Raw genomic sequence first — 56,117 nt, forward strand, 5'->3', positions numbered from 1 at the left:
TGGCGCCAATCGTTGGTTCGCTGGTGCTGTCGATCCCGGTTTCGGTGATCTCCAGCCGCACCCGCCTGGGCCTTGCCGCCAAGGACGAGAAGCTGTTCCTCATCCCCGAGGAATATGCCACCCCGCAAGAACTGCTGGCCACCGACCAGTACACCCACGAAAACCGCTGGCATGCCCTGCATGACGGCTTCGTGCGGGCTGTGGTCGACCCGCGGCAGAACGCCCTGGCCTGTGCCATGGCCACTGCCCGTCATGGTCAGGCAGCGCCGATCGAGGCACTGCGCGCCGAGCGCGTGGCCAAGGCGATGGAGGTAGGGCCGAAAGGGCTGGATCTCAATACCCGCCTGGCCCTGCTCAGCGACCCGGTGGCGCTGACCCGCCTGCACGAGCAGGTCTGGGCCGAGCACAATGCGGCGTGGATCGACGTGTGGCGTGCGTCGATCAAGAACGACCCGCATTCGCCGCTGTTGCCGTTGCATCCGGAGAATGAAGGCCAACCGGCACTCGTCGGCGCCTGATCGGCCCAGGGGCCGCTTTGCGGCCCTATCGCGACACAAGGCCGCTCCTACAAGGGAATGCATGCCCCTGTAGGAGCGGCCTTGTGTCGCGAAACGAGGGCAAAGCCCTCGCTAGCAATGTCCCTGCATGATGGATTTTGGCCAACAAAGTCCCCCCCGGCTCTAGGTCCCCGAGCCGCCATGCGTTAGCATCCCTCTCCGATATGACGCATCGGCCGCCACGGCCATGCCAACAATAAGATTCGCTACTTTTCTTGCTAGGGGACTTGGTGATGATCAAGAAATACCTTTCGCGACTGCTGGTCGGTGTCACCGCCCTGGTCGCCGTAACGGCCGCCCAGGCGGGCGCGATCGATGACGCGGTCAAGCGCGGCACCCTGCGGGTGGGCATGGACCCGACCTACATGCCGTTCCAGATGACCAACAAGCGTGGCGAGATCATCGGCTTCGAAGTCGATATCCTCAAGGCCATGGCCAAGTCCATGGGCGTCAAGTTCGAGCCGGTATCCACGGCCTATGACGGCATCATCCCGGCCCTGCTGACCGACAAGTTCGACATGATCGGCAGCGGCATGACCCTGACCCAGGAACGCAACCTGCGCCTGAACTTCAGCGAACCCTTCATCGTGGTTGGCCAGACCCTGCTGATCCGCAAGGAACTGGCGGGCGAGATCAAGTCGTACAAGGACCTGAACAACGAGAAGTACCGCATCACCTCCAAGCTCGGCACCACCGGCGAAATGGTTTCCAAGAAGCTGATCGCCAAGGCCAAGTACCACGGCTACGACAACGAGCAGGAAGCGGTGATGGACGTAGTCAACGGCAAGGCTGACGCCTTCGTCTACGACGCGCCGTACAACGTGGTGGCAGTGGACAAGGCCGGTGCCGGCAAGCTGCTGTTCCTCGACGAACCCTTCACCTACGAGCCGCTGGCCTTCGGCCTGAAGAAAGGCGACTACGACAGCATCAACTTCATCAACAACTTCCTGCACCAGATCAAGCATGACGGGACCTACGATCGTATTCACGACAAGTGGTTCAAGAACAAGGACTGGCTGAAGGAAATGGAATAAGGCCCAGGCCACAAGCCGGCTTTATGACCCCGACGCGCAGGCAAACCCTGCGCGTTTGCATTTACGGAAGTACCCCACGTGATCAAACACAAGAAAGCCCAGTGGCCCTGGCACGGTTTGACTGCTCTGGTCCTGGTGGGCCTGGCGTTCAGCCTGTACATGGCCACCTCGATGATTTCCTACGAGTGGCGTTGGAACCGCGTCCCGCAGTACTTCGCCTACAAGGCCGAGGAAGCACAGCGCGCCGCCGGTTACGGCACCGTGCAGGACATCGTCATCTCTGGCGACAATGCCCGTGTCACGCTGAAAGATGAGAGCGGTGCCGAGCAGGTGCTCGATGTAGACAAGGACAGCCTGCAGCTGGCCCGTGGCGACGACGTTTCCGAAGGCGACCAGATTGGCGTCACCCGCCACTGGGCGGCCGGCCCGCTGGCCTGGGGCCTGTGGACCACGCTTTGGATTTCTGTGGTGTCCGGTGCCCTGGGGCTATTGATCGGCCTGTTCGCCGGCCTCTGCCGCCTGTCCAGCAACCCTACGCTGCGGGACCTGTCGACGGTGTACGTCGAGCTGGTGCGCGGTACACCGCTGCTGGTACAGATCTTCATCTTCTACTTCTTCATCGGTACCGTGCTCAACCTGTCCCGCGAGTTTGCCGGGGTGGCCGCACTGGCGTTGTTCACTGGCGCCTACGTGGCCGAAATCGTTCGTGCCGGCGTGCAGTCCATTGCCAAGGGCCAGAACGAAGCGGCCCGCTCGCTGGGCCTGAACGCGGGCCAGTCGATGCGCCACGTCATCCTGCCGCAGGCCTTCAAGCGCGTGCTGCCGCCTTTGGCCGGCCAGTTCATCAGCCTGGTCAAGGACACCTCGCTGGTCTCGGTGATCGCCATCACCGAACTGACCAAGAGCGGCCGCGAGGCCATTACCACCTCGTTCTCGACCTTCGAGATCTGGTTCTGCGTGGCAGGCCTGTACCTGCTGATCAACCTGCCGCTGTCGCACCTGGCCAGCCGGCTCGAGCGGAGGCTTGCGCAAAGTGATTGAAGTCCGTGACCTGCTGAAAGTCTTCGACACCCGTGGCCACGTGGTACGGGCTGTGGATAACGTCACCACCCAGGTCGCCAAGGGCGAGGTGGTGGTGGTGCTCGGCCCGTCGGGCTCGGGCAAATCGACCTTCCTGCGCTGCCTCAACGGCCTGGAGCATTTCGACGAAGGCCATGTGGCCATCGACGGCCTGCAACTGGCCGACCCGAAGACCGACATCAACGCCTACCGCCGCGAAGTCGGCATGGTGTTCCAGCACTTCAACCTGTTCCCGCACATGACCGTGCTGGAGAACCTGTGCCTGGCGCAGAAGGTGGTGCGCAAGCGCAACAAGGCCGACCGCGAAGCCAAGGCCCGGGCGCTGCTGGAGAAGGTAGGCATTGCGCAGAAAGCCAACGAATACCCGTCGCGCCTGTCCGGTGGCCAGCAGCAGCGGGTGGCGATCGCCCGGGCCCTGGCCATGGACCCGAAAGTGATGCTGTTCGACGAGCCAACCTCGGCGCTTGACCCGGAAATGGTCGGCGAGGTGCTGGACGTGATGAAGACCCTGGCCCAGGAAGGCATGACCATGGTCTGCGTTACCCACGAAATGGGCTTTGCCCGTGAAGTGGCGGACCGCGTGCTGTTCTTCGATCATGGCAAGCTGCTGGAAGATTCGGCCCCGGCCGCGTTCTTCGCCTCGCCGAAAGACCCGCGCGCGCAGGCGTTCCTGCGCCAGGTGCTTTAACCGAAGGGGGGCGCTTTGCGCCCCAATCGCCGGCAAGCCGGCTCCCACAGGAGTGCCACAGGTACTGAGAACTGTACGGTCCCTGTGGGAGCTGGCTTGCCGGCGAATGGGCTGCAAAGCAGCCCCCCGCAATCTCAAATGCTGAACCGCCCCACCATCCCCCGCAACTGCTGCCCCAATTGCTCCAGTTCCCCGCTCGACGCCGCCGTCTGCTCACTGGCCGCACTGGTCTGATCCGACACATCGCGCACATTCAGCACACTGCGATTGATCTGCTCGGCGACCACGCTCTGCTCTTCGCTGGCCGTGGCGATCTGCTGGTTCATGCCCTGGATGTTCGACACGGTGTCAGTTATCTGGCTCAGGGCCTGGCCTGCCTTGCGACTCAGCTCCACGCTCTGCTCGGTCAGGCTCTTGCTGTTGTCCAGCAGGCGGGTCACTTCGTCGGTGCCGTTGTGCAGGCTGTCGATCAGTTGGCCGATTTCCTCGGTCGCCGTCGAGGTACGCTGGGCCAGACCGCGCACTTCATCGGCCACCACGGCAAAACCACGCCCGGCTTCACCCGCCCGTGCCGCTTCGATCGCCGCGTTCAGGGCCAGCAGGTTGGTCTGCTCGGACACTGACTTGATCACATCGAGGATGCTGCCAATGCGCTGGCTCTCGCCCGCCAGGTGCTGCATGGCCGCCAGACAATGGTCCATCTGCCCGGCCAGCTGTTCGATACGGCCAATGGCTTCGGCCACCACCTGGTCGCCGATCTGCGCCTGCTGGTCGGCGTTGGTCGCCGCCAGCGAGGCCTGTTCAGCGTTCTGCGCCACTTCCTGCACGGTGGCGCTCATCTGGTTCATGGCCGTGGCCACCTGGTCGGTTTCCTCGCGTTGCTGGTTGATGCGCAGCTTGGTGTCTTCGCTGCTGGCCGCCAGCTGTGTGGCGGCCTGTGACAGGTGGCTGACGCCCTGGTCGATGCCACCGATCAGCTCGCGCAGGCTCAAGGTCATTTCGCGCATGCTGGTTTGCAACTGGCCCATCTCGTCGCGGCGTTGCACCGGTTCGACCTGGCTCAGGTCGCCCTTGGCGATGCGCCCGGCCACGGCCAGGGTCTGGCGCAAAGGTTGGGTGATCTGCAGGGTGATCAGCCAGCCGGCCACGACGCCTACGACCAACGCCAGCAGGGCTACAGTGGTCAGCAGCGAGCGGGCCTCAAGGGCTTCCCTGTCGCGCTGCTCGATCTTGCGTTTGCCAAGTTCCAGGCTTACCGCGCGCAGCTCGTTGCCCATGTTCTCCATGTTGTTTTGCAGCTGTTCGACACGCACCGCAGCCCGACGATACTCATCCAGGCTGGCGCGGTACTTGGCCAGCTGCTCGCCGGGCTGCTGGGTGAGCGCATGGGGCAAGCCAAGTGGAGCAAGGCCTTTGAGCAGTTGCGCAAGGCTGCTGGCGGCGGCATCCAGGGAGGTGTCGCCGACCTTGGCGAAGCTTTCCACAGGGGAGAAGGTATAGGCCGGAATCAGGCTCTGCTGGTTGGCACCGTCGATATGTCGGCCAAGCGTGTCCATCAGCCCCAGCACACCGCTTTGCTGGCTGTCGGCAGGCATCCTCAGCAAGGCCTGGGTCTGGAGATCGTCGATTACTTCGGTGAGCTTCTGCTCATGGGCCTGCATGGCCTGGCGCAGGGCGATACGCTTGGCGACAGTATTCTCCAGCGCGCTGAAATCGCCGCGCAGGCGCTGCAGCAACGCCAGCTTTTCGGTCAGCATCTGCCGGGATTCATCCACGCTGCTACGTTGTTGCAAGGTGCTCAGCATGCTGTTGAGCTGGTCGAGAATGTTGGCTATCCGCGTTCTGCTGGCATTGTCGTTGAGTACGCGGTAAGTGATGCGCTCTGCGCGCAAGTCTTTGGTCAGGTCGTTGATCAGGCCGATTTCGCTGAGTTGCTGCGAGCGCACAATGGCGTCATCCAGTGCACGCCAGCCACTGACGGTAGTGGCCAGGGTAAGCAGCAGGACTACGGCAAAGCCGAGGGCGAGCTTGGCTGCGACACTGATGTTGCCGAGCTTGCGGTTGAGGTAGCCGAGCATGAGGAATCTCCGTGCGATTGGGGGCGAGGATGCAGGCGCATTGCTGGCATCACACCTTTGCCAATCGGCAGCGGAGCTGTAGGACTTGACCTGATAATCAGGTAGGAAATTTCACTTCAACAGGTAGGAATACTCCACCTGCGCCGGCCTCTTCGCGGGTAAACCCGCTCCCACAGGTACTGCACAGATTTTGAGAACTGTGCGGTACCTGTGGGAGCGGGTTTACCCGCGAAGAGGCCAGTACAGGTGACCTACACATCAGCCTAGAGCCTGAACCGCCCCACCAACCCTTGCAGGTGGGTACCCAACCGCGCCAGCTCCACGCTGGAACTGGCCGTCTCTTCACTGGCCGCCGAGGTCTGGTCAGAAATATCCCGCACGTTCATCACGCTGCGGTTGATCTCCTCAGCAACAGCCGTCTGTTCTTCCGCTGCCGTGGCAATCTGCTGGTTCATGGCCTGGATCGAAGACACGGTACGGGTGATGGTCTCCAGCGAACTGCCGGCTCGGCGGGTCAGTTCGACGCTGCTGTCGGTCAACTGGCGGCTGCTGTCCATCACGCTGGCCACACGCTGGGTGCCGCTCTGCAGGCCGGCAATCAGCTCTTCGATCTCTTCGGTCGATTGCTGGGTGCGCTGCGCCAGGCTGCGCACCTCATCAGCCACCACAGCAAAGCCACGCCCGGCCTCGCCGGCCCGGGCCGCCTCGATCGCCGCGTTGAGGGCCAGCAGGTTGGTCTGCTGGGCCACCGACTTGATCACGTCGAGCACGCTGCCGATCTTGTCGCTTTCGGCCTTGAGCTGGTTCATCGCTTCGCTGGAATTGACCACTTCGCCGGCCAGGCGCTCGATCTGCGCCACCGCCTCGCCCACCACACGGTCGCCTTCGCGGGCTTGCTGGTCGGCCATCAACGCAGCTTCCGAGGCCTGCTCGGCATTGCGCGCCACCTCATGCACGGTGGCGGTCATCTGGTTCATGGCGGTTGCCACCTGATCGGTCTCGACCTTCTGGTTGTTGACTCCGGCACTGGTCTGCTCGGTCACCGCCGACAGCTCCTCGGCAGCACTGGCGATCTGCGTGACGCCATCACCGATACCGCTGATCAGTTCGCGCAGGCCCTGGGTCATGCGCTGCATGCTGGCCTGCAACTGGCCCAGTTCGTCGCGGCGTTGTACCTGCAGGTTCAGGGTCAGGTCGCCACTGGCCACGCGCTCGGCGGCGTGCAAGGTCTGGCGCAGCGGGACGATGATCTGCCGGGTGATGGCCCAGGCCGCCAGCAGGCCGAGGGCCAGGGCCAGCACGGTAGCCACGGCAAGCACGGTCTTGGCCTGGGCCGCCCCGGCGTCGCGCACAGCGGTTTGCGATGTGGTCATCGCCTGGCTGGTCTGCAGCAGTACCGTGCCGTGCTCGACCATGCTCTGCAGGGCCTGCTCACTGGCGGCCTGGGCATTGCCGAACTGGGTGACCGCGTCGCGGTAGCCTGCCAGGGCGGTGGTGGCATCGTCCAGGCTGGCAGCGTGCTCCGCCGGCACTTTGGCCGGTAGCGCGCGTAGCTCGGCCAAGGCCTGGTCGATGGCCTTCAGCGCCGTTTGCTGGTAGTCGGCGTTGCCGCTGTAGGTGTAACCGCGTACCTGGAACCGCGCCTGTTGCAACAGGGCGCTGACTTCCACCGCGTGCTGGTACTGGCTGATATCGCCACCCTGCAGCAGGCCGCGTTGCACCCGGCCAATCAGCTCCGCGGCCTTGTCGGCAGTGTCGCCTAGCACGGCGCGGCTGGCCTCGCGGCGCTGGCCGGCCTGTTTCAGGTCGTTGAATGCCTGCTGGTAGCCGCGCACGGCCTCGCGCTGCTGCTCAAGGCGCTGTCTGTCAGCGGGCTGCTCGATCTGCCCGAGCATAAGCTGCACCTGGCGCTCGAGATTGCCCAGGGCTTTTTCCAGCTCTGCCACCGAGGCTTCGTCAGGCTGGCGCTGGTAATGCTGGCGGGCGATGCGCAGTTCCTGGGTGTACTGCTGGATGACCGAGATGTTTCCCAGCTTGTCGCCACGGTTGATGATGCTGTCCATGCCGTGCCAGCCAGCCAGGGTAATGGCCAGGGTCAACAGCAGCACCAGGCCGAAGCCCAGCCCCAGTTTGCGATTGACGCTCACATTGCCCAATGATTGGGCGAACCATTGATACATGTACGACTCCCCGGCGCCTTGGCAGCACGATTAATTGTTGTGTTGCCAAGACAATCGGCCTGGGGAAGGGAAACTTTATGGGTAAAAATTGACTAGAGTGTCAGAAAATCCGTGAAAGCAGCGCTGTCACCGCGGTCTCTACCCGCAGGATGCGGTCGCCCAGCTGGACCGGAGCCAGGCCTGCCTTGCCCAGCAGGTCCACCTCGTAGGGGATCCAGCCGCCCTCCGGGCCGATGGCCAGGGTCACGTGCTGCTCCACGGCGCGCGGGCAGGCGGGGTAGGGGCCGGGGTGGCCGACCAAGCCCAGGGTGCCTGCGGCGATGGCCGGCAGGCGGTCTTCGACGAACGGTTTGAAGCGCTTCTCGATGATCACTTCGGGCAGCACGGTGTCGCGGGCTTGTTCCAGGCCCAGGATGAGGTTCTCGCGAATGCTGTCCGGGTGCAGGAACGGTGTTTGCCAGAAGCTTTTCTCGACCTTGTAGCTGTTCAGCAGGATCAGCCGCGGCACGCCGAGGGTGGCCACGGTCTGGAACAGCCGGCGCAGCATTTTCGGCCGAGGTACGGCCAGCACCAGGGTCAGCGGCAGCTTGGCCGGTGGCTGCTGGTCAAAGGCGACTTCCAGTTCGGCTTCGTGCTTTTCCAGGCGCAGCACCGTGGCCTTGCCCATCAGGCCGTTGATTCGCCCCACGCGCAGGTTGTCGCCCACCGCCACACGGTGGATGTCCTGCATGTGGGTGAAGCGCCTATCTGCGAGGACGACGCGGTCGGCCGAGACGAAGTCGGCCTCTTCAAGGAGCAACAGGTTCACGGTTGGGTCGCTGGTGGCTGGTCGTTGTGGTCGTTGGCGGTTTCGTCGTGGGCGCTGCGCTTGCGGATCAGACTGCCGCACAGCACGCCGATCTCGAACAGCAGCCACATGGGTACGGCCAGCAGGGTCTGGGAGAAGATGTCCGGCGGGGTAAGGACCATGCCGACCACGAAGCAGCCGATGATCACGTAGGGGCGAATCTTCTTCAGGTACTTCACGTCGACCACGCCGATCCATACCAGCAGCACCACCGCCACCGGGATTTCGAAGGCCACGCCAAAGGCGAAGAACAGCGTCATCACGAAGTCGAGGTAGCTGGCGATGTCGGTCATCATCGACACGCCTTCTGGCGTGGCGCTGGCGAAGAAGCCGAAGATCAGCGGGAACACCAGGAAATAGGCGAAGGCCATGCCGGCGTAGAACAGGAAGATGCTCGACACCAGCAGCGGAATGGCAATGCGCTTTTCATGGCGGTACAGCCCGGGTGCGATGAAGCCCCAGATCTGCTGGAGGATGAACGGAATCGCCAGGAACAGCGAGACGATCATGGTCAGCTTGAACGGCGTGAGGAACGGCGATGCCACGTCGGTGGCGATCATCGTGGCATTGGCCGGCAAGTGCTCGCGCAGCGGTGCGGAGACCAGGGTGTAGATCTGCTGGGCGAAGGAGAACAGCCCGGCAAAGATCAGGAAAATGACGGCAACGCAGCGCAACAGGCGGGTGCGCAGTTCGGTCAGGTGCGAAACCAGCGGCATTGGCTGGTCGTGTTCCGGATTTTCGCTCATGGGGCTCGCGGCGGTTGAGGCGGTTCAGAAGGCGTGGCCGGGGCGGCAGCGGTCTCGACCGGCCTGGCTTCGAGCCCGGCGGGGGGCTGAACGGTTGCGGTGGTGACAGGCGGCTGCGCCGGTGGCGTCATCGGGTTGAGGATGCGCTTGGCTTCCTCTTCCATCTGCAGGATGTGCTCGTTGTGCAGCTGGCGGCGGATTTCGTCGGCGCCGATTTCGCGCTCCACTTCCATCTTGATGCTGTTGAAACTGCGCTTGAGCCGGCCGATCCACAGGCCTGCCGTGCGCGCGGCACCGGGCAGGCGCTCGGGGCCGAGCACCAGCAGGGCGACCAGGCCGACGAGCAGCAGCTCGCTGAAACTGATGCCGAACATGGGTCAGTCTTTCCGCTGCGGCTCTTGGACCGGCTGGGCCTGGCCTTCGATGGTGTGGCCCTGGTTCTGCTGGGCAGTGTTCTGCACCGGTGGAACGGGTTGGGCAGGCGGCGGGGTCTGCTCGGCTGGCTTGTTCTCTTCGTCACTCATGGCCTTGCGGAAGCCCTTGATCGACTCACCCAGGTCACTGCCGAAGTTCTTCAGCTTCTTGGTACCGAACACCAGGACCACGACCACTAGCAGGACGATCCAGTGTTTCCAGTCAAAGATACCCATTTCGTACTCCTGAAAAATGTGTGTTGGCCCTATCGGGGCTGCATTGCAACCATTGTGGGAGCGGGTTCACCCGCGAAGAATGCAACGCGGTGTATGGCACCGGCTTTGCCGGTGTTCGCGGGTGAACCCGCTCCCACAGGCCCCGAAAATACGTCAGGCAGCAGGCGTTCGTGCAGCCTTCTCATCATGCCCGGAAAGCCCGAAGCGGCGTTCCAGCTCATCGAGCACGGCCTGCGGATGCTGGCCCAGCGCGCTGAGCATTACCAGGCTATGAAACCACAGGTCGGCGGTTTCGTAGATGACATCGCTGTAATCCTTGCTGACCGCGGCGTCCTTGGCGGCAATGATCGTCTCGACCGACTCTTCGCCGAGCTTTTCGAGGATCTTGTTCAGGCCCTTGTGGTACAGGCTGGCCACGTAGGAGCTGTCGGGGGCCGCTTGCTTGCGTTCTTCAAGCACTTCGGCCAGGCGGTTCAGGGTGTCGCTCATGTCAGTGTCCTGCGCTGTAGATGGCATCCGGGTCTTTCAGGACCGGGTCGACGGTTTTCCACTGGCCGTCTTCGAAGACGCGGTAGAAGCAGCTTTCACGGCCGGTATGGCAGGCGATATGGCCCAGTTGCTCGACCATCAGGATGATCACGTCGGCATCGCAGTCCAGGCGCATTTCATGCAGCTTCTGCACATGCCCGGATTCCTCGCCCTTGCGCCACAGCTTGCCACGCGAACGCGACCAGTAGATGGCGCGTTGCTCGGCGGCGGTCAGGGCCAGCGATTCGCGGTTCATCCAGGCCATCATCAGCACGCGTCCGGTCTTGTGGTCCTGGGCGATCGCCGGTACCAGGCCCTCGCTGTTCCACTTGATCTCGTCCAGCCAGTCTTTCATCGTCGACTCCAAAGCGGGCCCGCTCCTGTGCCGGGCCCTTTGCGCTAGTGTGCCAGCCATGGGCGCGGCTGGCTATTGGCGCACGATCAGGTAAAGGCCGGCGGCCAGCATCAGCCAGGCCGGCCAGGCGGCAGGGGCGGCCAGGCTGGTGGCTGCGGCGGCACCAGCGGCCAGTACCGCGCCCCCGCCGAGCAGGCCGGCGCCGAGCAGGCGCAGCGCCCAGCGGTCGCCCTGGCGGCGCCGCTCCGGCAGTTGCGGATCGTGCAGGTGCGGTTGCGACAGGCGCTCGAGCAGGTCGCGGGCCATGTCGGCCAGGTGCGGCAGTTGCTCGACCTGGCTGTGGATGTTGCCGAGCACGGCCTTGGGGCTCATGCGGTCGCGCATCCAGCGCTCGAGGAATGGCTTGGCGGTGCTCCACAGGTCCAGGTCTGGGTACAACTGGCGGCCCAGGCCCTCGATGTTGAGCAGGGTTTTCTGCAGCAATACCAGCTGCGGCTGCACTTCCATGTTGAAGCGCCGGGCGGTCTGGAACAGGCGCATCAGCACCTGGCCGAAGGAAATATCCTTTAACGGTTTTTCGAAGATCGGTTCGCACACGGTGCGGATCGCCGCTTCGAACTCGTTGACCTTGGTGTGCGCCGGCACCCAGCCCGAGTCGATGTGCAGTTGGGCGACGCGGCGGTAGTCACGCTTGAAGAAAGCGATCAGGTTGCGCGCCAGGTAGTCCTGGTCCTCAGCGGTCAGGCTGCCGACGATGCCGCAGTCGATGGCGATGTACTGCGGGCTCCATGGTTTGACAGTGCTGACGAAGATGTTGCCCGGGTGCATGTCGGCATGGAAGAAGCTGTCGCGGAACACCTGGGTGAAGAATACCTCCACGCCTCGTTCGGCCAGCAGCTTCATGTCGGTGCGCTGATCGGCCAAGGTGGCCATGTCGGTCACCGGCACGCCGTAGATGCGCTCCATTACCAGCACCTTGGGGCGGCACAGGTCCCAGTACACCTGGGGCACGTACATCAGCTCGGAACCTTCGAAATTGCGCCGCAACTGGCTGGCGTTGGCCGCTTCGCGCAGCAGGTCGAGCTCGTCGTAGATGGTTTTTTCGTAGTCGCCGACGATTTCCACCGGGTGGAGGCGGCGGGCGTCGGCCGAAGCGCGCTCGGCGGCCTTGGCGATCAGGAACAGCCAGGCCAGGTCCTGGGCGATCACCGGCTTCAGGCCCGGGCGCACCACCTTGACCACCACTTCCTCGCCACTTTTCAGGCGCGCAGCATGCACCTGGGCCACCGAGGCCGAGGCCAGTGGTTCGACGTCGAAGCGGCTGAACAGTTGCGTTACCGGGGCGCCCAGCTGCGCCTCGATCAGTGCCACGGCCTGCTTGGGGTCGAACGGCGGCACGCGGTCCTGCAGCAGCATCAGTTCATCGGCTATGTCGTTGGGCAGCAGATCACGGCGGGTGGACAACAACTGGCCGAACTTGATGAAGATCGGCCCCAGGTCCTGCAGGGCCAGGCGCAGGCGCGCGCCTCGGTTGAGCTCTGACGGCTTGCGCGGCAGCCAGCGCCACGGCATCAGCAGGCGCAGGCTCATCAGCCACCAGGGCAGCGGCAGGTCGAACAGCAGGTCATCGAGACGGTAGCGAATCACCACACGCTGGATGCGAAAAAGACGGCGGACGGCGAGCAGCTTCATGCGTTATCGCTGGTATCAAGGGATCGGGAGAGGCGCTTGAGGCGCGCCTCGAGGCGTTCTGTATCGAGCTTCAGGGTATCGAGCTCGCTGAAGGCGGCTTCGGCTTCGCGCTTGCCGACCAAGGTACGGGACTCTTCGGCCAGGTACTCGGAAAGGTTCTGGCTGAAGCGCGCCAGGCCCTGGCGGGTCCAGCGTGCGCGCAGGCGGATGTGGCCGGCCAGCAGCGCCGTGGCGACCGGGCCAAGCCAGCGTTGCAGTTCGTGTTCCCAGTCCAGCTCCAGGTCCTGCAGCACACCGAACAGGTCGAGCAGCACGGCGCTGTCGCCATGCAATTCGACTTGCGGGCTGTGCAGCACGGCGGTCTTGTCCCTGGCCAGGGCCAGTTGCGCCAGGCTGCCGGCCGGGGCGCGCAGGCTGCAGTTGACCTCGCCTTGCCAGTGGGCGGCGAGCATCAGGCCCTCTTCATCGGGCAGGATGAAAACCTGCAAGGCCGGCTGGCGGCAGTCGATCTCGATGACCTTGCCCTCCAGCGCGGCCAGCCGCGGCAGGGCCGTGCTGTCCATGCGCAGGACGCGGTTCAGGCCATGTTCGGCGCTGGCGAGCAGCCCGGCCAGCAGCATCAGGGCTTGATCCCCCGATGCACGGCAACGATGCCGCTGGTCATGTTGTGGTAGGTGACCCGGTCGAAACCGGCCTCGACCATCATGGCCTTCAGGGTTTCCTGATCGGGGTGCATGCGGATCGACTCGGCGAGGTAACGGTAGCTCTCCGAGTCGTTGGTGATCAGCTTGCCGGCCAGCGGCATGAAGGCGAACGAGTAGGCGTCGTAGGCCTTGGACATCAGCTTGTTGGTCGGCTTGGAGAACTCCAGCACCAGCAGGCGACCGCCTGGCTTGAGCACGCGCAGCATCGAGCGGATGGCTTCGTCCTTGTGGGTGACGTTGCGCAGGCCGAAGGCGATGGTCACGCAGTCGAAGTGGTTGTCCGGGAATGGCAGCTTCTCGGCGTCGGCCTGAACGAACTCGATGTTGCCGGCCACGCCACGGTCGAGCAGGCGGTCACGACCGACCTTGAGCATCGATTCGTTGATGTCGGCCAGCACTACCTGACCGGTCGGGCCGACCAGCCGCGAGAACTTGGCGGCCAGGTCGCCGGTACCGCCGGCGATGTCCAGTACACGATTGCCGGCGCGTACGCCCGACAGCTCGATGGTGAAGCGCTTCCACAGGCGGTGCATGCCGCCGGAAAGCACGTCGTTCATCAGGTCGTACTTGGCCGCTACCGAGTGGAACACCTCGGCGACTTTCTTCGCCTTCTGGCTTTCAGGGACGTCCTGGTAACCGAAATGGGTGGTGGGTTCGGCGTGGTCGCCTTTGCGCTGGTCGTTCATATCGCTTCACCGGAAAAAATTACCGCCATTCTAGGGCGAACGGGCAGATTTGTCTTGGCGGGGTGTGCCAGTGGGCAGGGGCGGGCATAATGCCCATTATGTCTTCATCTTCAGGAACACCCGCATGACCCAGATCAGCGTCGAACGCAAACATTCCCTCGGCCGCGATGCCGCCCGTGCCAAGGCTGAAGCGCTGGTCGACAAACTGACCCGCGAATACGACCTCAAGGCCACCTGGAACGGCGACAGGGTCGACGTGGCGCGCAGCGGTGCCAACGGCAGCGTGCACATCTTCGATGACCGCATCCGCGTCGAATTGAAGCTGGGCATGATGCTGTCGATGATGAGCGGCACCATCAAGGGCGAGATCGAGCGGGCGCTGGACAAAGCCCTGGCCTGACCCCTTCCGGCGGCCATGCTCGTTCACCTTAGGGTGAAGATTCTAATTTCCCTCTCTACCTTGTGCTCAAGCCCAACCTCCATGGGCGGTTTATCCTCCACTCATGAGCATGAGGTACAGAGCATGGCCAAAGTGACTGTGAAGAAAAAGGACGACGCCCCGGGCACGCTGGGCGAGGTGCGCGGCTACGCGCGCAAGATCTGGCTGGCGGGCATCGGCGCCTATGCGCGTGTGGGCCAGGAAGGCTCCGACTACTTCAATGAGCTGGTCAAGGCCGGCGAAGGCGTCGAGAAGCGTGGCAAGAAGCGCATCGACAAGGAGCTCGATGCTGCCAACAATCAGATCGAAGAAGCGACCCAGGAAGTCAGTCGCGTACGCGGCAAGGTCGAAGTTCAACTGGACAAGATCGAAAAAGCTTTCGACGCGCGGGTAGGTCGCGCCTTGAATCGCCTTGGCATTCCGTCTAAACATGACGTTGAGGCGTTGTCCATCAAGCTTGAACAGCTGCACGAGCTGCTCGAGCGCGTCGCGCACAAACCATAAGGAGAGCAGGATGGCTGGCAAGAAGAATTCCGAGAAAGAAGGCAGCTCCTGGGTCGGCGGGATCGAGAAGTACTCCCGCAAGATCTGGCTGGCGGGGCTTGGTATCTATTCGAAGATCGACCAGGACGGCCCGAAGCTGTTCGACTCGCTGGTGAAGGATGGCGAGAAGGCCGAGAAGCAGGCGAAGAAGACCGCCGAAGATGTTGCTGAAACTGCCAAGTCGTCGACCACTTCGCGTGTGTCGGGCGTGAAGGACCGTGCGCTGGGCAAGTGGAGCGAACTCGAAGAGGCCTTCGACAAGCGCCTGAACAGCGCCATCTCGCGCCTTGGCGTGCCGAGCCGCAACGAGATCAAGGCCCTGCACCAGCAGGTGGACAGCCTGACCAAGCAGATCGAGAAACTTACCGGCGCTTCGGTTACCCCGATTTCGTCGCGCGCTGCGGCCAAACCGGCTGCGAGCAAGGCGGCGGCCAAGCCACTGGCCAAGACGGCAGCGGCCAAGCCTGCGGCGAAAACTGCGGCGGCCAAGCCGGCGGCCAAGACTGCTGCGGCGAAACCTGCTGCCAAGACTGCAGCGGCCAAGCCTGCGGCGAAACCGGCAGCGGCCAAGCCGGCTGTGGCGAAGAAGCCGGCAGTGAAGAAAGCACCGGCCAAGCCAGCAGCCGCCAAGCCGGCAGCTCCAGCGGCGAGCGCCGCTCCGACCGCTAGCGCAGCTCCTGCACCAACCGCGGCTCCGGCCAGCAATCCGCCTTCGGCACCGACAGGCACCGGTACCCTGATCTGATACCGCGTCGCCTTCTTCGCGGGCTTGCCCGCTCCCACAGGTCCTGTGTGCACTCGAGCACTGCATTTCACCTGTGGGAGCGGGCATGCCCGCGAAAGCCGCGACACCGAAACAACAGGCTTACCCCTCCAGATACCTCACCGCCAACTGCTCCGCCGCCCCCCGCGCCTGGGCCTGCAGATGCGGCGCCACCAGCATCATCACCTGGTACACCACAATCCCCACATCCCCCTCGCGCCCCAGTACCCGCTGGTAATCCAGCGAGAACATCAGTGTCAGGGTGATCTGCTCCACCAGTTGCCCCAGCGCCTGGGTCTCGCTCTCTACCAGCCCCTGGCCCTTGAGGCTGGCCAGCAACGCCGCCAGTGTGCGCTTGAGTGCGTTGATCAGGCTGCGCATGCCGCGGGCCAGTTTGGGCAGGCGCCCGGTCAGGTTCGACAGGTCCTGGAACAGGAAGCGGTACTGCGCCATGCGTTCGACGATCAGGTGCAGGAACAGCCAGTAATCCTCGGCATCCAGGCGTACCTCCAGTGGCGGGTCGAGCAAGGGCATTAGCGCTTCTTCAAAGCGCTCGAACAGCCCCAGCACCAACGGCTCCTTGCCGTGGAAGTGGTAGTAGAGGTTGCCGGGGCTGATGCCCAGTTCGTTGGCAATTTCCAGGGTGGATACGTTCGGTTCGCCTTGCTGGTTGAACAGCTGCAGGGCGCATTCCAGGATACGGTCGCGAGTCTTCATCCAATTGGCATGCTCATCGAGTCAGCACGTAGGTACCCGGCGCGGGGCCCAGCGGTGGGTAGGTGGCATTGCCCAGTTCGCTGCGTGGTGCCTTGAGCGGGCCGGAGCGCGGGGTGATCCACTCCAGCCACAACGGCCACCAGCTGCCTTCGCTGCGCTTGGCGTCGTGGAACCAGGCACGGGGGTCGCTGGACAGCTTGGGGTTGGCCAGGTAATAGGCCTTGGGGTTGCCGGGCGGGTTGATGATGCTCTGGATGTGCCCGCTGTTGGCCAGCACGAAGCGACGGTCGCCGCCCAGCAGCAAGGCCGAGCGGTACACCGCATCCCACGGGGTGATGTGGTCGTTGCTGCCGGCTACGGTGAAACTGTCCAGATCGACCTTCTGCAGGTCGATGGGGGTGCCGCATACCTCCAGGCCGGCTGGGTGAGTCAGCGGGTTGAGCTTGAAGAAGTCCAGCAGGTCGCCATGCAGCGCGGCGGGCAGGCGCGTGCTGTCGGCGTTCCAGTACAGGATGTCGAAGGCTGGTGGTGTCTTGCCGAGCAGGTAGTTGTTGACCCAGTAGTTCCAGATCAGGTCGTTGGGCCGCATCCAGGCAAAGATCCGCGCCACCTCGGCGCCATCCAGCACGCCGCGTTGGTAGGAGCGGCGCTTGGCGGCTTCGATGGTCTGCTCGTCGGCGAACAGGCTGGCGGGGCTTTCGAACTTGCTGTCCAGAAGGCTGACCAGGTAGGTGGCGCTGCGCACCCGACGCAGCTGGTGCTTGGCCTGCAGGTGACCCTGCAGCGCGGCCATGGTCAGGCCGCCGGCGCAGGCACCCATCAGGTTGGGGTCGCGGTTGCCGCTGATGCTGCGGCAAGCGTTGAGCGCTTCTTCCAGGGCCTGCACGTAGCTCGACAGGCCCCATTCGCGGTGTCGCGGGTCGGGGTTGCGCCAGCTCACCATGAACACCTGCAGGCCGCTCTTGAGCATGTACTGGACGAAGCTGTTGGTCGAGCTGAGGTCGAAGATGTAGAACTTGTTGATCTGTGGCGGCACTACCAGCAGTGGCCGGGCGTGCTGCTTTTCGCTCATCGGCTTGTACTGGATCAGCTCCAGCAGCTCATTGCGAAACACCACGGCGCCGGCGGTTGCAGCCAGGTTGCCGCCCACTTCGAAGGCGCGCTCGTCGACCTGGCGTGGTAGGCCATCGTTGTGGCGCAGGTCATCGAGCAGGTGGGCCACGCCGCGTACCAGGCTCTGGCCACCGCTGTTGAACAGTTCCTTGACCGCCAGCGGGTTGAGCAGCGAGTTGCTCGGCGCCAGTGCATCGTTGATCAGGTTGAACAGGAAGTGCGCACGGGCCCGGTCATCGTCGTCCAGGTGGCTTTCCTCGATCCACAGGCGGGTCTGCTTCTGCCAGGCCAGGTAGGCTTGCAGGCCGCGCCGGTAGAACGGGTTCTGGCTCCATGTCGGGTCGCTGAAGCGCGGATCGCGCGGGTTCGGCTGAAACGGTGTGTCACCCAGCATCACCCTGCCCAGCTGACCACCCAGGGCCAACAGGTGATGCGCGGTGTGCAGCGGGTGACGCAGGCTTTGGCGGCTGACATTGCGCAGCGTGGAAATCAGGTCACGGCCGCGCAGGCCGAGGATGGCGTTCTGCACGTTCATGCTGGTGGCGGGAAGCGTTGTCGTTCCTTTGGCCGTTTTGTCTTTCATGGCAACACTCCCTCGTTCTAACCATGGCGCCGCTTCGCGGGCAAGCACGCCCCTACACGCCCGAAACCGGGCGAGGGTGCATGACAGCGCGCTGACGCTCTTGCTGAAGGAACTTCATGATGATCGGGGCGACGGCCTCGGCCCGGGTGATCAGGAACAGATGGCCGTCGTCGATAATGTGTAGCTGGGCATTGGGAATTCGCCAGGCCAGCAGGCGCATGTTGATCAGCGGGATCAACGGGTCGTCGTCGCCTGCCAGCACCAGGGTCGGCTGCTGGATCTTGTGCAGCCAATGGATGCTGGTCCAGCCAAGCCCGGCGAACAACTGCCAGTAGTAGCCCATCTTGCCGCCGGATCGCACCTTGGCGGCGTGCTGCATGGCCAGGTCCGGGTCACGCCGGAAGCCGCCGCCATAGATCGTCGGCGCAATGCGGATGACATGCGACGGCTGCACGTAGCGCCGCGGGCTGGCCATCATCCACAGCACCTTGGGCTTGCCCGGCACCATCACCGCACCGGCGGCAGTGGCGGCCAGCACCAGCTTCTTGCAGCGCTCGGGGTAGTCGTGGGCGAACTGCTGGGCCAGGGCGCCGCCCCAGGACACACCGATGACATTGACCTGGCCATAGTCGAGGTAGTCGAGCATGCGTGCCGTCAGCTTGGCCAACCCGGGAAAGCGGTAAGGGTGGCGCGGCGTGGACGAGCCGCCGACCCCGGGCACATCGAAGGCGATGACTTCCAGGTCCGGGTCCAGCGCCTCGATGAACGGAAACACCAGCTCCAGGTTGGCGCCGATGCCGTTGAAGATCAGCAGCGGCGTCAGGTGCGACTTGCCCGGGCGGACGGCGGTGCGGATGGACTGGTTGTCCAGCTCGACGGTCCTGAAGATATAGGGTTGCGGCATGCGCGTGACTCATGGGGTGAAATGAACACCGTGGCGCCCCGCAGGGGGCCACGGCGCTGCAGCTCAACGCTCGTGAACGTAGGTGCCCGGGGATGCCTCGCCAGCGGCATAGGCACGGTTGCCCAGGCGGGTCGGTGCCTTTTTCAGCTCGCCGGCACGTTCGCCCAGCCAGCTTTGCCAGTGCAGCCACCAGGAGTCCGCATGCTTGGTAGCGTTTTCTTGCCAGGCCACCGGGTCACCCGGGCGATCGGCACCGGTCATGAAGCGCGCCTTGGGGTTGCCTGGCGGGTTGAGGATGCTCTGGATATGGCCGCTGTTGGACAGCACGAATTCGATCTTGCCGCCGAACAGGTGCGCCGAGCGGTAGCACGACTGCCAAGGGGTAATATGGTCATTGGTGCCGGCGAGGCTGTAGATGTCGCATTTGACCTGTTTCAGATCGATCGGAGTGCCGCACACTTCCAGGGCGTCCGGGCGCGTCAGCGGGTTGCTCTTGAACATCTCGATCAGGTCGCCATGGAAGGCGGCCGGGAGGCGCGTGGTGTCGTTGTTCCAGAACAGGATGTCGAACACCGGCGGCTCGTTGCCGAGCAGGTAGTTGTTGACCCAGTAGTTCCAGATCAGGTCGTTGGGGCGCATCCAGGCGAACACCTTGGCCATCTCGCTGCCTTCGAGCACGCCGGCCTGGTAGGAGTGGCGCTTGGCGGCCTCCAGGGTCTGCTCGTCGACGAACAGGGCGACCTGGTTGTCCATGGTGGTGTCCAGCACGCTGACCAGCAGGGTCAGGGCATTGACCTTGTTCTCGCCGAGCGCGGCATAGTGGCCGACCAATGCCGTGCAGGTGATGCCGCCGGAGCAGGCACCGAGCATGTTCAAGTCCTTGCTGCCGGTTATCGCCAGCACCGCGTCGACCGCCTCCTTGAGCGCATCGATATAGGTGGACAGGCCCCATTCGCGCTGGGCTTTGGTCGGGTTGCGCCAGCTGATGATGAAGGTCTGCTGCTGTGAGCGCAGGCAGTAGCGCGCCAGGCTCTTTTCCGGGCTCAGGTCGAATACGTAGAACTTGTTGATTTGCGGCGGCACCACCAGTAGCGGGCGGGCATGCACCTGCTCGGTGATGGGGCTGTACTGGATCAGCTCCAGCACATCGTTGCGGTACACCACGGCGCCTTCACTGGTGCCCAGGTTCTTGCCCACCTCGAAGGCGTCCATGTTCACCTGGCTGGGCATGCCGCCGTTGTTGACCAGGTCCTTGGCCAGGTTGGACAGGCCATCGAGCAGGCTCTTGCCGCCTGTTTCGAAAAAGCGTTTGACCGCTGCCGGGTTGGACAGGGTGTTGGTCGGCGCCATGGCTTCGGTCATCAGGTTGATGACGAACTGGCCACGGCTGATGTCTTGGGGCGAAAGGTCACTGCTGCCGATCCAGTCCTGCAGCTCCTTGCGCCAGGCCAGATAGGTTTGCAGGTAGCGGCGGTAAAGTGGGTTGTTGCTCCATGCCGGGTCATTGAAGCGACGGTCGTCGCTTTCCGGGGCAAGGCTGGACTTGCCCAGCAGCACGTTCTTCAGCTCCAGGCCAAAGTGGGCCACATGCTTGGCGCTGTGCAGCGGTTGGCGCACGGCCTGGCGCAGCACGGTGCGTGCCGAGCTCAACAGGTCCTTGCGACGGATACCGATGACCGGGTTCAGCCCCAGGGTGTTTTCCGAGGCCTGCCGCTGCAGCTCATCGTTGTTCTTGTTACTCATCTACGACGCTCCGTTGTCCTGAGACGAGTACCGGTTTCTGTGGCGGGTGCACAGTTCTGAGCCCGGTACTGCTACTCGGGTGACCAGTGATAAGGAACAGCGGTGCTGCGAGGGTTCTGGCTACCTGCAATTTGATGCAGGGAACTTGCCACCCCCCATTGGTTACCCGACTTTCATGTAATGCGCAAGACAGCCCGTCACTGGGCTGTCTGTAAGGTATTCAAACAAATGAATTTAGAAAATGCGCTCTAAATCCTGAAGGCCTTGCGCTAGAGCATGAGTTTGACCACCGACTCGGCGGGGTCGCGGGATTTGCCGGCCTTGTGCAGTTCGTCGAGGTACTCGGCCCACAGCTGTTCCTGGCGCAGGCACAGCTGCTCGAGGTATTCCCAGGTGAACAGGCCGCTGTCATGGCCGTCGTCGAAGGTCAGTTTCAGTGCGTATTGCCCGGCAGGTTCCAGCCCGCTGAGGCCGACGTTGATCTTGCCGAACTGCAGGATGGGGTTGCCGTGGCCCTGAACCTCGGCGGAGGGGGAGTGCACGCGCAGGAATTCGGCGGGCAGGTGGTAGACCTCGCCGGGGGCGTAGGTGAGGCTGAGGGTTTTCGAGGCTTTGTGCAGGTTGATGGCGGTGGGCAGGCGGGCCATGGGCGGAATCTCTCGGGAGCTGATGGTGCACAGCTTCAGGAGATTCGGGGGATTGTGCAAGGGGCTGCTTTGCAGCCCATCGCGACACAAGGCCGCTCCGACAGGAGATCGCGTTACCTTGTAAGAGCGGCCTTGCGTCGCGATGGGCCGCAAGGCGGCCCCCTGCGGTCTTACAGGATGTAACGCGACAGGTCTTCGTTCTGCGCCAGCTCACCCAGGTGGCTGTTCACATACGCCGCGTCGATCTGGATCGGCGCTTCGTCATGGGTGCTGGCCAGGTCGCCAGCGCTGAACGACACCTCTTCGAGCAAACGCTCGAGCAGGGTGTGCAGGCGGCGGGCACCGATGTTCTCGGTCTTCTCGTTCACCTGGTAGGCAATCTCGGCCAGGCGCTTGATACCGTCGGCGAGGAACTCGATATTCAGGCCTTCGGTCTTGAGCAGGGCCTGGTACTGTTCGGTCAGCGACGCGTGCGGCTCCTGCAGGATGCGCTCGAAGTCTTCCGGGGTCAGGGCCTTGAGCTCCACACGGATCGGCAGGCGGCCTTGCAGTTCGGGCACCAGGTCGCTCGGCTTGCTCAGGTGGAACGCACCCGAGGCAATGAACAGGATGTGGTCGGTCTTGACCATGCCCAGCTTGGTGTTGACGGTGCAGCCTTCGATCAGCGGCAGCAGGTCGCGCTGCACGCCTTCACGGGACACGTCGGCGCCGCCAACATTGCCGCGCTTGGCAACCTTGTCGATTTCGTCGATGAACACGATGCCGTGCTGCTCGACAGCTTCCAGGGCCTTGGCCTTGAGTTCTTCCTCGTTGACCAGGCGGCTCGCTTCTTCATCGCGAACCATCTTCAGCGCCTCTTTAACCTTCAGCTTGCGCGCCTTGCGCTTGCCTTTGCCCATGTTGGCGAACAGGCTCTGCAGCTGGTTGGTCATTTCTTCCATGCCGGGCGGCGCGGCAATTTCGACGCCCACGGCATCGGCCACTTCGATCTCGATTTCCTTGTCGTCCAGCTGGCCTTCGCGCAGGCGTTTGCGGAACAGCTGGCGGGTGTTGGAATCGGTGCTGGTCTGCGCGGCTTCTTCGGCGAAGCTGCTGACCCGCGCCTGCGGCAGCAGGGCGTCGAGGATGCGGTCTTCGGCGGCGTCTTCGGCGCGGTGGCGCACGCGGATGATCTCTTGCTCACGCAGCATCTTCAGCGCGGCATCGGCCAGGTCGCGGATGATCGACTCGACGTCGCGGCCCACGTAGCCCACTTCGGTGAACTTGGTGGCTTCGACCTTGAGGAACGGCGCGTTGGCCAGCTTGGCCAGGCGGCGGGCGATTTCGGTCTTGCCGACGCCGGTAGGGCCGATCATCAGGATGTTCTTCGGGGTCACTTCGGCGCGCAGCTCGGCGGGGAGCTGCATGCGCCGCCAGCGGTTGCGCAGGGCGATGGCCACGGCGCGCTTGGCGTCGTCCTGGCCGATGATGTGGCGGTTGAGTTCGTGGACGATCTCGCGGGGGGTCATGGACATGATGAAAATGGTCCTCGGGCGGAATGAATCAGCGTGGAAAAACCCCATCACCGGGATGAGGCGCCAGAACAGCTGATCAGTCGGCCAGGTCCTGCTCCTCGATGGTCAGGTTGTGGTTGGTGAACACGCAGATGTCGCCGGCGATGTTCAGGGCGGTCTCGGCGATTTCACGGGCCGAGAGGTCGGTCTTGTTCAGCAGGGCGCGGGCTGCGGCCTGGGCGTAGGCGCCGCCGGAACCCATGGCGATCAGGCCGTCTTCGGGTTCGACCACGTCGCCGTTGCCGGTGATGATCAGGGAGGCGTCCTTGTTGGCCACGGCCAGCATGGCTTCCAGGCGGCTCAGGGAGCGGTCGGTACGCCATTCCTTGGCCAGCTCGACGGCGGCGCGGACCAGGTGGCCCTGATGTTTTTCAAGCTGGCCTTCAAAGCGCTCGAAAAGGGTGAACGCATCGGCGGTGGCGCCGGCGAAGCCCGCGATGACCTGGCCGTGGTACAGGCGGCGCACCTTCTTGGCGTTGCCTTTCATCACGGTGTTGCCGAGGGATACCTGGCCGTCGCCGCCCATGACGACTTTGCCGTTACGGCGGACAGAAACGATGGTGGTCAAGGGGAGAGTCTCCACGCAGCGGGGCGAAAGTGCCTGATGCAGACTCATATGGGGGTGGGGGGAAGGATTTCAACCGTGGGGGATGAATGGTAGGTGTTCCCTTGTACTGGCCTCATCGCCGGCAAGCCAGCTCCCACACGGATATCACAGGCATTGAGGGCAGTGATTTCCTGTGGGAGCTGGCTTGCCGGCGATGAGGCCAGTGAGGGTTACTCAGGCCTCGTGGCAGACATGCCCATCGACCAAGGTATAACGCACCGCACCCGGCAGGCAGTGGCCGATGAACGGGCAGTTCTCACCGCGGGAGAACCACTGCTCGCCGGCCACGGTCGAGGCTTGCGGGTCGAACAGCACCAGGTCGGCCGCGCCACCCACTTTCAGCTCGCCGGCCGGCAGGCGCAGGGCCGCCGCCGGGCCGCTGCTCAGGCGGGCCAGCAAGGTTGGCAGGTCGAGCAGGCCGTCCTGCACCAGGGTCATGGCCAGCGGCAGCAGCAGCTCGACGCTGCTGATGCCCGGCTCGGTGGCGCCGAACGGGGCCAGCTTGGCGTCGCGCTCGTGCGGCTGGTGGTGGCTGGAAATCGCCTGGATCACCCCCGACTTCACCGCCGCACGCAGGCCGTCACGGTCGGCGGCGGTGCGCAGCGGTGGCTGCACGTGGTACAGGCTGGAGAACTCACGCAGCGACTCGTCGGTAAGGATCAGTTGGTACAGCGCCACATCGGCGGTCACCGGCAGGCCAAGCTGCTGGGCCTGCTCGATCAGCCGCGCGCCACGGGCGCTGGTGATCTGGGTGAAGTGCGCACGCACGCCGGTCTGTTCCACCAGCAGCAGGTTGCGCGCCAGGGCCACGGTCTCGGCGGTTTCCGGAATGCCCGGCAGGCCGAGGAAGCTGGCCATGGCACCTTCGTGGGCCAGGCCACCCTGGGCCAAGTCGCGGTCCTGGGAGTGGAACACCACGGTCAGGTCGAAGGTGGCGGCGTATTCCAGGGCGCGGGCCAAGGTACGGTTGTTGGGGATTTCCTTCAGACCATTGCCGAAGGCCACGCAGCCGGTGTCGCGCAGGGCCACCAGCTCGGCCAGTTGCTCGCCTTCCAGGCCCTTGGTCAGGGCGCCGATCGGGTAGACCTTGCTGTTGGCGGCCTCGCGGGCGCGGTCAAGGATAAGCTCGGCCACGGCCGAGGTGTCCAGCACCGGCTTGGTCTGCGGCGGGCAGCACAGGCTGGTGACACCGCCGGCGACGGCGGCGCGGGTTTCACTGGCGATGTTGCCTTTGCGGCTGTAGCCCGGCTCGCGCAGGGACACGCCGAGGTCGACCAGGCCGGGTGCGGCGACCAGGCCATCAGCCTGGATCGTGCGGCTGGCGCTGAAGCCGGCCGGGGCTGCACCGATGGCGGCAATGCGGCCGCCGTCCAGGTGCAGGTCGGTGACCTGGTCCAGGCCGCTGTTCGGGTCGATGACCCGGGCGCCGAGAATACTGATGGTCACTGGGCGTTCTCCTGGTCGAATTGACGTTGCGCGTTCTGCCCGCTCATGGCCATGGACAGCACGGCCATGCGCACGGCGATGCCGTAGGTGACCTGGTTGAGGATCACCGAGTGCTTGCCGTCGGCCACCGCCGACTCGATTTCCACGCCGCGGTTGATCGGGCCCGGGTGCATGACGATGGCGTCGGGCTTGGCCCCGGCCAGGCGCGCGGTGGTCAGGCCGAACAGGCGGTAGAACTCGCCTTCGCTGGGCAGCAGGCCGCCGGCCATGCGCTCACGCTGCAGGCGCAGCATGATCACCACGTCGACGTCCTTCAGGCCTTCGGCGAGGTCCGTGTAGACCTTCACGCCGTACTGCTCGATACCGATCGGGATCAGGGTTTTCGGGCCGATCACGCGGATGTCCGGGCAGCCCAGCGCTTTGAGCGCCAGCATGTCGGAGCGGGCCACGCGCGAGTGCAGGATGTCGCCGACGATGGCCACCGACAGGTTCTCGAAGCTGCCCTTGTGGCGGCGGATGGTGAGCATGTCGAGCATGCCCTGGGTCGGGTGCGCGTGGCGGCCGTCACCGCCGTTGATCACGGCAACTTCCGGGCACACATGCTCGGCGATGAAGTGCGCGGCCCCGGAATCGGAGTGACGCACCACGAACATGTCGGCGGCCATGGCTTCGAGGTTGCGCAGGGTATCGAACAGGGTTTCGCCTTTGCTGGTCGAGGAGGTCGACACGTTCAGGCTGATCACGTCGGCCGACAGGCGTTGGGCCGCCAGTTCGAACGTGGTACGGGTACGGGTGGAGTTCTCGAAGAACACGTTGCACACAGTCTTGCCGCGCAGCAACGGGACTTTCTTCACGGCCCGGGCACCGACTTCCAGGAAGGAGTCGGCGGTGTCGAGGATCTCGGTGAGCAGTTCGCGGGGCAAACCGTCGAGCGAGAGGAAGTGGCGCAGCTGGCCCTGATCATTGAGCTGCAGCGGGCGCTTGGCGTCGATTGGCGTCATCGCGGGGGACTCTTAAAGGGCGGAAGCGGAGGCGAGGTCCTGGCGCTCGAGGGCGAGCGGTGCGGGTCCGGTCAATTTTACCCGTTCATGGGGGGGCAGCGACAGGGTGGCGCCGAGTACATTCGGGCGGATTGGCAGTTCGCCGGCATCCAGGTCCAGCAGGCAGACCAGGGTGACGCTGGCCGGGCGGCCATAATCGAACAGTTCGTTGAGCGCGGCGCGTACCGTGCGGCCGCTCATCAGCACGTCATCCACCAGCACCAGGTGCTGGCCCTCGACCTCGAACGGCAGCTCGGACGGGCGCACTTGCGGGTGCAGGCCGTTCTGGCTGAAGTCGTCGCGATAGAACGAGACGTCCAGAGTGCCCATGGGGCTGGTGTCGCCCATGGCTTCCTGCAGGGCCTGGGCAACCCAGACGCCGCCGGTGCGGATACCGATGTAGCGCGGTTCGGTAATTGCCCGGCGCGCCAGGTGGGCACGAAGGTCGACAGCCATCTGCCGAATCAGGTCGGCGGGATTGGGTAGGCTCATTGCGGGCTCCTCGGAAGGGTGCGCCGGGCGGGGCCGGCGGCAAAGATGATCAGGTATTGGCCTCCAGCCAGCCTTGCAGCAACAGGGCGGCGGCGATGGCATCGACCGGGTTGTCGCGGTAGCTGCCGCGCTGGCCGCCACGGGCCATGCGCTCGCCCTTGGCCTCGAAGGTGGTCAGGCGTTCGTCGTGGGTGTGCACGGGCAGGTTGAAGCGGCCGTTCAGGCGGCGGGCGAACTTTTCTGCGCGGGCGCTCATTTCGCTGGGGGTGCCGTCCATGTTTAGCGGCAGGCCGACGACGATGGCGTCGGGCTTCCATTCGGCAATCAGCTTTTCCACCTGGGCCCAGTCCGGCACGCCGTTCTGTGCTTTCAGTGTGCAAAGCTCGCGGGCCTGGCCGGTAACCACCTGGCCGACGGCTACGCCGATCTGTTTGCTGCCGTAGTCGAAGCCCAGCAGCAGACGCAGTTCAGGGTGCAGTTCGGCCATCAGGCGTGGCCCGCCTGGCTGGTCAGCAGGTTCAGGTTGATCCCCAGGCTAGCGGCGGCGGCTTCCAGGCGCAGGTCGCTGGTCAGGCCGAAGATGATTTCCGGGTCGAACGGGCAGTTGAGCCAGGCGTTGTCGGCAAGCTCCGCTTCCAGTTGGCCCGCTTCCCAGCCGGCATAGCCCAGGGTGATCAGGCTCTGTTTCGGGCCTACCCCGGCGGCGATGGCAAGCAATATATCCTGCGAGGTGGTCAGCGACAGCCCTTCCAGCGCCACGGTGGCCTGGAAACTGCATTCGCTGCTGTGCAGTACGAAGCCACGGTCGGTCTGTACCGGGCCACCTTGGTAGATCGGCACCTGCAAGGTGCTGGCCGGTGGCATTTCGTCCGGGCGCAGCTGCTCGAGGATGTCGGCCAGGTTCAGCTCCTGCGGCCGGTTGACCACCAGGCCCATGGCGCCATGGGCGTTGTGCTCGACGATGTACGTGAGGGTCTGGGCGAAGTTCGGATCGGCCATGTGTGGCATGGCGATCAGGAACTGATGCTTGAGGTAGCTCGGCGTGAGGGTTTTCATGGGGGATAGTGTGGCGCCAGGTGGCGAGGCTGACAAGGTGCTCGGCATGGCTGTTTTGGGGCTGCTGTGCAGCCCATCGCCGGCAAGCCAGCTCCCACACCGATCGCATCGATCTCAAGCCACATGCTATCCCTGTGGGAGCTGGCTTGCCGGCGATGGGGCGCGAAGCGGCCCTGATTCAGTTACTGGACAAACGGTCCCCACGGGCAAAGCGCCAGGTGCGGATGATCTCCAGCCGGTCAAACTCGGCCAGGTCCCCGGTAAACGGCGCAAACGGCGCCGCCAGCCGCACGATGCGCTGCGCCGCCTGGTCAAGCACCGGTTGCCCGGACGACTCCAGCACCAGTACCTCGTACAGCGAGCCATCGCGGTTTATCGACACCATCATGCGCAGGTTGCCGTAGATCTGTTGCCGGCGCGCTTCATCGGGGTAGTTCAGGTTGCCCACCCGCTCGACCTTCTTGCGCCACTCCTCCTTGTACCAGGCACCCTTGTCGCGCATGGTCGAGGCGGCGTTGAGCCGATGGATGCGCGGGCGCTTGGCGTACATCTGCTGTTCGTTGGACAGCTCCGCCTCCAGGCTGGCGATCTGGCTGGACAACTGCGAGCTGTCGAAGTCCGGTGCCGGGGCTGCCGGCTTGGGCTGCGGTTTGCTTTCCCTGGGTTTGGGCTCGACCTTCTGCGGCTTGGGCGCCGTGGTCACTACCGCCGACTTCTGCGGGACAGGGGGCGGTACCACCTCGGGCTTCGCGGCGGGTGGCGGGGTGATCTTGTTGATCTTGCTGTCCTGGAACGGTGCCAGTTCGGTGGTCTTGGGCACCGCTTTCTTGTCCAGGGTGCCGCTGCCCTGCTGGTTGTCCTGGGCCTGGAAATCGGCCTTCTCCGGCGGTTTCTCGCTCTTGAAGGTGGCCAGGGTGATGTCCATGGTGTGGCGGATTTCTGCAGGCTTGACCACGCTGAAGCCGACGCCGAGGATCAGCGCCAGGTGCACCAGGGCAGCCAGGAACAGGGTAAAGCCGAGCCGGTCCACCGGGCGAACACGGGGGGGCAGCAGGTCGGCGGGGATGTCAGCGGGCAGCGTCATCGGGTTTCCAGCAACCGCAGGGCGGGGCAGCAGGCCAGGCTAAAAGGACCCGCATCATACCCCACTCTGGGTTGTTGCCGTGCGTCGGCGGTCAGCGCGCCTTCAGCTGGCGATCAATGGCATCCATCAATTGCCCGCCGATATCGGTGTTGTAGGCGGCATCGATCTCGCGGATGCAGGTGGGGCTGGTGACGTTGATTTCGGTGAGGTAGTCGCCGATCACGTCCAGGCCCACGAACGTCAGGCCCTTCTCGCGCAGGGTCGGGCCGACCTGGGCGGCGATCCAGCGGTCGCGGTCGGTCAGCGGGCGTGCTTCGCCACGGCCGCCGGCGGCAAGGTTGCCACGGGTCTCGCCGCTGGCCGGGATACGCGCCAGGCAGTAGTCCACCGGCTCGCCGTCGATCATCAGGATGCGTTTGTCGCCGTCCTTGATCTCGGGCAGGTAGGCCTGCGCCATGATCTGCTGGCCGCCGTGCTGGGTCAGGGTCTCGAGGATCACCGACAGGTTAGGGTCGTCCTTGCGGTGACGGAACACCGAGGCGCCGCCCATGCCGTCCAGCGGCTTGAGGATTACGTCACCACGGCTGTCGGCGAACTCGCGCAGGATGTCGACACGGCGGCTGACCAGGGTAGGCGCCATGCACTGCGGGAACTGGGTGGCGAACAGTTTTTCGTTGCAGTCGCGCAGGCTCTGCGGGCGGTTGACCACCAGTACCCCCTCGCGCTCGGCCTGCTCCAGCAGGTAGGTGCTGTAGACGAACTCCATGTCGAAGGGCGGGTCCTTGCGCATCAGGATCACGTCCAGCTCGGCCAGCGCGCTGTCCTGCTCCTCGCCCAGCTCGAACCAGCGGGCCGGGTCGGCAAACACTTTCAGCGGGCGCATCTGCGCACGGGCCTGGCCGGCGCCCAGGTACATATCTCGCTGTTCCATGTAGAACAGGCTCCAGCCGCGCGCCTGTGCGGCCAGCAGCATGGCCAGCGAGCTGTCCTTCTTGTAGGAGATGGACGCGATGGGGTCCATGACAATGCCGAGGCGAACGCTCATGGGGTGGTTCCTCTTGGCGGCACGTGGCCGCGATGGATCGAAAGAAAAGTGGCTCAGGGTGGCGCCGTGAACGCCGCCGGTCAAGGGGCGCCGCAGATGGAACGGCCACCCGGAGTGTGCTAAAAATGCCAGTCATAGCGCTATACAACAGGCCTTTGGGGCTGCGCAGCAGCTCCAGGAATTCGGCATAAGCAGCGACGGTAGCCCAAGTGATGGAACAACCCCTGAAGGTGATGGTGATCGACGACTCGCGCACGATCCGCCGCACCGCACAGATGTTGCTCGGTGAAGCGGGCTGCGAGGTGATCACCGCCAGCGATGGCTTCGATGCCCTGGCCAAGATCGTCGACCACCAGCCCAGCATCATCTTCGTCGATGTGTTGATGCCGCGCCTGGACGGCTACCAGACCTGCGCGGTGATCAAGCACAACAGTGCCTTCAAGGACACCCCGGTCATTCTGCTGTCGTCACGTGACGGCCTGTTCGACAAGGCCCGCGGCCGGGTGGTCGGCTCCGACCAGTTCCTGACCAAACCGTTCAGCAAGGAAGAACTGCTCGACGCGATCCGCGCCCACGTGCCCGGTTTTGCCGCAGCCCAACAACACGCACCCTGACCGCGCCTCGCCATGGCACGGTCTTTCTTTCCTGATGGGGAACCAGCATGGCCCGAGTTCTGATTGTCGACGACTCGCCGACAGAGATGTACCGATTGACCGAATGGCTGGAAAAGCACGGCTACCAGGTGCTCAAGGCCAACAACGGTGCCGATGGCGTGGCCCTGGCACGGCAGGACAAGCCCGACGCGGTGTTGATGGACATCGTGATGCCCGGCATGAACGGCTTCCAGGCAACCCGTCAGCTCAGCAAGGACCCGGAAACCAGCACCATCCCGGTGATCGTGGTCACCACCAAGGACCAGGAAACCGACCGTATCTGGGCCACGCGCCAGGGCGCTCGTGACTTCCTGACCAAGCCGGTGGAAGAGGACGCGCTGATCGCCAAGCTCAAAGAAGTGCTCGGGGCTTGACCACCCGCCCGCAGGGCGCGTCGCTGACCGCCTTCGAGTTGTTGCTGGACATCGACCGGCGCTGCCGCCTGCTGGTCGCCGACCAGCCGCCGCAGGACAACCGCCTGCAACAGTGGAGCGGCATCGGCTTCCGCATAGCCGGGCAATGGTTCGTCGCGCCCATGGGCGAGGTTGCCGAGGTGCTGCGCGAACCGCGCAGCAGCCGCGTCCCCGGCGTGCAGCCGTGGGTGTGCGGGGTAGCCAACCTGCGCGGACGGCTGCTACCGGTGATGGACCTGAGCAGTTTCTTCGGCCTGGGCCACGCCGCCCCGGGCAAGCAGCGGCGGGTGCTGGTGCTGGACCACGAGGACCTGTTCGTCGGCCTGCTGGTAGACGAGGTGCTGGGCCTGCAGCACTTTGCCCTCGACAGCCTGCAACTGTCGCCGCCACAGCCCCTGATCCGCGCCGCTGCACCTTTCGTGCAGGGGCACTTCCCGCGTGAACGCAACTGGGCGATCTTCAGCCCCTTCGCCCTGGCCCAGGCGCCGGGCTTTCTCGATGTGGCGTTATAGGACCTGCGAACGTGAACAAGCCTGCCACCCCCGTCACCACCGTGACCCCACGTACCCGCAGCATCGCGCAGATCACCGTGCTGTTCCTGATCCTGATCCTGTCGATCATTCTGCTGTTCGCCAACTTTGCCTACCTGAACACCCAGTCCAACTACGACAAGCAGTACATCGGCCACGCCGGCGAACTGCGGGTGCTGTCGCAGCGCATCGCCAAGAACGCCACCGAAGCCGCCACCGGCAAGGCCCTGGCCTTCAAGCTGCTGTCGGACGCGCGCAACGATTTCGAACGGCGCTGGGGCTACCTGCGTGAAGGTGACAAGTCCACCGGCCTGCCACCTGCGCCGCCCATGGTGCGTGACGAAATGGAAGCGGTACGCCGCGACTGGGAAAACCTGCGCAAGAACACCGACACCATCCTGGCCAGCGAGCAGACCGTGCTGTCGCTGCACCAGGTGGCGGCGACCCTGGCCGAGACCGTGCCGCAGTTGCAGGTGGAATACGAGAAAGTGGTCGAGATCCTGCTGCAGAGTGGCGCCCCGGCCAGCCAGGTGGCGGTGGCCCAGCGCCAGTTGCTGCTGGCCGAACGCATTCTCGGCTCGGTCAACACTGTGCTGGCCGGTGACGACGCCGCGGCCCAGGCGGCGGATGCCTTCGGCCGCGATGCCGGGCGCTTCGGCCAGGTGCTCGAGGGCATGCTCAGTGGCAACGCGGCGATCCAGGTGACCCGTGTCGAGGACGCCGATGCCCGTGCGCGCCTGGCTGAAATTGCAGAGCTGTTCCAGTTCGTTGCCGGCTCGGTGGATGAAATCCTCGAAACCTCGCCGGAACTGTTCCGCGTGCGCGAGGCTGCGGGCAACATCTTCAGCCTGTCGCAAACCCTGCTCGACGAGGCCTCGCACCTGGCCAACGGTTTCGAGAACCTGGCCGGCGGGCGCACGCTCGACACCGTCGGCGGCTATGTCCTGGGCCTTCTGGCGCTGGCTTCGATCATCCTCATCGGCCTGGTCATGGTACGCACCACCAACCGCCAGCTGCGTGAGACGGCGGAAAAGAACGAACGCAACCAGCAGGCGATCATGCGCCTGCTCGACGAAATCGAAGAGCTGGCTGACGGCGACCTGACCGTGACCGTATCGGTGACCGAAGACTTCACTGGCGCCATTGCCGACTCGATCAACTATTCCGTGGACCAATTGCGCGACCTGGTCGCCACCATCAACCACAGTGCCATGCAGGTCGCTGCCGCCGTGCAGGACACACAGAACACCGCACGCCAGCTGGCCAAGGCCTCGGAGCACCAGGCCGAGCAGATCAGCGAGGCTTCCGAGGCGGTTGGCGACATGGTCGAATCGATCGACCGGGTTTCGGCGCATGCCTACGAGTCGGCCAAGGTGGCCGAGCGCTCGGTGGCGATCGCCAACAAGGGCAACGAGGTGGTGCACAACACCATCAACGGCATGGACAACATTCGCGAACAGATCCAGGACACCGCCAAACGGATCAAGCGCCTCGGTGAGTCCTCCCAGGAAATCGGCGATATCGTCAGCCTGATCGACGACATTGCCGACCAGACCAACATCCTCGCCCTCAACGCGGCGATCCAGGCCTCGCTGGCCGGCGAGGCCGGCCGTGGGTTCGCCGTGGTCGCCGACGAAGTGCAGCGCCTGGCCGAGCGCTCGTCATCGGCCACCCGGCAGATCGAAGCGCTGGTGCGCACCATCCAGGCCGACACCAACGAGGCGGTGATCTCCATGGAGCAGACTACCGCCGAGGTGGTGCGCGGTGCCCGCCTTGCCCAGGATGCCGGGGTGGCGCTGGCCGAGATCGAAGGCGTCTCGCAGAACCTCGCCGACCTTATCCACAGCATCTCCGATGCCGCCCAGCTGCAGACTTCGTCTGCCGGGCAGATCTCCCACACCATGGCGGTCATCCAGCAGATTACCGCGCAGACCTCCGCCGGCTCCGGGGCCACTGCCGACAGCATCCGCCACCTGGCACGCATGGCCAGCGAGATGCGCCGTTCGGTGTCCGGGTTCACCCTGCCGCCACCAGCAGAGCCCAAGTGAAGAGCCCTACTGATGAGCTCTACTGAAAAGCCGCGCCGAGGAGTGCCCATGGCTGTAGCAGCTGTAAGCCCCGAACGCCACGACACAGTGGCGCTGGCCTGGACCAAAGCCGCCATCCTCGACTGCCTGGGCCAGGCGCGCCAGGCGCTGGAGCGCTTTGCCGGCGAGCCTGGCGACCTGTCGATGCTGGCATTCGTGGTCGACAACCTGCACCAGGTGCACGGCTGCCTGCGCATGCTCGAACTGCGCGGTGCCACGCGCCTGGCTGAAGAACTGGAGCTGTTCGCCAAGGCCCTGGCCGATGGTCAGGTCAGCCCCCGCGGTGATTGCCTGGGCGCTTTGTTTCGCGGCCTGGAGCAACTGCCGTCGTATCTGGAGCGCCTACGCGGCGCCCGCCACGACCTGCCACTGGTGATGCTGCCGCTGCTCAACCAACTGCGTGCCTGCCGTGGCGAGGAGCCGTTGGCCCAGGCCAGCCTGATCAGCGGCGCCACCCAACGCTTTGCCGGTGCCGACGACCTGGCCAACCTCGACCTGTCGCTGGGCAACTGGCGCGAGCAGCTGCAGGCAGGGCCTGGCCGCGATGCCCTGCGCTCGGTGGTGACCGCGCTGTGCGACGACCTGATGCGCATCAAGGAGCGCCTGGACCAGTTCGTGCGTGGCGATCGCCAGCACAGCGAGCAACTTGATGCCCTGCTGGCACCGCTGCGCCACGTGGCCGACACCCTGGCGGTGCTTGGCTTCCAGCAGCCACGCCGGGTGATCATCGACCAGGTGCTGGCGCTGCAGGCCCTGGCCCAGGGCGAGCGGGCCGTGGACGACGCGGTGTTGATGGATGTAGCGGGGGCCCTGCTGTACGTGGAGGCCACGCTCAATGGCATGGTCGGCCCGCTGGAGGAAAACGGCCAGGGCGGCCTGCCGGGCTCGGACCTGGCCGAAATCCGCCAGCTGGTGTTGAACGAGTCGCTGAACGTGCTGCAGCAGGCCAAGGACCTGATCGGCGATTGCCTGGAATCCGGCTGGCCTCGGCAACGCCTGCAACCTTTGCCAGGGCTGTTGCAGCAGATTCGTGGTGCACTGGCGATGTTGATGCTGCCGACCGTGGCCGAGCTGTTTGCCGGTTGCGCCAGCTATGTGCAGCGGTGGCTGCAGCACCTGGAGGTGGAGCCGCCAGCCGATGAGCTGACGCACTTGGCCGAGGCCTTGAGCGCCGCCGAATGCTACCTGCAATGGCGGGTGGCGGACCCATTGGCGGATGGCCAGCCCTTCATCGACATGGCGCGCGCCAGCCTGGCGACACTGGGTGTGCACTGCGCGATGGTCGAGGCCACCGCAGGCCAGGATGGCAGCGCTGATGGCATCGATGACGAGCTGCGTGAAGTGTTTCTCGACGAGGCCGGTGAACTGCTGCCTGAAATCGAGCGCCACTGGTTGCGCTGGCGTGCCGACAACCAGCAGCGCGAGGCACTGGGAGAAGTACGCCGCGCCTTGCATACGCTCAAGGGCAGCGGCCGCATGGTGCATGCCGAGGCGGTGGCCGAGCTGGCCTGGGGCGCAGAACACCTGCTGAACCGGGTACTCGAGGGCCGCAGCGTGCTCAGCCCGGAAGGCGTGGTGGCCCTGCAGCAGGTATTCGTCTACCTGCCCGACCTGCTGGCCGACTTCGCCGCAGGCCAGTTGCCGCAACTGACGGAAATCGAGCAACTGGCCGGGCACCTGCATGCCCTCGCCGAAAACGATGCCCCGGTGGCGGCCGACATCGACGGCCTCGATCCGCAACTGCTCGACATTTTCCGCAGCGAGGCGCAGGGCCACCTGGCCAGCCTGGATGCTTTCCTGCAGGGCGCCGACGGCCACGATACGCAGGTCAGCGATGGCCTGCAGCGCGCCCTGCATACGCTCAAGGGCAGTGCCGCCATGGCCGGGGTGATGCCGGTCGCCGAACTGGCAACGGCCTTCGACCGCCTGGCACGTGAATACAAGGGCCACCAACTGCCCCTGCAAATGGCCGAGATCGAATGGCTGGAAGCTGCGCGCTCGCTGTTCCACCTGGGCCTGGCGCAACTCGACAGCACGCCGCTGGCGGCCATCCCCGGTGCCGCGGAGCTGATCGAGCAGGTCGGCCAGGCGGTGGACGCGCACTTGGCCAGCTTGCATGACGACCCGCAGCATGCGCGGCGCAGCAAGCGCGACCCGCAGTTGATCGCCAGTTTCCTGGCCCAGGCCATGGATATCCTGCTTGATGCCGAGTCGTTGCTGTCGCGCTGGCAGGAACAGCCCGGCCAGCGCGATGCGCTGGACACCCTGCTCGACGAACTGACTACCCTGGGCCACGCCGCGCACCTGGCCGACCTGTGGCAGATGGATGACGTGTGCGAGGCCTTGCTCGACTTGTACGGCGCCGTGGAGGAGGGCAGCCTGCCCGCCGATGCACGGTTCTTCGCCCACGTGCAGCGGGCCCATGAAGCACTGCTGGACATGCTCGACGAAGTGGCGGCCGGGCAGGACATCCCGCCAAGGCCAGAGCTGGTCGACAGCCTGCGCCACCTGCTTGGCCAGGCCCTGGCACCGGAGGCCACTGGCCTGGTGGGCATCGACACGGTCACGCCGTTGCATCCGGACATGGACCTGGCCGATACCCTTGGCCTGGGGCCTGCGCACAACCCCTTGCTGCCGGTTGTGGCCGAGCCGCTGGTCGAAGAGCCGGAAAGCCCAGGCGAAGAGCTGCTGGAAGTCTTCCTCGAAGAAAGCTCGGACATCGTCGAGAGTGCCGCCGCAGCCCTGGCGCGCTGGCAGGCCGACCCGCGCAACAGTGTCGAGGTGGACAACCTGATGCGCGACCTGCACACCCTGAAGGGTGTGGCGCGCATGGTCGAAATTGCGCCGATCGGCGACCTGGCCCACGAGCTGGAGTTTCTCTACGAACTGCTGGCCGCAGGCCGTATGCCACCGAGCGCGCCACTGTTCGCCTTGCTGCAGAACTGCCATGACCGCCTGGCGCACATGCTCGATGCCGTGCGCCTGGGGCAACCGCTGCATGCCGCCACCGCGCTGATCGACTACATCCGCAACTTCAGCTTCTCGGCCCTGGCCGATAGCGCCGCCGGCCAGGGGCCGGTCGAAGCCGCAACCAGTGAGGCCCCGGCGGTGGCACCGGAGCGGGCACCGGGCGACATGGTCAAGGTCGATGCCGAGCTGCTCGACGACCTGGGCAACCTGGCCGGTGAGCACTCGATCATCCGTGGGCGCATCGAGCAGCAGGTGAACGATGCGCAGTTCACCCTCAACGAGATGGAAACCACCCTCGAGCGCATGCGCGACCAGTTGCTGCGCCTGGATATCGAGACCCAAGGGCGGATGTCCAGCCGGCAGCAGTTCGAAGGCGATGCCTATGACGACTTCGACCCGCTGGAAATGGACCGCCACTCGCAACTGCAGCAGCTGTCGCGGGCCTTGTTCGAGTCCGCCTCGGATTTGCTCGACCTCAAGGAAACCCTGGCACAGCGCGCACAGGAAGCCCACAGCCTCCTGCAGCAGCAAGCGCGGGTGAACAGCCAGTTGCAGGAAGGCCTGACCGCTACCCTGATGGTACCCTTCGAGCGCCTGGTGCCGCGCTTGCAGCGTGTGGTACGGCAGGTGGCCAGCGAGCTGGGCAAGCAGGTGGAGCTGGTGGTCGGCAATGCCGAGGGTGAACTCGACCGCAGCGTGCTCGAACGTATGGTGGCACCGCTGGAGCACATGCTGCGCAACGCCGTCGACCATGGCCTGGAAAGCCGCGAAATGCGCCTGGCTGCGGGCAAGCCGGAGCAGGGCACCATTCACCTGAATCTGCTGCACGAAGGCGCGGATATCGTTATCGAAATGACCGACGACGGTGCCGGCGTGCCACTGGAAGCGGTGCGCCGCAAGGCCATCAAGCGCGGCCTGCTAGACCCGCAGGCGCAATTGAGCGATCACGAGATCCTTCAATTCATTCTGCGCCCGGGCTTTTCCACTGCCGAGAAGATTACCCAGATTTCCGGGCGTGGCCTGGGCATGGACGTGGTGCACGAGGAGGTCAAGCAGCTGGGCGGCTCGATGAGTATCGAGTCAGCCCAGGGCAAGGGCGCGCGCTTTCTGATCCGCCTGCCGTTCACCGTGTCGGTGAACCGCGCGCTGATGGTGCACCTGGGCGAAGAGCAGTACGCCATTCCGCTGAATACCATCGAGGGCATCGTCCGCGTGCCGCCGGCCGAACTGGCGGCGTGCTACCAGCTGGACGCCCCGCGTTATGTGTACGCCGGCCACGAATACGAGCTGCGCTACCTGGGTGAGCTGCTGCAGGGCATGCCGCGCCCGGCATTGCTCGGGCAGAGCGTGCCGCTGCCGGTGCTGCTGGTGCATTCCCAGGAGCAGTCGTTCGCCATCCAGGCCGATAGCCTGTCGCCCAGCCGCGAGATCGTGGTGAAGAGCCTGGGGCCGCAGTTTGCCGCAGTTGCCGGGTTGTCGGGGGCAACGCTGTTGGGCGATGGTCGGGTGGTACTGATTCTCGACCTGCTGGGCCAGTTGCGTGGCCAGCAGCGGCGCCTGGCGCGCCTGCCGGGTGGCGGTGCGGCTCGACGCCAGGTGTTCGGCCCGGCGCCACGACGGGCGTTGCTGGTAATGGTGGTGGACGATTCGGTGACTGTGCGCAAGGTCACCAGCCGCCTGTTGGAACGCCACGGCATGAGTGTGCTGACGGCCAAGGACGGGGTCGATGCAATGGCCCTGCTGGAAGAACACCGCCCCGATGTGTTGCTGCTGGACATCGAGATGCCGCGCATGGACGGCTTCGAGGTGGCCACACGTATCCGCCGTGATGAACGACTGAAAGACTTGCCGATCATAATGATTACTTCGCGCACCGGGCAGAAGCACCGCGACCGTGCCATGGCCATCGGCGTCAACGAATACCTGGGCAAGCCGTACCAGGAGTCGGTCCTGTTGCAGAGCATTGCCCACTGGAGCCAGACCCATGCTTGAACTGATCGCCGGCCAACGCAGCAGCCTGACCGGGCTTTTACTGCCGTTGGGTGACCGTACCCTGGTGTTGCCCAACGTGGCGGTGGCGGAGTTGAGTGGCCAGCGCAACGTGGTGTGCCAACGCGGCGAGCCGGCCTGGCACCTGGGCTGGATCGACTGGCGCCAGCAGCGCCTGCCGCTGATCGGCTTCGAAGCCGCGTGCGGTGGCGAGACACCCTGCGGCGAGCGGGCACGCGTGGTGGTGCTCAATGCCTTGGGTGATACCGGCCTGCGCTACCTGGCGTTGTTGCTGCAGGACATACCGCGCTCCTGCAAGCTGGACAGCCAGCTGAACTACGTGGACGTGGCGCTGGGTCGCCTGGAACTGGCGGCGGTGCAGGTGGGCGAACAGGTAGCGCGTGTGCCGGACCTGGCCGGGCTGGAACGGCTGGTGCGTGACGCGGAACTGCAACCTGAGATTGGTTAGGATGTAAGGCACAGGGCCCTTTCGCGGGCACGCCCGCTCCCACAGGAAAATCATACACTTCAAGGCAAGTGGATACCTGTGGGAGCGGGCGTGCCCGCGAAGAGGCCATCAGCATCACAACAGGAACCCAGCCCACCTCAGGAGGTCTGTGTTTGCATGTACTACGGTGAACGCTTCAACGCCTGGACCCACCTGGTCGGTGCCGTCCTGGCCTGTATCGGTGCCATCTGGCTGATCGTGGTCGCGGGCCTGCAGGGCGACCCGTGGAAGATCGTCAGTTTCTCCATCTACGGCAGCACCTTGCTGTTGCTGTACAGCATTTCTACCCTGTACCACAGCACTCGCGGGCGGGCGAAGGTGATCATGCGCAAGCTCGATCACCTGTCGATCTATCTGCTGATCGCCGGCAGCTACACGCCGTTCTGCCTGGTCAGCCTGCGCGGGCCCTGGGGCTGGAGCCTGTTCGGGGTGGTCTGGGGGCTGGCGGTGATCGGCATGTTGCAGGAGATCAAGCCGCGCTCCGAGGCGCGCATCCTGTCGATCATCATCTATGCGGTGATGGGCTGGATCGTGCTGGTGGCGGTCAAGCCGCTGCTGCACTCGCTCGGTAGCGCCGGCTTTGCCTGGCTGGCTGCCGGTGGGGTGTTCTACACCGTCGGCATCATCTTCTTCGCCTTCGACAGCCGCTTCCGCCACTGGCATGGCATCTGGCACCTGTTCGTGATCGCCGGCAGCCTCATGCATTTCGTGGCGGTGTCGTTCTACGTGCGTTAGTTAAAAGTCACCCCACAGTTGCTGTGCCACCGACAGTGCCACCACCGGTGCGGTTTCGGTGCGCAGCACGCGTGGGCCGAGGCGTGCGGCGTGGAAACCGGCAGCCTTGGCCTGCTCGACCTCCGCTTCGCTCAGGCCGCCTTCGGGGCCGATCAGGAAGGCCAGGGTGGCCGGCTTGGCATGGCTGGTGAGCGGTTCGGCCACCGGGTGCAGGACCAGTTTCAGGTCGGCCTTGGCACTGCTCAGCCACTCGGCCAGGGTCACTGGCGGGTGGATGACCGGCAAGGTCGAGCGGCCGCATTGTTCGCAGGCGCTGATTGCCACCTGTCGCCAGTGGGCCAGACGCTTGTCGGCGCGTTCGTCCTTCAGCCGCACTTCGCAGCGTTCGCTGACGATCGGGGTGATTTCGTTGGCGCCCAGCTCGGTGGCTTTCTGGATCGCCCAGTCCATGCGCTCGCCACGGGACAAGCCTTGGCCGAGGTGTACGTGCAGTGGTGAATCGGCCTGGCCGGCGAGGGCCTGGTCGAGGCTGACGCGCACGGTTTTCTTGCCCACTTCGAGCAACTGGCCGCGGTATTCCTGGCCACTGCCGTCGAACAGCTGCACGGCGTCGCCGGGGGCCATGCGCAGTACGCGGCCGATGTAGTGGGCCTGGGCTTCGGGCAGTTCATGCTCGCCAAGGCTCAGGGGGGCGTCGATGAAAAAGCGGGACAGTCTCATGGTTGAGCTCAAGCTAAAGGGAGAAGGTGGTCCCTGTGGGAGCGGGTTCACCCGCGAATGCGGCGGTGACTCCACTATTGCATTCGCGGGTGAACCCGCTCCCACAGAGTACGCGGCGGGCTTCCGGGCTTAGCCCGGGTCGCGGAAGTCGGGGTGGAAGTTGGCCGGTACGGCCACGCTGACGCTATCGCGGGTGGCAATGTCGATGCCTTCGCTGGCCACTTCTGCCAGGAAGTCGATCTGATCTGGCGTAATCACATACGGCGGCAGGAAGTACACCACGCTGCCCAGCGGGCGCAGCAGGGCGCCACGCGTCAGGGCATGCTCGAACACTTTCAGGCCACGACGCTCCTGCCACGGGTAGGCGACCTTGCCGGCCTTGTCCTGGACCATCTCGATGGCCAGTGCCATGCCGGTCTGGCGAATTTCGGCCACATGCGCGTGGTCGACCAGGTGCGCGGTGGCGCTGGCCATGCGTGTGGCCAGGGCCTTGTTGGCCTCGATCACGTTGTCCTGCTCGAAAATATCCAGGGTCGCCAGCGCCGCGGCGCAGGCCAGCGGGTTGCCGGTGTAGCTGTGCGAGTGGAGGAACGCACGCAGGGTTGGGTAGTCGTCGTAGAACGCCTGGTACACCTTGTCGGTGGTCAGGCAGGCGGCCAGTGGCAGGTAACCGCCGGTCAGGGCCTTGGACAGGCACAGGAAGTCCGGGCGAATACCGGCCTGTTCACAGGCGAACATGGTGCCGGTGCGGCCGAAGCCCACGGCGATTTCGTCGTGGATCAGGTGCACGTCGTAGCGGTCGCAGGCCTCGCGCAGCAGCTTGAGGTACACCGGGTGGTACATGCGCATACCGCCGGCACCCTGGATCAGTGGTTCGACGATCACCGCGCTGATCGAGGCGTGGTGCTCGGCCAGGGTCTGTTCCATGGCCTGGAACATGGTGCGCGAGTGCTCTTCCCAGCTCGTGCCTTCGGGGCGCAGGTAGCAGTCGGGGCTGGGCACCTTGAGGGTGTCGAGCAGCAGCGCCTTGTAGGTTTCGGTAAACAGCGGCACATCGCCGACCGACATGGCGGCGATGGTTTCGCCGTGGTAGCTGTTGGTCAGGGTGACGAAGCGCTTCTTGCCCGGCTTGCCGACGTTCTGCCAGTAGTGGAAGCTCATCTTCAGCGCCACTTCGATACACGACGAACCGTTGTCGGCATAGAACACCCGGTCGAGGCCGGCCGGGGTCATGGCTACAAGGCGCTCGGACAGCTCGATCACCGGCTGGTGGCTGAAACCGGCCAGGATCACGTGCTCCAGTTGGTCGACCTGGTCCTTGATGCGCTGGTTGATACGCGGGTTGGCGTGGCCAAACACGTTGACCCACCAGCTGCTCACCGCATCCAGGTAGCGCTTGCCTTCGAAGTCTTCCAGCCACACGCCTTCGCCGCGCCTGATCGGGATCAGCGGCAGCTGCTCGTGGTCTTTCATCTGGGTGCAGGGGTGCCACAGGACCTTGAGGTCGCGTTGCATCCACTGATCATTGAGGCCCATGGGCACTTCTCCTGGCTTTGCGGCTTGGTTCGACCGCGTAAGCCTAAGCAATGCCGCAGGGCAGGACAACCGCCGCTGTTCATCGGGTTGCCAGCTACGCTTGCTACCGCGTGGAAACGCTGCAGGCAAAAATGTCTGTGGCGAAAAGGACTTGATGTCACTGCGCTGGCAGGGTCGGTAGACCTGACGTATTCTTAACGCATCTCTCCCGGGGCATTCCTGCCTCTCCACGTTTCTGTAACCCCCTGACTCGGAGTTCGCCGACATGGCTGCTGCTTGGGTGCGCCTGTGCGCGTTGGTATTGATTGGTGTGTCCAGCGGCGCCGCGCTGGCAAAGGACAAGACACCTTCGGCGATCGTCGTGGGTGGCGGCCTGGCGGGCCTGACGGCCGCCTACGAGCTGCAGAACAAAGGCTGGCAGGTGACGCTGCTGGAAGCCAAGGCAGGCATGGGCGGGCGCTCGGGCCTGGCCACCAGCGAGTGGATCGGCAACGCCAAGGCGCAGCCGGTGCTCAACCAGTACCTCGACCGTTTCAAACTTGAAACACTGCCGGCACCGGAGTTCGTGCGTACCCCCGGTTACCTGATCGACGGCGAGTATTTCAGTGCCACCGACCTGGCTACCAAGCAACCGGCCACTGCCGAGGCGCTCAAGCGTTACGAGAAAACCCTTGATGACTTGGCCCGTTCGATCGAAGACCCGCTGAACCCGCAAGCCAACAGCACGCTGTTCGCCCTCGACCAGATCAACGTCTCCACCTGGCTGGACAAGCTGCAGTTGCCGACCACCGCCCGCCAGCTGGTCAACCAGCAGATCCGTACCCGCTACGATGAGCCATCGCGCCTGTCGCTGCTGTATTTTGCCCAGCAGAACCGCGTGTATCGCGGCGTCAGCGACCGTGACCTGCGTGCCGCGCGCCTGCCTGGTGGCAGCCCGGTGCTGGCCCAAGCGTTCGTCAAGCAACTGAAGACCATCAAGACCAGTTCACCCGTGACCTCCATCGTCCAGGACAAGGACGGTGTCACGGTCAAGGTCGGCAGCGTCGGCTACCAGGCGGATTACCTGGTCATGGCCGTGCCCCTGCGCGCCCTGGCCAAGATCCAGATGACCCCGGGCCTGGACAGCCAGCACCTGGCGGCGTTGAAGGGTACCAACTATGGCTGGCGCGACCAGCTGATGCTCAAGTTCAAGAAGCCGGTATGGGAAAGCCGGGCGCGCATGTCGGGCGAAATCTTCAGTAACGCAGGCTTGGGCATGCTGTGGATCGAACCCGCGCTCAAGGGTGGCGCCAACGTGGTGATCAACCTGTCGGGCGACAACGCCCGCCTGCTGCAGGCGTTCGGCGACAAACAGATGGTCGACCAGGTGCTGATCCGCCTGCATGCGTTCTACCCACAGGCCCGTGGCTCGTTCACCGGCTACGAGGTCAAGCGCTACAGCACCGACGCCGGTACCGGCGGCGCCTACCTGGCCTATGGCCCGGGCCAGATCAGCAAGTACTGGCGCCTGTGGGAGCGCCCGGTGCAGCGCATCACCTTTGCCGGTGAGCATACCGACGCCCTCTACCCAGGCACCCTGGAAGGCGCCCTGCGCAGTGGCCAGCGCGCGGCCAGCCAGGTGCAGGACCTGCTGGCCGGCAAGTCGTTCGACCCGGCCAAGGCGGCACCGGTGGCGGCGGCAGCAGCTGCAGGCGCCGTGGCGGCCAAGGAGAGCAAGGGTGGGTTCTTCTCCAACATGTTCGGTGGTTCTTCCGACAAGGGCGACAAGGCTGACAAGGCCCCGGTCAAGGCCGAGCCGAAGCCGGTCGATGAGGCCAAGCAGGATAAGCCGGGCTTCTTCAAGCGCCTTTTTGGCGGGGCGGACAAGCCTGAGGTGAAGGCCGAGCCGATTGCCAAGGCCGAGGCAGTGGCGCCGGCACCTGCGCCAACCCCGCAAGCCGCGCCGGCCCCGGTTGCGCCAGCGCCTGTGGTCAAGGAAGCAGCGGCCAAGCCTGCTGCGACCAAGGCTGCGCCTGCCAAGCGCGCACCGGCGCACAAGCCAGCCCAGACCAAAAAAGCGACTGCCAAGTCCGAACCGGCCAAGAAAGCTGTGGCCAATACTCAGGCCAAAGCGGGTTGATTTATTACAGTGCTGGCCCCTTCGCAGCGCAAGGCTGCTCCTACAGGTTCTGCGCCGTCCTGTAGGAGCAGCCTTGTGCTGCGAAAGGGGCGGCACTGGCAACCGCGAACGCTCCGTCTATCGTTAATGTTTCCTTAATGGGAAACTTACAGAATACATATCGTATTTATCGATAATCCAAAGCAGTTTTTTACGCTTTTATTCGATGCGTTACGCGTTAGTCTGTGCACAGCTTTCACGGGGAAACACGCAACATGCAACTGCGCAATTCACCTTCTCGCTACGGCGTGGTCAGCATCGTCCTGCACTGGGGCGTGGCTCTGGCAGTCTTCGGCCTGTTCGGCCTGGGCCTGTGGATGGTCGGCCTCGACTACTACAGCCCTTGGCGCAAGGCCGGCCCGGACCTGCACAAAAGCATTGGTCTGGTGCTGCTGGCGGTGATGCTGCTGCGGGTGCTCTGGCGCTTCATCAGCCCGCCACCACCGGCACCAGCCAGCCACGGCGCATTCACCCGCCTGGCAGCCAAGTTGGGCCACCTGGCCCTGTACCTGGGGCTGTTCGCGGTAATGATCGCCGGTTACCTGATTTCCACCGCCGACGGTGTCGGCATTCCGGTGTTTGGCCTGTTCGAAGTGCCGGCACTGGTCAGCGACCTGCCCGACCAGGCAGACCTGGCAGGCGTGATCCATCTCTGGCTGGCCTGGGGCTTGGTGATTTTTGCCGTGCTGCATGGCTTGGCAGCGCTCAAGCACCATTTCATCGACCGTGACGCGACCCTGACCCGCATGCTGGGCCGCAAAGCTTGACTCTCAACCTCAATTGCAAAGGAAGGAAGTAAGGATGTTGAAAAAGACTTTTGCCGCTCTGGCGCTCGGTACCGCTCTGCTCTCCGCCGGCCAGGCCATGGCTGCCGAGTACAAGATCGACAAGGAAGGCCAGCACGCGTTCGTTGACTGGAAGATCAGCCACCTGGGCTACAGCTTCATTCACGGTACCTTCAAGGACTTCGACGGCAACTTCACCTGGGACAGTGCAAAGCCTGAAGCCAGCAAGATCAACGTCGACCTGAAAACCGCCAGCCTGTGGTCGAACCACGCCGAGCGTGACAAGCACATTGCCAGCGCCGACTTCCTCGACGTGAAGAAGTATCCCGAAGCCAAGTTCGTCTCCACCAGCGTCAAGCCGACTGGCGACAAGACTGCTGACGTGACTGGCGACCTGACCATGCACGGTGTGACCAAGCCGGTCACCTTCAAGGCCACTTTCAACGGTGAAGGCAAGGATCCATGGGGCGGCGAGCGCGCTGGTTTCAACGCTACCACCACGCTGAACCTGAACGACTTCGGCATCAAGGGCCCGGGCGCTACCTCGCAGACCCTGGACCTGGATATCAGTGTTGAAGGTGTGAAGCAGAAGTAATTCTTACCTGCTGAAAACCGAGGGGGCCGCTTTGCGGCCCTATCGCGACACAAGGCCGCTCCTACAGGGATTTACGTAACCCTGTAGGAGCGGCCTTGTGTCGCGATAGGGCTGCGAAGCAGCCCCCTCGGTGCTTCTGTCAGCCCTTGCGGGTCAACAGCGCCGGGCGCTCACCGCGCGGGCGGCTCGGCAGATCATCCAGCTGCTCAGGCGTCGGGTAACGGTCGAGCTTGGATTCCTTGCGGATGATCACTGGCTGTTTTTCCGGCTGGCGCGGGTTGCGAACGGCTGGCTCTTGCCGGGCAGCATCGTCACGGGCCGGGCGGCCACGGCCACCCCCATCACGACGGGCACCGCCACCGTTGTTAGCGCGGGCTGGACGTTTCTCGCCGCCACCGCCGTTGCGCTGCTGGCCGCTGTTGCGACCTTGGCCACCGGTGTTGCTGCGGCCATTACCCTGGCCCTGACCTTGGCCGGCATTGGCACCCGGGCGGCGATTGCGGCCCTGGTTCTTGCCCTGGTACGGGCTGACATAGTCGGCACGGTTGCCGAAGTTGTCGATATCGTCGTCCAGGAACTCTTCAGGATCACGGTCGGCAGGCACTTTCGGCACGCTGCCGTTGCTGGCCTGCTGTTGCTGCTGGCGTGGCTTCTTGTCACGCGGCTTGCGTTGCTGCTGTTGCTTGTCGCCGCTCTTTTCCTTGTCGGCCGGCTTGTCCGCAGCCTGTTGCTTGGCCTTGCCTTTATCCTTGCCCTTGTCCTTGCGGCCGCCGTTGGCGTCTTTGCCGCCTTCACCGCGGGCCTGCTGGTTACGGCCACCACGGCCATTGTTCTGCTGGCGTTCGCGTACTTCAGGCTTTTCTGCTTCAACCTGGCTGGCGTCGAAACCCATCAGGTCGCCGTCAGGAATCTTCTGCTTGGTTACCCGCTCGATGCTCTTGAGCAGTTTCTCTTCATCCGGCGCGACCATGGAAATGGCCTCGCCCGAACGCCCGGCACGGCCGGTACGGCCGATACGGTGGACGTAGTCTTCCTCGACGTTCGGCAGCTCGAAGTTGACCACGTGCGGCAGCTGGTCGATGTCCAGGCCACGGGCGGCGATGTCGGTGGCGACCAGTACGCGCACGCTGTTGGCCTTGAAGTCGGCCAAGGCCTTGGTGCGGGCGTTCTGGCTCTTGTTGCCATGAATTGCGGCGGCGGTCAGGCCGTGCTTTTCCAGGTACTCGGCCAGGCGGTTGGCGCCGTGCTTGGTGCGGGTGAACACCAGTACCTGTTCCCAGGCACCCTGGGTGATCAGGTGCGCCAGCAGCGCGCGCTTGTGGCTGGCGGGCAGGCGGTAGACGCGCTGCTCGATACGCTCGACGGTAGTGTTCGGCGGGGTGACCTCGATACGCTCCGGGTTGTGCAGGAGCTTGTCGGCGAGGTCGGTGATGTCCTTGGAGAAGGTGGCCGAGAACAACAGGTTCTGGCGCTTGGCCGGCAGGCGGGCGAGGACTTTCTTGACGTCATGGATGAAGCCCATGTCGAGCATGCGGTCGGCTTCGTCCAGCACCAGGATTTCCACGTGGGCCAGGTCAACCTTGCCTTGGCCGGCCAGGTCGAGCAGGCGGCCAGGGCAGGCGACCAGCACGTCCACACCCTTGGCAATGGCCTGGATCTGCGGGTTCATGCCGACGCCGCCGAAAATGCAGGCGCTGACCAGTGGCAGGTCACGGGCATAGACCTTGAAGCTGTCATGCACCTGGGCTGCCAGTTCGCGGGTCGGGGTCAGGACCAGCACGCGAGGTTGGCGCGGGCCATGGCGCTGCGACTTGTCGGGGTGGCCGGCCGGGAACAGGCGCTCGAGGATCGGCAGGGCGAAACCGCCGGTTTTACCAGTACCTGTCTGTGCGGCGACCATCAGGTCGCGGCCTTGCAACACGGCGGGAATCGCCCGCTGTTGCACGGGGGTCGGCTGGGTATAGCCCGCAGCCTCGATAGCGCGGACAAGAGCCTCGGAGAGACCGAGGGAAGCAAAGGACATGGGCAATCCTGTTCTCGTGTGGGCTGGGCCCGTTTGGGATGTTCTGCCTGGCGCGACGGGCATCGGTGGGATGCGATCGCGTCCGGTCCAGCTGGGCTTTCACTGCACATCCGGGTAGCAGAGGGTGGACGCGAAAGTGCGTCGATGCCGATCGGGATGCCTGTTGCGAGGCCGAGCGTCCGGGCGTGAGCCGGGCGGGAAGGCCCGAGTATAACAGAGCTATCGCGCTGTGCTGCTTTCCTGCTGCTCAACGGCGTTGAGAATGTTTCCGATGTCGCCTGTGTAGCGGTTGCTGATCGCTGCATAGGCCGGTTCCTGCTTGAAGCGCCGCAGTTCCACGGCGAAGGCCTGGGCCAGTGCCTCCCGCCCTGGCTTGCGCGCCAGCGCCAGGTACTGGGGCTGGCGGCTGATCACCAAGGGCAGCTCCTCGACCTGCTTTTGGAGGCCCAGATGCCGCAGCAGGTAATGGCCGACCTTGCGGTCGGTGATTGCCAGATCGATGCGGCCCAGCATCAGCTTGCCGAAGTTGGCTTCATGGGTAGGTGCAGCTTCGCGCCGGAAATGTACGGCTTCGTTGAAAGCGGCACCGTAGGCGTAGCCGGGTGAGGTGCCGACGGTGAGGCCGGCAAGGTCATCGAGAGTCTTGACGGCATGGCGTCGAGTGCGGGCGTGGAACAGGACGAACTCTACCTCCGACATGGGCTCGGGGGCGTACACCAGGTAGTGCTGGCGCGACTCGTTCTGGAAGATATCCATGATGCCGTCGGCCAAGCCCTGCTCGATCATTGCCAGGCAGCGCTTCCACGGCAGGAACTCCCACTCCACCTCGACGCCAAGGCGCTCGAACACCTGGGTGGTGACTTCGTAGTCGATGCCGCGCGGTTGGCCGTCGTGCTGGTACGCATAAGGTGCCCAGTCGTCGGTCACCAGGCGCAGGCGCTCGCCCAGGGCCAGCGGGCTCAGGCAGGCGAGCAACAGGATCCAGAACAGACGGGCGACGTGTGGCATGGCCGGAGATTACGCGCTCGGCCTGTTCAAGGCCAGTGAGGATGATGTTCTCCTGTGCCGGCCTCTTCGCGGGTAAACCCGCTCCCACAGGATCTCTGCTGGCTTGCAGGCTCGCGATGTACTTGTGGGCGCGGGTTTACCCGCGAAGAGGCCGGCACAGGTTTACTCAAGTGTGGGATGACCTCAGCAGGTGCGCCTCGATATCCTTGCGCCGCTCGCCCAGTGACAGGCGCAACCCCGGGTGGCGCAGGCACTGGCGCAGTTGCTCGGGCTCCACGTGGCCATGGCGGGCGTTGAGGTTTTCCAGGGCCTTGTCCCACCAGGCCGGCGCGCAGGCGCGGTCGAACTCATTGGGGTAGGGGTAGCAGCCATAAAGCAGCTCGCGGGCGAACTGGCGCTCGTGGCTGGGCAGGGTCATGCTCAGTGCCTTGTAACCCAGGCGTTGCAGAGCCGGGGGGCGAGGCAACTGGTCATTGACCAGGGACACATCAGCCAGCGCCGCCTGGCTCAGCGGCTCGTGGCCGTGCTTGCGCAGCCAGGCCTGGATCTTGGCGCGGAACTGCGCCTTGCGGCTCCAGTAGTGGTGGATGACATCTGTGCATTCGGCCAATTCCAGCGTGCGGTAGGCCGCCACCGCCAGGCAGAACTCCTCGAGGGTATAGGCCTCGCGAGCCAGGGGGTGGAACTCGTCCATCATGGCGATGGAGCGGTCCAGGGTGCCGGCGTCTTCGACGGTGAGGCCGATCACCCCCGAATTGACCAGTGGCATCTGGCAATCAGCCAGGCCTCTGGACTCGAGGATGGCCAGCAGGTTCTTGTACAGCAGGCACTTCTGGTTGCTGCCGTAGCGCGCACCGATGGCATTGCACAGCAGGCGGCCAGGGGCTACCCGAGCGAACAGCTCCAGCGGCGACTTGCGGAAGAAGGTGTCGGTGTCGATCAGCACTGCCAGCGGGTGTTGCTGCAGCACCTGGCGCAACAGCACATGCTTGCTGCGAAAGTGATAACCGTGAGGCGCGTTCCATGCCTGGCGTGTGGCTTCGTCCAACAGGTGCACGGTGACCGGCAGACCGGCATAGGGCTGCGGGTTGTCGGTGTAAACCTGAATGTCCATGGCTTCGCCCGTGCCCAGATGGGCGAGGGCGCTGATGATGCTGAAGCAGGCTTCCTGATGGTAGGTTGCCGGGCCAAAAGCCAGGTAGACGAGCTGGGGACGCAATGGCTGAGGGGGCTGCATGGCAGGCAAGACCTGTTTAACCGGAAAATGAATAAGGCTTTAGTCTATGACCAAAGCCTTAATCAAATCTTAAACAGATTTTGCAAAAAATTTCAGCGCGGCAGCTGCAGATTGTTCCAGATCGCCAGGCTCGGCTCGGCCTGGTTCAAGGTGTAAAAGTGCAGGCCCGGTGCGCCACCTTGCAACAGCTGTTCGCACATGCGGGTGATCACTTCCTCGCCGAATGCCTGGATGCTGGCGGTGTCGTCGGCATAGGCTTCCAGCTGCTTGCGGATCCAGCGCGGGATCTCGGCGCCACAGGCGTCGGAGAAACGCGCCAGCTTGCTGTAGTTGGTGATCGGCATGATGCCGGGTACAACCGGGATGTCCACGCCCAGCTTCTGTGCGCGCTCGACGAAGTAGAAGTAGCTGTCGGCGTTGAAGAAGTACTGGGTGATGGCGCTGTCGGCACCGGCCTTGACCTTGTGCACGAAGTTGGCCAGGTCAGCCTCGAAGTTGCGGGCCTGGGGGTGCATCTCGGGGTAGGCGGCCACTTCCAGGTGGAAGTGGTCGGCAGTTTCCTGGCGGATGAATTCGACCAGGTCGCTGGCGTAGCGCAGTTCGCCACTGGCCATACCCATGCCCGATGGCAGGTCGCCACGCAGGGCGACGATGCGCTTGATGCCTGCAGCCTTGTATTCGGCCAGCAGGGCACGCAGTTCGGCCTTGGTATCGCCTACGCACGACAGGTGCGGCGCGGCAGGTATCTTCACTTCGCTTTCCAGCTGCAGCACGGTGTTCAGCGTGCGGTCGCGGGTCGAGCCACCGGCACCGTAGGTGCAGGAGAAGAAGTCCGGGTTGTAAGCGGCCAACTGGCGGGCGACGCCCATCAGCTTTTCGTGACCGGCATCGGTCTTGGTCGGGAAGAACTCGAAACTGTAACGGCGTTCCTGGGACATCTGGCGTTCCTCTAGCAGCAAGCTTCAAGCGGCAGGCTGCAAGTAAAAGCCAGATCGGTTATGGCCGGCCTGGCTTGGGCATCGTTCAAGATCCTTGATGCTTGAGCTGCAAGCGGCAATGGCACGGTCTGCCTTTGATTGCCGCTTGACGCTTCAAGCTGGCCGCTTAGTAGCGGTAGGCGTGTGGCTTGAACGGGCCTTCGACGGTGACACCGATGTAGTCGGCCTGCTGCTTGGTCAGTTGGGTGACCACGCCACCGAAGCCGCGGACCATTTCCAGTGCCACTTCTTCGTCGAGCTTCTTCGGCAGTACTTCGACGGTCAGGCGTTCGGCTTTCTTCTCGGCCGGCAGGTCGGCGAACTTCTGCTCGAACAGGAAGATCTGCGCCAGTACCTGGTTGGCGAACGAACCGTCCATGATGCGGCTTGGGTGGCCAGTGGCGTTACCCAGGTTGACCAGGCGACCTTCGGCCAACAGGATCAGATAGTCGTCGTTCTGCGGGTCGAAGCTGCCAGCGCCGGTGCGGTGGATCTTGTGCACCTGCGGCTTGACCTCTTCCCAGGCCCAGTTCTTGCGCATGAAGGCGGTGTCGATCTCGTTGTCGAAGTGGCCGATGTTGCACACCACGGCACGCTTCTTCAGCGCCTTGAGCATGTTGGCGTCGCAGACGTTGACGTTACCGGTAGTGGTCACGATCAGGTCGATCTTGCCCAGCAGGGCCTTGTCGATGCTGGCTTCGGTGCCATTGTTGATACCGTCGATGAACGGCGAAACCACTTCGAAACCGTCCATGCAGGCCTGCATGGCGCAGATCGGGTCAACTTCGGTGACCTTGACGATCATGCCTTCCTGGCGCAGGGACTGGGCCGAGCCCTTGCCCACGTCACCGTAGCCGATCACCAGGGCCTGCTTGCCCGACAGCAGGTGGTCGGTACCACGCTTGATGGCGTCGTTCAGGCTGTGACGGCAGCCGTACTTGTTGTCGTTCTTGCTCTTGGTAACCGAGTCGTTGACGTTGATCGCCGGGACTTTCAGCTCGCCCTTGGCCAGCATGTCCAGCAGGCGGTGCACGCCGGTGGTGGTCTCTTCGGTCACACCGTGCACGCGCTCCAGCACTTGCGGGTATTTCTTGTGCAGCAGCTCGGTCAGGTCGCCACCGTCGTCGAGGACCATATTGGCGTCCCATGGCTGGCCATCCTTGAGGATGGTTTGCTCCAGGCACCACTCGTACTCCTGTTCGGTTTCACCTTTCCAGGCGAAAACCGGGATACCGGCGGCGGCGATGGACGCGGCGGCCTGGTCCTGGGTGGAGAAGATGTTGCAGGACGACCAGCGCACTTCGGCACCCAGCGCAACCAGGGTTTCGATCAGCACGGCGGTCTGGATGGTCATGTGGATGCAGCCCAGGATCTTCGCACCCTTGAGCGGTTGCTCGGCCAGGTACTTGCGACGCAGGCCCATCAGTGCAGGCATTTCCGACTCGGCGATGATGGTTTCGCGACGCCCCCAGGCGGCCAGGGAGATGTCGGCGACTTTGTAATCGGTAAAACCAGCAGGCATGTTTGCAGCGCTCATGAGAGCCTCCATTCGTAGTGTGCGAATGGGCGCCGTTGTGCGTTAAGCGCTCGCGAGAGCGAGCAACGCCCCATCCGAGCCTGACAGGCCTAGCCTGCTGCAGCGCCCCTCGGACGGGTGGCGGGCATGGCGCCGCTGTGGGCGGCCATGTGAAGCGGCGGAGATTATAGCCGCGCCCGTCGGCTTGCCCAAGGTTTTCTGTCGATTAATCGCGACGATAGTCGATGTTCAATGGAGCGGCAGCGGCCGCTCTGCCATCATTGCTGCACGTTAGCCAAGCAGGTCAGGAGTACAGATGAACTTTCATACCCGCAAGTGGGTTAAACCCGAAGACCTCAACCCAAATGGCACTTTGTTCGGTGGCAGCCTGTTGCGCTGGATCGACGAAGAGGCTGCGATCTACGCCATCGTCCAGTTGGGCAACCAGCGTGTGGTGACCAAATACATATCAGAAATCAACTTCGTCAGTGCCTCGCGTCAGGGCGACATCATCGAGCTGGGCATCACTGCCACCGAGTTCGGCCGTACCTCGATCACCCTCAAGTGCGAAGTGCGCAACAAGATCACCCGCAAGGCCATCCTCACGGTCGACAAGATGGTCTTCGTCAACCTTGGCGAGGATGGGTTGCCGGCGGCGCATGGGCGGACCGAGATCAAGTACATCCAGGACCAGTTCCCGGATTCGGCAGTGGAATGAACATTCTGGGGCCGCAAAGCGGCCCCTGCATTCTCAAGGCTGAGCGCTCACTTTGCGCACCACCCGCCCGATGCTCAACCCCTGCACCAGGATCGACGACAGCACCACGATGTAGGTGATCGACAGCAGCAGGTCACGTTCCTCGCCCAGTGGCAGCGACAGTGCCAGGGCAACCGATACCCCACCGCGCAGGCCACCCCAGGTCAGCACCCGAACCGTGCCCTTTGGCACCGGGCGCCAGCGCCGCAGCAGCACGATCGCCGGGGCCACGGTCAGCAACCGCGACAGTAGCACCGCCAGCGCCAGCACGCCGCCGGCTACCATGTGCATCCAGTTGAAAGGCAGCAGCAACAGCTCCAGGCCGATCAACGCGAACAGCAAGGCGTTGAGCATGTCGTCGATCAGCTCCCAGAAGCCGTCCATGTAGCGACGGGTCATGTCGTTCATCGCCAGGTTGCGCCCCAGGTTGCCGATTATCAGCCCGGCCACCACCATGGCGATCGGCGCCGAAACGTGCAGTTCGTAGCACATTGCCGAGCCGCCGATGACCAGCGCCAGGGTCAGCATCACTTCCACCTGGTATTGCTCGACGCTCTTGATCATGCGGTAGGTGGCATAGCCGATCAGGCCGCCGAACAGCACCCCGCCGATGGCCTCGCGGGCGAACAGGATCGCCGTATCGGTCATGCTCGGCGTTTCGCCCAAACGGATGATGCCCAGCAACACGGTGAACACCACTACCGCTGTGCCGTCATTGAACAGCGACTCGCCGACGATCGTGGTTTTCAGTGGTTTGGAGGCGTTGGCGGTACGTAGCGCGCCAAGCACGGCGATCGGGTCGGTGGGCGAGATCAGTGCACCGAACAGCAGGCAGTAGATCAGCGGCACTTGCCAGCCGAACAGGGCGAACACCCAGTGCGACAGGTAGCCGATGACGACGGTGGCAATCAGTACGCCGACGGTGGCCAGCAGGCCGATGGGCCAGCGGTAGCTGCGCAGGTCGGAAAGGTTCACGTGCAAGGCGCCGGCGAACAGCAGGAACGCCAGCATCCAGTGCATCAGCAGGTCATTGAAGTCGATCTGGTTCATCAGCCCTTCGACGCGCGCTTCCAGGCCAGGGAAGCCGATCAGGCTCAGGCCCTGCAGCATCAGGGAAAACAGCAGCGCCGTGACCATCACGCCGATGGCAGGGGGCAGGCCGATGAAACGGTAATTTACATAGGTGAGGAGGGTGGTGAGGCAGATAAACGCGGCAACTAGTTCAAGCATCCCGAATCCTGTAACAGTGGCTTCCAAGTCGTAACCCGAATGGCTCGGGCAGTTCTTTGATGACCTGGCGCAGGGTTCGGGACACACTATTTGACTGTGCAGGTAGACCGCGTTTCTGTTGTGAGGTTTCCATCGGGTTTCATCATGCTTCGGTTCTTGCTGTCGAGCACTCATGGCTTTCTGGCTCGACGGGCTGGTGCTGCAAGCCGGAGCCCGGTAGGGCGACCTCGGCGATTCGTGTCGAGAAGTACCTGTCGAAAGGCTCCCAGTCGGGATATTCCTCGGGCGAGACAGCCATTGCCATCAAACGACCTACAAGGCCGCAGATCCAGTCTGCGCATTGCAGGGTCTGGAAGAGGTGGCTTTCGCCCTGCAGCGGCGGCTCTATCAGGCTCCGACATTTTTCTGCGGGATCCTCGAACATTGCCAGGGTGCAGGCTTCTACATTTTGCTCACGCCACTCGTTGCCAGCACGCTGCTCATCCAGCAGGAGCATGAAGGTTGAGCGGGACTGCGTGCAGTAACGATCGATCGTTCGCACCGCATGCAGCAGTTGGCGTCTGAATGTCTTGGTCGCGTCGTGCTGCCTGGCCGGGCCGGTCTTATGTTCACCCGCATAAATGACATACCCACCAATCTTTCTGATGTGGTTGAGCAGGCGAAACGTTGCCTGTCTCAACGATCGATATTGTGTGACGTTACGTGTCGTGAATAACTTTGAGCCCTTCTTTTCCCATTGATAGGGAGGGAGGCTTCTGGGGTTTTCATGGTTTATATCCCAGGCAAGTAACTGGCATTTCAGCTGATAGAAGAAGATGGCGAACTCCCGTACTTCTTCTGCAGGTAGTAGCACCCCACCCAGCCCGAACACTGGACTGGTCTTGAACTGGGTATGAGTGCGCGAGATGTATTGCCCGACATGGCCGAATTCGTCGAGGTAGGCCACATAATGCGTCATGATTTCTGGGTGTCCTTGGCCCAGAAACACGAAAGCCCGCATGCTTGCGCATCGCGGGCCTCGGAAGGTAGGCACGGGTAACCCCATGCGTTACGGCGATCCTAATCCTGCAAAGCCTGAAGCGTCAATCGCGTTTCGTAAGCGAGTGTGTTTCCGTTTGGGTGGCCGCCTTGAGGTATCACGCGTTTCCATGCGGCACAGCGAGCGATGAGTGTATTGCGTTTTGGGGTAAGCCCCGGCTTGCAAGGCGTATTGAAACTTCCACAGAGTTTGTAGTCTTTTTCCTTAGTCGTACCTTTTACCCAATGTATAGTGCTGCAAACGAATCTGACTCGAAGGCAAGGACGATTTCGCGTGCTGGCAACTTCCCTAGTGTTGGTCGCTGCCCTGCTGCATGCGACCTGGAATACCCTGATCAAATTCAGCGGCGAGCGCCTGCTGGTGATCGCCAGCATGGATACGGTGGCGTTGGCCTTCGCGGTGCTGGCGGTGCCCTTCGCCGCGGTACCGCCGACTAATATCTGGCCCTGGCTTCTGGCTTCGGCGCTGGCCGAGCAGTTGTACCGCTTCCTGTTGATCCAGGCCTACCGCGTGGGCGACCTGGGGCTGGTCTATCCTCTGATGCGCGGGCTGTCGCCGTTGGTGGTGCTGGGGCTGACCCTGGCCTTTGCCGGCGAATCGCTGAGCCAGCAGCAGATCATCGGCATCCTGCTGATCCCCTGTGGCATGGCTTGCCTGTTGTGGCAGGGCGGTGGCGGTGACCGGCTGCCTTGGTCGATGCTGCCGGTGGTTGTCCTGATTGGCCTGTGTATTGGTTGCTACACCTGGTTCGACGGCCAGGCCGTGCGCTTGTGGGGCAAGCCTTGGGATTATCTGGTATGGCTGACCTTGCTCAGTGCCTGGCCCTTCCCGTTGCTGGCCAGCGTGGCCCGACGTGCGCCATTCATCTTGTTCTGGCGCCTTCAGTGGCGCCTGGGGCTGGCGGTGGGGCTGTGTGTACTGCTCAGTTACGCGCTGGTGCTGTGGGCCATGCACCTCGGGTCGGTGGCCGAAGCGGCGGCGTTGCGCGAGTTGAGTGTGATTCTGGTGGTGCTGCTGGGCATGCGCTACCTGAAAGAACCTTTTGGCGGGC

Annotated in this window: 53 protein-coding genes, 1 pseudogene and 1 riboswitch (2 of these 55 running past the window's edge); of the genes and pseudogenes, 19 read left to right on the top strand and 35 right to left on the bottom strand. The window is 64.0% G+C overall.

Annotated elements, in window-relative coordinates; genetic code table 11:
* The 4 genes from mdoH to IMX18_RS26235 all read left to right on the top strand — a co-directional run.
* A protein-coding gene (gene mdoH / locus IMX18_RS26220; RefSeq protein ID WP_102085072.1) for a glucans biosynthesis glucosyltransferase MdoH crosses the window boundary here: on the top strand, positions 1-518 show its final stretch. The gene continues 2,056 nt to the left of window position 1, outside the view; the window shows 518 of its 2,574 coding nt (coding positions 2,057-2,574); the start codon falls outside the window, past its left edge; its stop codon occupies positions 516-518.
* A 275-nt stretch (positions 519-793) separates the two neighbouring features.
* The gene (locus tag IMX18_RS26225; RefSeq protein WP_054572209.1) at positions 794-1,591 is read left to right on the top strand and encodes a transporter substrate-binding domain-containing protein; all 798 of its coding nucleotides are present in this window, start codon (positions 794-796) and stop codon (positions 1,589-1,591) included.
* Between the two features lie 78 nt (positions 1,592-1,669).
* A complete protein-coding gene (locus IMX18_RS26230) occupies positions 1,670-2,632 on the top strand; it encodes an amino acid ABC transporter permease (RefSeq protein WP_015272097.1) in 963 nt (320 codons plus the stop codon).
* Positions 2,625-3,359 carry an amino acid ABC transporter ATP-binding protein gene (locus IMX18_RS26235; RefSeq protein ID WP_013974550.1) on the top strand — a complete coding sequence of 245 codons (735 nt, stop codon included), beginning with the start codon at positions 2,625-2,627 and terminating at the stop codon, positions 3,357-3,359. The genes IMX18_RS26230 and IMX18_RS26235 overlap by 8 nt, the downstream gene beginning before the upstream one ends.
* Before the next feature lie 134 nt (positions 3,360-3,493).
* Here IMX18_RS26235 and IMX18_RS26240 read toward each other — a convergent pair whose 3' ends face one another.
* From IMX18_RS26240 to ubiE, 12 genes and pseudogenes are all read right to left on the bottom strand, one after another.
* Complete coding sequence (locus tag IMX18_RS26240) at positions 3,494-5,437, bottom strand: methyl-accepting chemotaxis protein (protein ID WP_015272096.1); 1,944 nt, start codon at positions 5,435-5,437, stop codon at positions 3,494-3,496.
* Between the two features lie 263 nt (positions 5,438-5,700).
* Positions 5,701-6,573 carry a methyl-accepting chemotaxis protein gene (locus tag IMX18_RS28595; RefSeq protein WP_409201723.1) on the bottom strand — a complete coding sequence of 291 codons (873 nt, stop codon included), beginning with the start codon at positions 6,571-6,573 and terminating at the stop codon, positions 5,701-5,703.
* 30 nt (positions 6,574-6,603) lie between these two features.
* Positions 6,604-7,617: pseudogene (locus tag IMX18_RS28600) on the bottom strand (methyl-accepting chemotaxis protein); the annotation flags it as partial.
* Between the two features lie 100 nt (positions 7,618-7,717).
* The gene (locus IMX18_RS26250; protein WP_054572184.1) at positions 7,718-8,425 is read right to left on the bottom strand and encodes a 16S rRNA (uracil(1498)-N(3))-methyltransferase; all 708 of its coding nucleotides are present in this window, start codon (positions 8,423-8,425) and stop codon (positions 7,718-7,720) included.
* Positions 8,422-9,210 (bottom strand): twin-arginine translocase subunit TatC, encoded by a 789-nt coding sequence (gene tatC / locus IMX18_RS26255; protein ID WP_013974546.1) that lies wholly within the window; start codon positions 9,208-9,210, stop codon positions 8,422-8,424. Before tatC ends, IMX18_RS26250 begins: the two co-directional genes overlap by 4 nt.
* Positions 9,207-9,584, bottom strand: a complete 378-nt coding sequence (gene tatB, locus IMX18_RS26260; RefSeq protein ID WP_003259854.1) for a Sec-independent protein translocase protein TatB — start codon at positions 9,582-9,584, stop codon at positions 9,207-9,209. The genes tatC and tatB overlap by 4 nt, the downstream gene beginning before the upstream one ends.
* Before the next feature lie 3 nt (positions 9,585-9,587).
* Positions 9,588-9,860, bottom strand: coding sequence for a twin-arginine translocase TatA/TatE family subunit (locus IMX18_RS26265; RefSeq protein WP_003259853.1), 273 nt, complete (start codon positions 9,858-9,860; stop codon positions 9,588-9,590).
* Positions 9,861-10,013: 153 nt separating this feature from the next.
* Positions 10,014-10,349 carry a phosphoribosyl-ATP diphosphatase gene (locus IMX18_RS26270; protein ID WP_015272093.1) on the bottom strand — a complete coding sequence of 112 codons (336 nt, stop codon included), beginning with the start codon at positions 10,347-10,349 and terminating at the stop codon, positions 10,014-10,016.
* 1 nt (position 10,350) lies between these two features.
* Positions 10,351-10,743 carry a phosphoribosyl-AMP cyclohydrolase gene (hisI, locus tag IMX18_RS26275; RefSeq protein WP_013974544.1) on the bottom strand — a complete coding sequence of 131 codons (393 nt, stop codon included), beginning with the start codon at positions 10,741-10,743 and terminating at the stop codon, positions 10,351-10,353.
* Positions 10,744-10,815: 72 nt separating this feature from the next.
* Positions 10,816-12,435, bottom strand: coding sequence for a ubiquinone biosynthesis regulatory protein kinase UbiB (gene ubiB, locus IMX18_RS26280; RefSeq protein WP_015272092.1), 1,620 nt, complete (start codon positions 12,433-12,435; stop codon positions 10,816-10,818).
* Positions 12,432-13,055, bottom strand: coding sequence for a ubiquinone biosynthesis accessory factor UbiJ (locus IMX18_RS26285; protein WP_102083223.1), 624 nt, complete (start codon positions 13,053-13,055; stop codon positions 12,432-12,434). Before IMX18_RS26285 ends, ubiB begins: the two co-directional genes overlap by 4 nt.
* A complete protein-coding gene (gene ubiE, locus IMX18_RS26290) occupies positions 13,055-13,825 on the bottom strand; it encodes a bifunctional demethylmenaquinone methyltransferase/2-methoxy-6-polyprenyl-1,4-benzoquinol methylase UbiE (protein ID WP_013974541.1) in 771 nt (256 codons plus the stop codon). Before ubiE ends, IMX18_RS26285 begins: the two co-directional genes overlap by 1 nt.
* A gap of 124 nt (positions 13,826-13,949) precedes the next feature.
* Between ubiE and IMX18_RS26295 the strand changes: the two genes are divergently transcribed.
* The 3 genes from IMX18_RS26295 to IMX18_RS26305 all read left to right on the top strand — a co-directional run bounded on the left by IMX18_RS26295 (position 13,950) and on the right by IMX18_RS26305 (position 15,552).
* Positions 13,950-14,225, top strand: coding sequence for a polyhydroxyalkanoic acid system family protein (locus IMX18_RS26295; RefSeq protein WP_015272091.1), 276 nt, complete (start codon positions 13,950-13,952; stop codon positions 14,223-14,225).
* Positions 14,226-14,348: 123 nt separating this feature from the next.
* Positions 14,349-14,768 (top strand): phasin family protein, encoded by a 420-nt coding sequence (locus IMX18_RS26300; protein ID WP_015272090.1) that lies wholly within the window; start codon positions 14,349-14,351, stop codon positions 14,766-14,768.
* A 10-nt stretch (positions 14,769-14,778) separates the two neighbouring features.
* A complete protein-coding gene (locus IMX18_RS26305) occupies positions 14,779-15,552 on the top strand; it encodes a phasin family protein (RefSeq protein ID WP_054572182.1) in 774 nt (257 codons plus the stop codon).
* 120 nt (positions 15,553-15,672) lie between these two features.
* Here IMX18_RS26305 and IMX18_RS26310 read toward each other — a convergent pair whose 3' ends face one another.
* The 14 genes from IMX18_RS26310 to gshB form a co-directional block, all read right to left on the bottom strand.
* On the bottom strand, positions 15,673-16,287 hold the full coding sequence (locus tag IMX18_RS26310) for a TetR/AcrR family transcriptional regulator (protein ID WP_025340913.1): 615 nt from the start codon (positions 16,285-16,287) through the stop codon (positions 15,673-15,675).
* A gap of 13 nt (positions 16,288-16,300) precedes the next feature.
* Complete coding sequence (phaC, locus tag IMX18_RS26315; RefSeq protein ID WP_024087840.1) at positions 16,301-17,983, bottom strand: class II poly(R)-hydroxyalkanoic acid synthase; 1,683 nt, start codon at positions 17,981-17,983, stop codon at positions 16,301-16,303.
* A gap of 52 nt (positions 17,984-18,035) precedes the next feature.
* The gene (gene phaZ / locus IMX18_RS26320; protein WP_015272086.1) at positions 18,036-18,887 is read right to left on the bottom strand and encodes a poly(3-hydroxyalkanoate) depolymerase; all 852 of its coding nucleotides are present in this window, start codon (positions 18,885-18,887) and stop codon (positions 18,036-18,038) included.
* 63 nt (positions 18,888-18,950) lie between these two features.
* A complete protein-coding gene (gene phaC / locus IMX18_RS26325; RefSeq protein ID WP_015272085.1) occupies positions 18,951-20,630 on the bottom strand; it encodes a class II poly(R)-hydroxyalkanoic acid synthase in 1,680 nt (559 codons plus the stop codon).
* A 269-nt stretch (positions 20,631-20,899) separates the two neighbouring features.
* On the bottom strand, positions 20,900-21,277 hold the full coding sequence (locus tag IMX18_RS26330; protein WP_003249306.1) for a gamma-butyrobetaine hydroxylase family protein: 378 nt from the start codon (positions 21,275-21,277) through the stop codon (positions 20,900-20,902).
* A gap of 170 nt (positions 21,278-21,447) precedes the next feature.
* On the bottom strand, positions 21,448-22,791 hold the full coding sequence (hslU, locus tag IMX18_RS26335; RefSeq protein WP_015272084.1) for an ATP-dependent protease ATPase subunit HslU: 1,344 nt from the start codon (positions 22,789-22,791) through the stop codon (positions 21,448-21,450).
* Positions 22,792-22,867: 76 nt separating this feature from the next.
* Positions 22,868-23,398 (bottom strand): ATP-dependent protease subunit HslV, encoded by a 531-nt coding sequence (gene hslV, locus IMX18_RS26340; protein ID WP_003249309.1) that lies wholly within the window; start codon positions 23,396-23,398, stop codon positions 22,868-22,870.
* A gap of 213 nt (positions 23,399-23,611) precedes the next feature.
* Positions 23,612-24,883: a dihydroorotase gene (locus tag IMX18_RS26345; protein ID WP_015272083.1), complete on the bottom strand. Its 1,272-nt coding sequence runs from the start codon at positions 24,881-24,883 to the stop codon at positions 23,612-23,614.
* Positions 24,880-25,884 (bottom strand): aspartate carbamoyltransferase catalytic subunit, encoded by a 1,005-nt coding sequence (locus tag IMX18_RS26350; protein WP_003257774.1) that lies wholly within the window; start codon positions 25,882-25,884, stop codon positions 24,880-24,882. Before IMX18_RS26350 ends, IMX18_RS26345 begins: the two co-directional genes overlap by 4 nt.
* Before the next feature lie 12 nt (positions 25,885-25,896).
* Positions 25,897-26,415, bottom strand: coding sequence for a bifunctional pyr operon transcriptional regulator/uracil phosphoribosyltransferase PyrR (pyrR, locus tag IMX18_RS26355; protein ID WP_015272082.1), 519 nt, complete (start codon positions 26,413-26,415; stop codon positions 25,897-25,899).
* A 49-nt stretch (positions 26,416-26,464) separates the two neighbouring features.
* Positions 26,465-26,902: a Holliday junction resolvase RuvX gene (gene ruvX / locus IMX18_RS26360; protein ID WP_013974530.1), complete on the bottom strand. Its 438-nt coding sequence runs from the start codon at positions 26,900-26,902 to the stop codon at positions 26,465-26,467.
* Entirely contained in the window at positions 26,902-27,471 is a 570-nt protein-coding gene (locus IMX18_RS26365) for a YqgE/AlgH family protein (RefSeq protein WP_015272081.1), read from the bottom strand. The genes ruvX and IMX18_RS26365 overlap by 1 nt, the downstream gene beginning before the upstream one ends.
* Positions 27,472-27,649: 178 nt before the next feature.
* Positions 27,650-28,555 (bottom strand): energy transducer TonB, encoded by a 906-nt coding sequence (locus IMX18_RS26370; protein ID WP_013974528.1) that lies wholly within the window; start codon positions 28,553-28,555, stop codon positions 27,650-27,652.
* Between the two features lie 91 nt (positions 28,556-28,646).
* On the bottom strand, positions 28,647-29,600 hold the full coding sequence (gene gshB / locus IMX18_RS26375) for a glutathione synthase (RefSeq protein ID WP_015272080.1): 954 nt from the start codon (positions 29,598-29,600) through the stop codon (positions 28,647-28,649).
* 212 nt (positions 29,601-29,812) lie between these two features.
* Here gshB and IMX18_RS26380 point away from each other — a divergent pair, with 212 nt between their 5' ends.
* The 7 genes from IMX18_RS26380 (at position 29,813) to trhA (ending at position 39,485) form a co-directional block, all read left to right on the top strand.
* On the top strand, positions 29,813-30,214 hold the full coding sequence (locus tag IMX18_RS26380; RefSeq protein ID WP_003257770.1) for a response regulator: 402 nt from the start codon (positions 29,813-29,815) through the stop codon (positions 30,212-30,214).
* 47 nt (positions 30,215-30,261) lie between these two features.
* Complete coding sequence (gene pilH / locus IMX18_RS26385; protein WP_003257768.1) at positions 30,262-30,627, top strand: twitching motility response regulator PilH; 366 nt, start codon at positions 30,262-30,264, stop codon at positions 30,625-30,627.
* The gene (locus IMX18_RS26390) at positions 30,624-31,178 is read left to right on the top strand and encodes a chemotaxis protein CheW (RefSeq protein WP_003257767.1); all 555 of its coding nucleotides are present in this window, start codon (positions 30,624-30,626) and stop codon (positions 31,176-31,178) included. Before pilH ends, IMX18_RS26390 begins: the two co-directional genes overlap by 4 nt.
* A gap of 11 nt (positions 31,179-31,189) precedes the next feature.
* Positions 31,190-33,244 carry a methyl-accepting chemotaxis protein gene (locus tag IMX18_RS26395; protein ID WP_015272079.1) on the top strand — a complete coding sequence of 685 codons (2,055 nt, stop codon included), beginning with the start codon at positions 31,190-31,192 and terminating at the stop codon, positions 33,242-33,244.
* Positions 33,245-33,292: 48 nt separating this feature from the next.
* Positions 33,293-38,245, top strand: a complete 4,953-nt coding sequence (locus IMX18_RS26400; protein ID WP_054572178.1) for a hybrid sensor histidine kinase/response regulator — start codon at positions 33,293-33,295, stop codon at positions 38,243-38,245.
* On the top strand, positions 38,238-38,711 hold the full coding sequence (locus tag IMX18_RS26405; protein WP_054572177.1) for a chemotaxis protein CheW: 474 nt from the start codon (positions 38,238-38,240) through the stop codon (positions 38,709-38,711). The genes IMX18_RS26400 and IMX18_RS26405 overlap by 8 nt, the downstream gene beginning before the upstream one ends.
* A 156-nt stretch (positions 38,712-38,867) precedes the next feature.
* Positions 38,868-39,485 carry a PAQR family membrane homeostasis protein TrhA gene (gene trhA, locus IMX18_RS26410; protein WP_013974522.1) on the top strand — a complete coding sequence of 206 codons (618 nt, stop codon included), beginning with the start codon at positions 38,868-38,870 and terminating at the stop codon, positions 39,483-39,485.
* Here the strand turns inward: trhA and IMX18_RS26415 are convergent, their stop codons facing one another.
* Complete coding sequence (locus tag IMX18_RS26415; protein WP_217189982.1) at positions 39,486-40,205, bottom strand: 16S rRNA (uracil(1498)-N(3))-methyltransferase; 720 nt, start codon at positions 40,203-40,205, stop codon at positions 39,486-39,488.
* A gap of 129 nt (positions 40,206-40,334) precedes the next feature.
* Positions 40,335-41,741 carry an adenosylmethionine--8-amino-7-oxononanoate transaminase gene (locus IMX18_RS26420; RefSeq protein ID WP_054572175.1) on the bottom strand — a complete coding sequence of 469 codons (1,407 nt, stop codon included), beginning with the start codon at positions 41,739-41,741 and terminating at the stop codon, positions 40,335-40,337.
* A 265-nt stretch (positions 41,742-42,006) separates the two neighbouring features.
* On the opposite strand from IMX18_RS26420, the gene IMX18_RS26425 reads away from it, so the two are divergent.
* The 3 genes from IMX18_RS26425 to IMX18_RS26435 all read left to right on the top strand — a co-directional run bounded on the left by IMX18_RS26425 (position 42,007) and on the right by IMX18_RS26435 (position 45,279).
* Complete coding sequence (locus tag IMX18_RS26425) at positions 42,007-43,860, top strand: flavin monoamine oxidase family protein (protein WP_015272074.1); 1,854 nt, start codon at positions 42,007-42,009, stop codon at positions 43,858-43,860.
* A gap of 254 nt (positions 43,861-44,114) precedes the next feature.
* Positions 44,115-44,666 carry a cytochrome b gene (locus tag IMX18_RS26430; RefSeq protein ID WP_003257760.1) on the top strand — a complete coding sequence of 184 codons (552 nt, stop codon included), beginning with the start codon at positions 44,115-44,117 and terminating at the stop codon, positions 44,664-44,666.
* 34 nt (positions 44,667-44,700) lie between these two features.
* The gene (locus IMX18_RS26435) at positions 44,701-45,279 is read left to right on the top strand and encodes a YceI family protein (RefSeq protein ID WP_013974517.1); all 579 of its coding nucleotides are present in this window, start codon (positions 44,701-44,703) and stop codon (positions 45,277-45,279) included.
* Positions 45,280-45,418: 139 nt separating this feature from the next.
* Here IMX18_RS26435 and rhlE2 read toward each other — a convergent pair whose 3' ends face one another.
* The 5 genes from rhlE2 to ahcY all read right to left on the bottom strand — a co-directional run bounded on the left by rhlE2 (position 45,419) and on the right by ahcY (position 52,061).
* Positions 45,419-47,302, bottom strand: coding sequence for an RNA helicase RhlE2 (rhlE2, locus tag IMX18_RS26440; protein WP_015272073.1), 1,884 nt, complete (start codon positions 47,300-47,302; stop codon positions 45,419-45,421).
* Between the two features lie 219 nt (positions 47,303-47,521).
* Positions 47,522-48,310, bottom strand: a complete 789-nt coding sequence (locus IMX18_RS26445; protein ID WP_015272072.1) for a substrate-binding periplasmic protein — start codon at positions 48,308-48,310, stop codon at positions 47,522-47,524.
* Between the two features lie 166 nt (positions 48,311-48,476).
* A complete protein-coding gene (locus IMX18_RS26450; protein WP_015272071.1) occupies positions 48,477-49,547 on the bottom strand; it encodes a hypothetical protein in 1,071 nt (356 codons plus the stop codon).
* 92 nt (positions 49,548-49,639) lie between these two features.
* Positions 49,640-50,485 (bottom strand): methylenetetrahydrofolate reductase [NAD(P)H], encoded by an 846-nt coding sequence (metF, locus tag IMX18_RS26455; protein WP_039612479.1) that lies wholly within the window; start codon positions 50,483-50,485, stop codon positions 49,640-49,642.
* Between the two features lie 166 nt (positions 50,486-50,651).
* Entirely contained in the window at positions 50,652-52,061 is a 1,410-nt protein-coding gene (gene ahcY, locus IMX18_RS26460) for an adenosylhomocysteinase (protein ID WP_015272069.1), read from the bottom strand.
* Positions 52,062-52,081: 20 nt separating this feature from the next.
* A riboswitch (S-adenosyl-L-homocysteine riboswitch) is annotated at positions 52,082-52,178 on the bottom strand.
* Positions 52,179-52,356: 178 nt separating this feature from the next.
* Between ahcY and IMX18_RS26465 the strand changes: the two genes are divergently transcribed.
* Entirely contained in the window at positions 52,357-52,758 is a 402-nt protein-coding gene (locus tag IMX18_RS26465; RefSeq protein WP_003257757.1) for an acyl-CoA thioesterase, read from the top strand.
* 33 nt (positions 52,759-52,791) lie between these two features.
* On the opposite strand, the gene IMX18_RS26470 is transcribed toward IMX18_RS26465, so the two are convergent.
* Together IMX18_RS26470 and IMX18_RS26475 are read right to left on the bottom strand one after the other, a co-directional pair.
* Positions 52,792-54,027: a cation:proton antiporter gene (locus IMX18_RS26470; protein ID WP_015272068.1), complete on the bottom strand. Its 1,236-nt coding sequence runs from the start codon at positions 54,025-54,027 to the stop codon at positions 52,792-52,794.
* 142 nt (positions 54,028-54,169) lie between these two features.
* Positions 54,170-54,985 carry a DUF3800 domain-containing protein gene (locus IMX18_RS26475; RefSeq protein WP_015272067.1) on the bottom strand — a complete coding sequence of 272 codons (816 nt, stop codon included), beginning with the start codon at positions 54,983-54,985 and terminating at the stop codon, positions 54,170-54,172.
* Between the two features lie 354 nt (positions 54,986-55,339).
* Between IMX18_RS26475 and IMX18_RS26480 the strand changes: the two genes are divergently transcribed.
* Positions 55,340-56,117, top strand: the 5' portion of a protein-coding gene (locus tag IMX18_RS26480) for an EamA family transporter (protein WP_015272066.1). Its footprint extends 56 nt past the window's final position; 778 of the gene's 834 nt are visible here — the first part of the coding sequence; its start codon is at positions 55,340-55,342; its stop codon lies beyond the right edge, outside the window.

This window comes from Pseudomonas shirazica (assembly GCF_015168335.1).
GTDB classification, from domain to species: domain Bacteria; phylum Pseudomonadota; class Gammaproteobacteria; order Pseudomonadales; family Pseudomonadaceae; genus Aquipseudomonas; species Aquipseudomonas asiatica.

Coding starts and splice junctions, on each gene's coding strand:
- IMX18_RS26240 (WP_015272096.1), bottom strand. CDS start 5,437: ATGCTCGGCTACCTCAACCGCAAGCTCGGCAACATCAGTGTCGCAGCC.
- IMX18_RS28595 (WP_409201723.1), bottom strand. CDS start 6,573: ATGCAGCGCATGACCCAGGGCCTGCGCGAACTGATCAGCGGTATCGGT.
- tatC (WP_013974546.1), bottom strand. CDS start 9,210: ATGAGCGAAAATCCGGAACACGACCAGCCAATGCCGCTGGTTTCGCAC.
- tatB (WP_003259854.1), bottom strand. CDS start 9,584: ATGTTCGGCATCAGTTTCAGCGAGCTGCTGCTCGTCGGCCTGGTCGCC.
- IMX18_RS26265 (WP_003259853.1), bottom strand. CDS start 9,860: ATGGGTATCTTTGACTGGAAACACTGGATCGTCCTGCTAGTGGTCGTG.
- IMX18_RS26270 (WP_015272093.1), bottom strand. CDS start 10,349: ATGAGCGACACCCTGAACCGCCTGGCCGAAGTGCTTGAAGAACGCAAG.
- hisI (WP_013974544.1), bottom strand. CDS start 10,743: ATGAAAGACTGGCTGGACGAGATCAAGTGGAACAGCGAGGGCCTGGTA.
- ubiB (WP_015272092.1), bottom strand. CDS start 12,435: ATGAAGCTGCTCGCCGTCCGCCGTCTTTTTCGCATCCAGCGTGTGGTG.
- IMX18_RS26285 (WP_102083223.1), bottom strand. CDS start 13,055: ATGCTGCTGGCCGGGCTGCTCGCCAGCGCCGAACATGGCCTGAACCGC.
- ubiE (WP_013974541.1), bottom strand. CDS start 13,825: ATGAACGACCAGCGCAAAGGCGACCACGCCGAACCCACCACCCATTTC.
- IMX18_RS26295 (WP_015272091.1), top strand. CDS start 13,950: ATGACCCAGATCAGCGTCGAACGCAAACATTCCCTCGGCCGCGATGCC.
- IMX18_RS26300 (WP_015272090.1), top strand. CDS start 14,349: ATGGCCAAAGTGACTGTGAAGAAAAAGGACGACGCCCCGGGCACGCTG.
- IMX18_RS26305 (WP_054572182.1), top strand. CDS start 14,779: ATGGCTGGCAAGAAGAATTCCGAGAAAGAAGGCAGCTCCTGGGTCGGC.
- IMX18_RS26310 (WP_025340913.1), bottom strand. CDS start 16,287: ATGAAGACTCGCGACCGTATCCTGGAATGCGCCCTGCAGCTGTTCAAC.
- phaC (WP_024087840.1), bottom strand. CDS start 17,983: ATGAAAGACAAAACGGCCAAAGGAACGACAACGCTTCCCGCCACCAGC.
- phaZ (WP_015272086.1), bottom strand. CDS start 18,887: ATGCCGCAACCCTATATCTTCAGGACCGTCGAGCTGGACAACCAGTCC.
- phaC (WP_015272085.1), bottom strand. CDS start 20,630: ATGAGTAACAAGAACAACGATGAGCTGCAGCGGCAGGCCTCGGAAAAC.
- IMX18_RS26330 (WP_003249306.1), bottom strand. CDS start 21,277: ATGGCCCGCCTGCCCACCGCCATCAACCTGCACAAAGCCTCGAAAACC.
- hslU (WP_015272084.1), bottom strand. CDS start 22,791: ATGTCCATGACCCCCCGCGAGATCGTCCACGAACTCAACCGCCACATC.
- IMX18_RS26350 (WP_003257774.1), bottom strand. CDS start 25,884: ATGACGCCAATCGACGCCAAGCGCCCGCTGCAGCTCAATGATCAGGGC.
- pyrR (WP_015272082.1), bottom strand. CDS start 26,415: ATGAGCCTACCCAATCCCGCCGACCTGATTCGGCAGATGGCTGTCGAC.
- ruvX (WP_013974530.1), bottom strand. CDS start 26,902: ATGGCCGAACTGCACCCTGAACTGCGTCTGCTGCTGGGCTTCGACTAC.
- IMX18_RS26365 (WP_015272081.1), bottom strand. CDS start 27,471: ATGAAAACCCTCACGCCGAGCTACCTCAAGCATCAGTTCCTGATCGCC.
- IMX18_RS26370 (WP_013974528.1), bottom strand. CDS start 28,555: ATGACGCTGCCCGCTGACATCCCCGCCGACCTGCTGCCCCCCCGTGTT.
- gshB (WP_015272080.1), bottom strand. CDS start 29,600: ATGAGCGTTCGCCTCGGCATTGTCATGGACCCCATCGCGTCCATCTCC.
- IMX18_RS26380 (WP_003257770.1), top strand. CDS start 29,813: ATGGAACAACCCCTGAAGGTGATGGTGATCGACGACTCGCGCACGATC.
- pilH (WP_003257768.1), top strand. CDS start 30,262: ATGGCCCGAGTTCTGATTGTCGACGACTCGCCGACAGAGATGTACCGA.
- IMX18_RS26400 (WP_054572178.1), top strand. CDS start 33,293: ATGGCTGTAGCAGCTGTAAGCCCCGAACGCCACGACACAGTGGCGCTG.
- IMX18_RS26405 (WP_054572177.1), top strand. CDS start 38,238: ATGCTTGAACTGATCGCCGGCCAACGCAGCAGCCTGACCGGGCTTTTA.
- trhA (WP_013974522.1), top strand. CDS start 38,868: ATGTACTACGGTGAACGCTTCAACGCCTGGACCCACCTGGTCGGTGCC.
- IMX18_RS26415 (WP_217189982.1), bottom strand. CDS start 40,205: ATGAGACTGTCCCGCTTTTTCATCGACGCCCCCCTGAGCCTTGGCGAG.
- IMX18_RS26420 (WP_054572175.1), bottom strand. CDS start 41,741: ATGGGCCTCAATGATCAGTGGATGCAACGCGACCTCAAGGTCCTGTGG.
- IMX18_RS26425 (WP_015272074.1), top strand. CDS start 42,007: ATGGCTGCTGCTTGGGTGCGCCTGTGCGCGTTGGTATTGATTGGTGTG.
- IMX18_RS26430 (WP_003257760.1), top strand. CDS start 44,115: ATGCAACTGCGCAATTCACCTTCTCGCTACGGCGTGGTCAGCATCGTC.
- IMX18_RS26435 (WP_013974517.1), top strand. CDS start 44,701: ATGTTGAAAAAGACTTTTGCCGCTCTGGCGCTCGGTACCGCTCTGCTC.
- rhlE2 (WP_015272073.1), bottom strand. CDS start 47,302: ATGTCCTTTGCTTCCCTCGGTCTCTCCGAGGCTCTTGTCCGCGCTATC.
- IMX18_RS26445 (WP_015272072.1), bottom strand. CDS start 48,310: ATGCCACACGTCGCCCGTCTGTTCTGGATCCTGTTGCTCGCCTGCCTG.
- IMX18_RS26450 (WP_015272071.1), bottom strand. CDS start 49,547: ATGCAGCCCCCTCAGCCATTGCGTCCCCAGCTCGTCTACCTGGCTTTT.
- metF (WP_039612479.1), bottom strand. CDS start 50,485: ATGTCCCAGGAACGCCGTTACAGTTTCGAGTTCTTCCCGACCAAGACC.
- ahcY (WP_015272069.1), bottom strand. CDS start 52,061: ATGAGCGCTGCAAACATGCCTGCTGGTTTTACCGATTACAAAGTCGCC.
- IMX18_RS26465 (WP_003257757.1), top strand. CDS start 52,357: ATGAACTTTCATACCCGCAAGTGGGTTAAACCCGAAGACCTCAACCCA.
- IMX18_RS26470 (WP_015272068.1), bottom strand. CDS start 54,027: ATGCTTGAACTAGTTGCCGCGTTTATCTGCCTCACCACCCTCCTCACC.
- IMX18_RS26475 (WP_015272067.1), bottom strand. CDS start 54,985: ATGACGCATTATGTGGCCTACCTCGACGAATTCGGCCATGTCGGGCAA.